The organism is Rhodococcus sp. LB1, from assembly GCF_001583455.1.
GTDB classification, from domain to species: domain Bacteria; phylum Actinomycetota; class Actinomycetes; order Mycobacteriales; family Mycobacteriaceae; genus Rhodococcus_F; species Rhodococcus_F opacus.
This window is the reverse complement of record NZ_LTCZ01000442.1, coordinates 56,646-113,557: the sequence shown is the minus strand read 5'-3', so window position 1 is coordinate 113,557 and position 56,912 is coordinate 56,646. Positions and strand designations below refer to the sequence as shown.

56 protein-coding genes (2 of these 56 cut by a window edge) are annotated in these 56,912 nt (G+C 65.3%); 30 read left to right on the top strand and 26 right to left on the bottom strand.

Annotated elements, in window-relative coordinates:
* The 8 genes from AZG88_RS48605 to AZG88_RS48570 all read left to right on the top strand — a co-directional run.
* A protein-coding gene (locus tag AZG88_RS48605) for a DUF2786 domain-containing protein (RefSeq protein WP_061701542.1) crosses the window boundary here: on the top strand, positions 1-415 show its end. 905 nt of this gene lie to the left of the window's left edge; the window shows 415 of its 1,320 coding nt (coding positions 906-1,320); its start codon lies beyond the left edge, outside the window; the stop codon is at positions 413-415.
* Positions 416-460: 45 nt separating this feature from the next.
* Positions 461-1,957, top strand: a complete 1,497-nt coding sequence (locus tag AZG88_RS48600; protein WP_061701541.1) for a DUF3375 domain-containing protein — start codon at positions 461-463, stop codon at positions 1,955-1,957.
* Entirely contained in the window at positions 1,954-2,559 is a 606-nt protein-coding gene (locus AZG88_RS48595) for a DUF4194 domain-containing protein (RefSeq protein WP_061701540.1), read from the top strand. The genes AZG88_RS48600 and AZG88_RS48595 overlap by 4 nt, the downstream gene beginning before the upstream one ends.
* Positions 2,556-5,843, top strand: a complete 3,288-nt coding sequence (locus AZG88_RS48590; RefSeq protein WP_061701539.1) for an ATP-binding protein — start codon at positions 2,556-2,558, stop codon at positions 5,841-5,843. The genes AZG88_RS48595 and AZG88_RS48590 overlap by 4 nt, the downstream gene beginning before the upstream one ends.
* On the top strand, positions 5,840-7,033 hold the full coding sequence (locus tag AZG88_RS48585) for a DUF3322 domain-containing protein (protein WP_061701538.1): 1,194 nt from the start codon (positions 5,840-5,842) through the stop codon (positions 7,031-7,033). Before AZG88_RS48590 ends, AZG88_RS48585 begins: the two co-directional genes overlap by 4 nt.
* A 10-nt stretch (positions 7,034-7,043) precedes the next feature.
* A complete protein-coding gene (locus AZG88_RS48580; protein ID WP_061701537.1) occupies positions 7,044-7,460 on the top strand; it encodes an acyl-CoA thioesterase in 417 nt (138 codons plus the stop codon).
* 44 nt (positions 7,461-7,504) lie between these two features.
* Positions 7,505-7,936, top strand: coding sequence for a hypothetical protein (locus AZG88_RS48575; protein WP_009474337.1), 432 nt, complete (start codon positions 7,505-7,507; stop codon positions 7,934-7,936).
* Positions 7,937-8,102: 166 nt separating this feature from the next.
* A complete protein-coding gene (locus AZG88_RS48570) occupies positions 8,103-9,599 on the top strand; it encodes a stealth family protein (protein ID WP_197488052.1) in 1,497 nt (498 codons plus the stop codon).
* Here AZG88_RS48570 and ppk2 read toward each other — a convergent pair whose 3' ends face one another.
* Positions 9,600-10,544 (bottom strand): polyphosphate kinase 2, encoded by a 945-nt coding sequence (gene ppk2, locus AZG88_RS48565; RefSeq protein ID WP_005252680.1) that lies wholly within the window; start codon positions 10,542-10,544, stop codon positions 9,600-9,602.
* Between the two features lie 56 nt (positions 10,545-10,600).
* On the opposite strand from ppk2, the gene AZG88_RS48560 reads away from it, so the two are divergent.
* The gene (locus AZG88_RS48560) at positions 10,601-10,954 is read left to right on the top strand and encodes a helix-turn-helix domain-containing protein (RefSeq protein WP_005252678.1); all 354 of its coding nucleotides are present in this window, start codon (positions 10,601-10,603) and stop codon (positions 10,952-10,954) included.
* On the opposite strand, the gene AZG88_RS48555 is transcribed toward AZG88_RS48560, so the two are convergent.
* From AZG88_RS48555 to AZG88_RS48545, 3 genes are all read right to left on the bottom strand, one after another.
* Positions 10,955-11,884: a phosphodiesterase gene (locus tag AZG88_RS48555; RefSeq protein WP_005252675.1), complete on the bottom strand. Its 930-nt coding sequence runs from the start codon at positions 11,882-11,884 to the stop codon at positions 10,955-10,957. It lies immediately after the preceding gene.
* Between the two features lie 137 nt (positions 11,885-12,021).
* On the bottom strand, positions 12,022-12,894 hold the full coding sequence (locus tag AZG88_RS48550) for a slipin family protein (protein WP_061044457.1): 873 nt from the start codon (positions 12,892-12,894) through the stop codon (positions 12,022-12,024).
* A complete protein-coding gene (locus tag AZG88_RS48545) occupies positions 12,891-13,358 on the bottom strand; it encodes an NfeD family protein (protein ID WP_009474346.1) in 468 nt (155 codons plus the stop codon). The genes AZG88_RS48550 and AZG88_RS48545 overlap by 4 nt, the downstream gene beginning before the upstream one ends.
* 139 nt (positions 13,359-13,497) lie before the next feature.
* Between AZG88_RS48545 and AZG88_RS48540 the strand changes: the two genes are divergently transcribed.
* The gene (locus tag AZG88_RS48540) at positions 13,498-14,307 is read left to right on the top strand and encodes a HugZ family pyridoxamine 5'-phosphate oxidase (RefSeq protein ID WP_061044456.1); all 810 of its coding nucleotides are present in this window, start codon (positions 13,498-13,500) and stop codon (positions 14,305-14,307) included.
* 890 nt (positions 14,308-15,197) lie between these two features.
* Here the strand turns inward: AZG88_RS48540 and AZG88_RS48535 are convergent.
* Complete coding sequence (locus AZG88_RS48535) at positions 15,198-15,584, bottom strand: TM2 domain-containing protein (RefSeq protein WP_061044455.1); 387 nt, start codon at positions 15,582-15,584, stop codon at positions 15,198-15,200.
* Positions 15,585-15,829: 245 nt separating this feature from the next.
* On the opposite strand from AZG88_RS48535, the gene AZG88_RS48530 reads away from it, so the two are divergent.
* From AZG88_RS48530 to AZG88_RS48515, 4 genes are all read left to right on the top strand, one after another.
* A complete protein-coding gene (locus AZG88_RS48530) occupies positions 15,830-16,870 on the top strand; it encodes an HNH endonuclease (protein WP_061044478.1) in 1,041 nt (346 codons plus the stop codon).
* A gap of 535 nt (positions 16,871-17,405) precedes the next feature.
* Positions 17,406-17,765, top strand: a complete 360-nt coding sequence (locus AZG88_RS48525) for a nucleotide pyrophosphohydrolase (protein ID WP_037226903.1) — start codon at positions 17,406-17,408, stop codon at positions 17,763-17,765.
* Between the two features lie 507 nt (positions 17,766-18,272).
* Positions 18,273-20,150, top strand: coding sequence for a DUF2075 domain-containing protein (locus AZG88_RS48520; RefSeq protein WP_331712331.1), 1,878 nt, complete (start codon positions 18,273-18,275; stop codon positions 20,148-20,150).
* 107 nt (positions 20,151-20,257) lie between these two features.
* Entirely contained in the window at positions 20,258-21,118 is an 861-nt protein-coding gene (locus AZG88_RS48515) for an HNH endonuclease (protein ID WP_063819652.1), read from the top strand.
* Between the two features lie 142 nt (positions 21,119-21,260).
* Here the strand turns inward: AZG88_RS48515 and AZG88_RS48510 are convergent, their stop codons facing one another.
* The gene (locus tag AZG88_RS48510; RefSeq protein ID WP_231914484.1) at positions 21,261-22,211 is read right to left on the bottom strand and encodes an HNH endonuclease; all 951 of its coding nucleotides are present in this window, start codon (positions 22,209-22,211) and stop codon (positions 21,261-21,263) included.
* Positions 22,212-22,671: 460 nt separating this feature from the next.
* Between AZG88_RS48510 and AZG88_RS48505 the strand changes: the two genes are divergently transcribed.
* From AZG88_RS48505 to AZG88_RS48475, 7 genes are all read left to right on the top strand, one after another.
* Positions 22,672-23,091 carry a CoA-binding protein gene (locus AZG88_RS48505; RefSeq protein ID WP_005252603.1) on the top strand — a complete coding sequence of 140 codons (420 nt, stop codon included), beginning with the start codon at positions 22,672-22,674 and terminating at the stop codon, positions 23,089-23,091.
* A 113-nt stretch (positions 23,092-23,204) separates the two neighbouring features.
* Positions 23,205-23,894 (top strand): TerD family protein, encoded by a 690-nt coding sequence (locus tag AZG88_RS48500; RefSeq protein ID WP_061044453.1) that lies wholly within the window; start codon positions 23,205-23,207, stop codon positions 23,892-23,894.
* A 188-nt stretch (positions 23,895-24,082) separates the two neighbouring features.
* A complete protein-coding gene (locus AZG88_RS48495) occupies positions 24,083-24,376 on the top strand; it encodes a hypothetical protein (protein WP_231914483.1) in 294 nt (97 codons plus the stop codon).
* The gene (locus tag AZG88_RS48490; RefSeq protein WP_061044452.1) at positions 24,376-25,740 is read left to right on the top strand and encodes a hypothetical protein; all 1,365 of its coding nucleotides are present in this window, start codon (positions 24,376-24,378) and stop codon (positions 25,738-25,740) included. The genes AZG88_RS48495 and AZG88_RS48490 overlap by 1 nt, the downstream gene beginning before the upstream one ends.
* Before the next feature lie 172 nt (positions 25,741-25,912).
* Positions 25,913-26,107, top strand: a complete 195-nt coding sequence (locus AZG88_RS48485; protein WP_231914482.1) for a hypothetical protein — start codon at positions 25,913-25,915, stop codon at positions 26,105-26,107.
* A complete protein-coding gene (locus AZG88_RS48480) occupies positions 26,104-26,400 on the top strand; it encodes a hypothetical protein (protein WP_061044450.1) in 297 nt (98 codons plus the stop codon). Before AZG88_RS48485 ends, AZG88_RS48480 begins: the two co-directional genes overlap by 4 nt.
* 95 nt (positions 26,401-26,495) lie before the next feature.
* The gene (locus AZG88_RS48475) at positions 26,496-26,906 is read left to right on the top strand and encodes a secondary thiamine-phosphate synthase enzyme YjbQ (RefSeq protein WP_061044449.1); all 411 of its coding nucleotides are present in this window, start codon (positions 26,496-26,498) and stop codon (positions 26,904-26,906) included.
* A gap of 25 nt (positions 26,907-26,931) precedes the next feature.
* Here the strand turns inward: AZG88_RS48475 and AZG88_RS48470 are convergent, their stop codons facing one another.
* The gene (locus AZG88_RS48470) at positions 26,932-27,567 is read right to left on the bottom strand and encodes a TetR family transcriptional regulator (protein WP_061044448.1); all 636 of its coding nucleotides are present in this window, start codon (positions 27,565-27,567) and stop codon (positions 26,932-26,934) included.
* A 157-nt stretch (positions 27,568-27,724) separates the two neighbouring features.
* On the opposite strand from AZG88_RS48470, the gene AZG88_RS48465 reads away from it, so the two are divergent.
* Positions 27,725-28,192, top strand: a complete 468-nt coding sequence (locus AZG88_RS48465) for a CarD family transcriptional regulator (protein WP_231914481.1) — start codon at positions 27,725-27,727, stop codon at positions 28,190-28,192.
* Between the two features lie 98 nt (positions 28,193-28,290).
* On the opposite strand, the gene AZG88_RS48460 is transcribed toward AZG88_RS48465, so the two are convergent.
* Positions 28,291-29,100 (bottom strand): glycine-rich protein, encoded by an 810-nt coding sequence (locus AZG88_RS48460; RefSeq protein WP_061044447.1) that lies wholly within the window; start codon positions 29,098-29,100, stop codon positions 28,291-28,293.
* A gap of 297 nt (positions 29,101-29,397) precedes the next feature.
* Here AZG88_RS48460 and AZG88_RS48455 point away from each other — a divergent pair, with 297 nt between their 5' ends.
* Both AZG88_RS48455 and tnpB read left to right on the top strand, forming a co-directional pair.
* On the top strand, positions 29,398-30,396 hold the full coding sequence (locus tag AZG88_RS48455) for an MBL fold metallo-hydrolase (RefSeq protein ID WP_061701535.1): 999 nt from the start codon (positions 29,398-29,400) through the stop codon (positions 30,394-30,396).
* A gap of 673 nt (positions 30,397-31,069) precedes the next feature.
* Positions 31,070-32,569, top strand: a complete 1,500-nt coding sequence (tnpB, locus tag AZG88_RS48450; RefSeq protein WP_061044445.1) for an IS607 family element RNA-guided endonuclease TnpB — start codon at positions 31,070-31,072, stop codon at positions 32,567-32,569.
* Here tnpB and AZG88_RS48445 read toward each other — a convergent pair.
* Complete coding sequence (locus AZG88_RS48445) at positions 32,554-33,603, bottom strand: DNA polymerase IV (protein WP_061044444.1); 1,050 nt, start codon at positions 33,601-33,603, stop codon at positions 32,554-32,556. The genes tnpB and AZG88_RS48445 overlap by 16 nt on opposite strands.
* Before the next feature lie 275 nt (positions 33,604-33,878).
* Between AZG88_RS48445 and AZG88_RS48440 the strand changes: the two genes are divergently transcribed.
* Positions 33,879-35,177, top strand: a complete 1,299-nt coding sequence (locus AZG88_RS48440) for a DUF6884 domain-containing protein (RefSeq protein ID WP_231914480.1) — start codon at positions 33,879-33,881, stop codon at positions 35,175-35,177.
* A gap of 201 nt (positions 35,178-35,378) precedes the next feature.
* Here the strand turns inward: AZG88_RS48440 and AZG88_RS48435 are convergent, their stop codons facing one another.
* Complete coding sequence (locus tag AZG88_RS48435) at positions 35,379-35,831, bottom strand: hypothetical protein (protein WP_061044442.1); 453 nt, start codon at positions 35,829-35,831, stop codon at positions 35,379-35,381.
* Positions 35,832-36,053: 222 nt separating this feature from the next.
* Positions 36,054-37,451 carry a plasmid pRiA4b ORF-3 family protein gene (locus tag AZG88_RS48430; RefSeq protein ID WP_061044441.1) on the bottom strand — a complete coding sequence of 466 codons (1,398 nt, stop codon included), beginning with the start codon at positions 37,449-37,451 and terminating at the stop codon, positions 36,054-36,056.
* A gap of 61 nt (positions 37,452-37,512) precedes the next feature.
* On the opposite strand from AZG88_RS48430, the gene AZG88_RS48425 reads away from it, so the two are divergent.
* Positions 37,513-38,694 carry a serine/threonine-protein kinase gene (locus AZG88_RS48425; RefSeq protein ID WP_061701533.1) on the top strand — a complete coding sequence of 394 codons (1,182 nt, stop codon included), beginning with the start codon at positions 37,513-37,515 and terminating at the stop codon, positions 38,692-38,694.
* A 1-nt stretch (position 38,695) separates the two neighbouring features.
* Here AZG88_RS48425 and AZG88_RS48420 read toward each other — a convergent pair whose 3' ends face one another.
* Together AZG88_RS48420 and AZG88_RS48415 are read right to left on the bottom strand one after the other, a co-directional pair.
* A complete protein-coding gene (locus AZG88_RS48420; RefSeq protein ID WP_061701532.1) occupies positions 38,696-39,049 on the bottom strand; it encodes a hypothetical protein in 354 nt (117 codons plus the stop codon).
* A complete protein-coding gene (locus AZG88_RS48415; RefSeq protein ID WP_061701531.1) occupies positions 39,046-39,954 on the bottom strand; it encodes an LLM class flavin-dependent oxidoreductase in 909 nt (302 codons plus the stop codon). Before AZG88_RS48415 ends, AZG88_RS48420 begins: the two co-directional genes overlap by 4 nt.
* Before the next feature lie 110 nt (positions 39,955-40,064).
* Here AZG88_RS48415 and AZG88_RS48410 point away from each other — a divergent pair, with 110 nt between their 5' ends.
* Positions 40,065-40,412, top strand: a complete 348-nt coding sequence (locus tag AZG88_RS48410; RefSeq protein ID WP_061701530.1) for a GNAT family N-acetyltransferase — start codon at positions 40,065-40,067, stop codon at positions 40,410-40,412.
* Here AZG88_RS48410 and nhaA read toward each other — a convergent pair whose 3' ends face one another.
* The 4 genes from nhaA to AZG88_RS48390 all read right to left on the bottom strand — a co-directional run bounded on the left by nhaA (position 40,413) and on the right by AZG88_RS48390 (position 44,913).
* Positions 40,413-42,281 carry a Na+/H+ antiporter NhaA gene (gene nhaA, locus AZG88_RS48405; protein WP_061701529.1) on the bottom strand — a complete coding sequence of 623 codons (1,869 nt, stop codon included), beginning with the start codon at positions 42,279-42,281 and terminating at the stop codon, positions 40,413-40,415.
* A 10-nt stretch (positions 42,282-42,291) separates the two neighbouring features.
* Positions 42,292-42,732: an SRPBCC family protein gene (locus tag AZG88_RS48400; RefSeq protein ID WP_005252560.1), complete on the bottom strand. Its 441-nt coding sequence runs from the start codon at positions 42,730-42,732 to the stop codon at positions 42,292-42,294.
* Positions 42,733-42,765: 33 nt separating this feature from the next.
* Positions 42,766-43,467, bottom strand: a complete 702-nt coding sequence (locus tag AZG88_RS48395) for an alpha/beta fold hydrolase (protein WP_005252551.1) — start codon at positions 43,465-43,467, stop codon at positions 42,766-42,768.
* 459 nt (positions 43,468-43,926) lie between these two features.
* Positions 43,927-44,913, bottom strand: coding sequence for a hypothetical protein (locus AZG88_RS48390; RefSeq protein ID WP_061701528.1), 987 nt, complete (start codon positions 44,911-44,913; stop codon positions 43,927-43,929).
* A 206-nt stretch (positions 44,914-45,119) separates the two neighbouring features.
* Here AZG88_RS48390 and AZG88_RS48385 point away from each other — a divergent pair, with 206 nt between their 5' ends.
* Positions 45,120-45,482: a VOC family protein gene (locus tag AZG88_RS48385; RefSeq protein ID WP_061701527.1), complete on the top strand. Its 363-nt coding sequence runs from the start codon at positions 45,120-45,122 to the stop codon at positions 45,480-45,482.
* Between the two features lie 55 nt (positions 45,483-45,537).
* Here the strand turns inward: AZG88_RS48385 and AZG88_RS48380 are convergent, their stop codons facing one another.
* The 6 genes from AZG88_RS48380 to AZG88_RS48355 all read right to left on the bottom strand — a co-directional run bounded on the left by AZG88_RS48380 (position 45,538) and on the right by AZG88_RS48355 (position 50,567).
* Complete coding sequence (locus AZG88_RS48380) at positions 45,538-45,870, bottom strand: hypothetical protein (RefSeq protein ID WP_005252545.1); 333 nt, start codon at positions 45,868-45,870, stop codon at positions 45,538-45,540.
* 167 nt (positions 45,871-46,037) lie between these two features.
* Positions 46,038-46,361 (bottom strand): hypothetical protein, encoded by a 324-nt coding sequence (locus AZG88_RS48375; protein ID WP_005252542.1) that lies wholly within the window; start codon positions 46,359-46,361, stop codon positions 46,038-46,040.
* A gap of 96 nt (positions 46,362-46,457) precedes the next feature.
* Positions 46,458-46,937, bottom strand: coding sequence for a MaoC/PaaZ C-terminal domain-containing protein (locus AZG88_RS48370; RefSeq protein ID WP_061044432.1), 480 nt, complete (start codon positions 46,935-46,937; stop codon positions 46,458-46,460).
* A gap of 104 nt (positions 46,938-47,041) precedes the next feature.
* Positions 47,042-47,788 (bottom strand): hypothetical protein, encoded by a 747-nt coding sequence (locus AZG88_RS48365; protein WP_231914479.1) that lies wholly within the window; start codon positions 47,786-47,788, stop codon positions 47,042-47,044.
* 8 nt (positions 47,789-47,796) lie between these two features.
* Positions 47,797-50,145 carry a WXG100 family type VII secretion target gene (locus AZG88_RS48360; RefSeq protein WP_061701526.1) on the bottom strand — a complete coding sequence of 783 codons (2,349 nt, stop codon included), beginning with the start codon at positions 50,143-50,145 and terminating at the stop codon, positions 47,797-47,799.
* Positions 50,142-50,567, bottom strand: coding sequence for a hypothetical protein (locus AZG88_RS48355; RefSeq protein WP_331712330.1), 426 nt, complete (start codon positions 50,565-50,567; stop codon positions 50,142-50,144). The genes AZG88_RS48360 and AZG88_RS48355 overlap by 4 nt, the downstream gene beginning before the upstream one ends.
* Positions 50,568-50,740: 173 nt before the next feature.
* Here AZG88_RS48355 and AZG88_RS48350 point away from each other — a divergent pair, with 173 nt between their 5' ends.
* Entirely contained in the window at positions 50,741-51,961 is a 1,221-nt protein-coding gene (locus AZG88_RS48350) for a fatty acid desaturase family protein (protein ID WP_061701524.1), read from the top strand.
* Between the two features lies 1 nt (position 51,962).
* On the opposite strand, the gene AZG88_RS48345 is transcribed toward AZG88_RS48350, so the two are convergent.
* The 3 genes from AZG88_RS48345 to AZG88_RS48335 form a co-directional block, all read right to left on the bottom strand.
* Positions 51,963-53,264 carry a glutamine synthetase family protein gene (locus AZG88_RS48345; protein WP_061701523.1) on the bottom strand — a complete coding sequence of 434 codons (1,302 nt, stop codon included), beginning with the start codon at positions 53,262-53,264 and terminating at the stop codon, positions 51,963-51,965.
* Entirely contained in the window at positions 53,264-55,207 is a 1,944-nt protein-coding gene (locus AZG88_RS48340; RefSeq protein ID WP_061701522.1) for an acyl-CoA thioesterase/bile acid-CoA:amino acid N-acyltransferase family protein, read from the bottom strand. Before AZG88_RS48340 ends, AZG88_RS48345 begins: the two co-directional genes overlap by 1 nt.
* 115 nt (positions 55,208-55,322) lie before the next feature.
* Positions 55,323-56,504, bottom strand: a complete 1,182-nt coding sequence (locus AZG88_RS48335; protein WP_005252529.1) for a PucR family transcriptional regulator — start codon at positions 56,502-56,504, stop codon at positions 55,323-55,325.
* 198 nt (positions 56,505-56,702) lie between these two features.
* On the opposite strand from AZG88_RS48335, the gene AZG88_RS48330 reads away from it, so the two are divergent.
* Positions 56,703-56,912, top strand: the beginning of a protein-coding gene (locus AZG88_RS48330) for an aldehyde dehydrogenase family protein (RefSeq protein WP_061701552.1). 1,536 nt of this gene lie beyond the right edge of the window; only the first 210 of its 1,746 coding nucleotides appear in the window; the start codon lies at positions 56,703-56,705; the stop codon falls past the right edge of the window.

Genomic DNA, 56,912 nt, shown 5'->3' with positions numbered 1-56,912 from the left:
ACGATTCGGCCTCGTCAGCATGGTCGGAATGCCGATCGACTTGGATCTGTGCGAAATGCTCTTCACTTCGCTGCTCGTTCAGGCTTCGCACGCGTTGAGCGAGGCGGGCGGTGACCGGGTGAAGCGCTCACCCAGCTTCCGCCGATCGTTTCTGCTCGCCTTCGCCTCCCGGATCGGGGAACGGCTGGCGATCGCCCGGGAACAAGCCGGTCGCGACGCATCCAGTCAGTACGGCAAGGAGTTGGTGCCGATCATGACCGAACGCACCGAGGCGGTGGGTTCGGTCTTCGAGAAACAGTTCCCGTCCGTCGTCACGACGTCACATTCGGTGACCAACGCGCACGGTTGGCAGGCGGGCCGAGTGGCCGCTGAGTTGGCAGACCTCAGCGGTGGGCGGGAACGAATCGCCGAATGAGCCAGGGCACGATGTGTCCAGCATGAAGACCACGAGAGGAAACCGATGTCCATCACCGCCGACGTTCATCGGCTTCTTCGTCTGCGCCAGGACCACGCAGCCTGGACATTGCTGCGTGCCGATTCGGCGCCGGCAATTCTGGCGCTGTTGGGCCGTCACTTCGAGCATGGGACCCGCCGCCTCCCGGCTCCGGAACTCTTCGCCCGCTTGGACTCCGACCTTCAGACCATGCGCGACGAGGGCCTCGACTTCCCGCGAACCGGTCAGGCCTATTGCACCGAGTGGGTGCGGTCCGGATACCTGCTCCGACGAGCAGCGGCCGGTACCCGTGAGGAGACCCTGGAACCGACGGAGGGCGCGTTCGCCGCGATGGCCTTCGTCGCAGGCTTCACCAGCCAGGCGAGTTCGGCAACCGAATCCCGGCTGACCACGCTCTCCACCCAGTTGCAAGCCCTCGCGCGGGATTCCGATCCCCGCGCGGAAACCCGTCTCGCCGCGCTGCTGGCCGAACGGTCGTCCATCGATCAGCAGGTCGCCGCAGTGGAGTCGGGAGTCTTCCCGGTCCTCGACGGCGAACGCGCCGTCGAGCGTTCTGCCGAGATTCTCGCGCTGGCCTCGGAGGTTCCCGCGGACTTCGCCCGGGTTCGCGCCGAACTCGAGGAACTGAACCGCGATCTGCGAGCCCGCATCCTCGATGACGACGGTGACCGCGGCGACACTCTGGGAGATGTGTTCCGCGGGGTCGACCTGATCGGAGATTCCGATGCCGGCCGCAGCTTCAGCGCCTTCTACGACATGATTCTCGATCCGGCCCGATCGTCTCAGATCGACGAGTGGATCGATGCGGTGCTGCAGCGGCCGTTCGCCGCGATGTTGACCCACGATCAGAAACGACGGTTCCGGGCGTTGCTGACCGAGATGGAAACCGCCGGCTCCGAAGTGCATTCGACGATGACATCCCTGTCCCGGTCGTTGCGTCACTTCGTCCAGTCGCGTCACTACGAGGAGCACCGCCGGTTGCAGCGGTTGCTGCGCAGCGCGCAGCAGAGTGCTGTCGCCGTGGCCACACGTCGTCGCCCCTACGACCTGCTCGACCTCGAACTGGTGCGCATCGGAATGAGCATCGAATCAGTTGCAGCACTTCGCCTGCACAACCCCGCCGACAACCTCGTCACCGAACCGGTGCTGACCCACGACGCCGGGACCGTCGATCTCGACGAGCTTCGAAAGCTCGTCCGAGAATCCGAGATCGATATGGACGAACTGTCCGACAACGTCGCGGCGACGCTGCGCGCGCACGGTCGCGCCACGATCGGTGACGTCCTGCGCGAATACCCGGCCACCCAAGGACTCGCGAGCGCAGTCGGACTGATGGTCCTCGCCACCCACCACGGGCACGCGATCGACGGCACAGAAGACATCCACTGGATCTCGGGAGCCGGAGTATCGCGTCGGGCGACAATTCGTCGTCGCCTGTTCGATCCTGCTTCCGACGAGTTCACCGCTCGTCCGGCGTTCGCACCCACGGGGAGCTCGACATGACCGACGAGCCGACGACCGGCGGCCATTACCCCGGAGACACCGGCGAACTGGACCTCGAGACGCGGCGCGCATTCGTGCAGCTACTCAAGGGCCCTCTCGTCACCGCGGCCAAACATCCCGAGGTGTGGCGCGCGGTGATCCGGGACGAGCGACTCCTCCGGTCCCGACTCGCCGACGTCTTCCTCGATCTCGTCATCGACGACGAGAACGAGCTGGCATTCACCCGCCCGCCCGAGACCGGCAATGCCAACACCCCCACGGTGCTGCGCACCGAGCGTCTTACATTCATGGACACGGTCATGCTGCTCGCATTGCGCCAGCGTCTGCTCCGCGCGCAAGCCGGCGAACGGGTGATGGTCGACCTCGACGAACTGCGCGAACAGCTCGAGCTGTATCGCACGGCCGGCGACACCGACCCGGCCGGCTACGCGAAGCGCGTCAGCGCGTCGTGGAAGAAGCTCGACAAGTATTCGCTGCTCACGAAGACGTCGACCGATGACCGGATGGAGGTCTCCCCGGTGTTGCGGCAGCTGTTCGATGCCGAACAGGTCGCTCTCGTCGAAGTGGAGTTCCGGCGCATTCTGGAGGAGGACACACCGTGATCCATCCCGGTCAGCGCCGTCTCGCGCGCGTTCAGGTCATCAACTGGGGGACCCTGCACGGCCATCACGATCTTTCCGTGGCCCGCAAGGGTTTCCTGATCACCGGCAATTCCGGCTCCGGCAAGTCCACGCTCATCGATGCCATCTCGGCTGTGCTCGTCCCGGGCAATCAACTGCGGTTCAACGCGGCTGCGCAGGAGGCCACGAACTCGGGACGCAACTTCGTCACGTACATCCGTGGCGCGTGGCGGCGGGAGGCGGGCGCCGACACCGACGGTCTGGTCGCCTCGTACCTGCGCACCGGCGCGACGTGGAGTGGGATCGCCCTCACCTACCGCGCCGACACCGACGATCCGCCGATCACCCTCGTCAAGCTCATGCATCTGGGGCGCGGGCAGAACGCCGCAGCGGACGTCACTCACCTCCATCTCATTCTCGAACACGAACTCGACCTGACCGACTTCGCGTCGTTCACGACGCGCGGCATCGACACGAGGGCCATCAGGAAGCGGTGGCCGGAGTCGACGGTCAGCCCGGCGTACGGGCCGTTTGCCCGTAGCTTCCGCTCCCGCCTGGGTATTTCGTCGGAGGGTGCTCAGCGCCTGCTGCACCGCACCTTGTCGGCGAAGAGCCTCGGCAGCCTCGACCAATTGTTCCGCGACTACATGCTCGACACTCCGAACACCTTCGCGATGGCCGAACGCGCGGTCAACCAGTTCCACGACCTGCAGGAGGCGCACCGGGTCGTCGTCGACGCGCGGCGTCAGGTGGAGATGCTCGCACCGCTCGTCGAACTTGCCGACACTCGGCGACGCGGGCTTCAGTCCCTGCGCGACACGGACGAGGAGAACGCGCATCTCGGAGTGGTTCACGCGGAGATGACCTTGTCGCTCCTGCGTGGTGAACGCACCGAACGCCATGCACTGACGCCTCTGCTGGAGGCGGGTGCGAGCGAAGCCACCGCCGCAGCCGAACGTGCACGGCAGGAGACCCTCGATCTGACGATGAAACTCGAGGGCATCGGGGGCGGCAGACTGGCCACCCTCCACGCGCAGCGAGACGCGGAACTGAAGACGCTGGCGCGCGTCCGAACCAGGCGTGATCAGGTCGCCGAGGCGGTGTCGGCCTGGGAAGGAACCGTTCCGGAGACCGCCGAGGAGTTCGCGCGACTGCGCGGGCAACTCGAGGATCAGGCGCATCAGGCCACCACCGCCCACGAGGAACGGCACGGCGCCCGCTACGCGCTCGCCGAACAGCGCGGCACCGCCCAGAGGGAGCGCGCCGCGCTGATCACCGATCGTGAGATCGTCGCCCGCAGACGCTCCAATATCGATCCGAGCCTGCTCCGCGCGCGCGAGTCGATCTGTTCCGCCGCAGGTGTTCCGGACGACGCGGTGCCCTTCGCCGGCGAGTTGATCGCGGTGCGGGACGAATACTCCGAATGGACCGGCCCCATCGAGCGAGTCCTCGGCGGCCTCGGCCGCACCCTGCTCGTCCCGGACGACGTGTATCCGGCGGTTGCCGCGGCCGTCGATGCCACCCACCTCGGCGCGCGCCTCGTGTATCGCCGAGTACGGGTGGGCGTCACACCGTCGGCGGTGCCGAAGACCGGGACGGCGTCTCTGGTGCGTCGAGTGGAGGTCGCCGACGGTCCGCTCGCCGCGTGGATCCACCACCATCTCGCCGACCGCTACGACTACGCCTGCGTCGACACCGCTGCCGGCTTCGCGGATCACGTCCGCGCCGTGACACGCGCCGGGCAGGTCAAGCACTCCGCGGAGCGACACGAGAAGGACGACCGCAGCCGCATCGACGATCGCCGGCGGTGGGTTCTCGGATTCGACAACGAAACCAAGCTGGAGGACATTCGCCGACGAATCGCGGACCTCGACGCCACGATCGCAGGTGCGACGAGCCGGCTCGACGCGCTGGACCGTGAGGACCAGCAGATCGCCGTGCAGAACCGCGCGGCACAGACAGTCCTCGATGCGCAGTGGGCGGACGTCGACGTGAGCGGTGCACAGGCTGCCGTCGACGCTGTCGACAGCCGTCTCGAATCATGGCAGCAGGACAACCCGGAGCATTCTGCGGTGTCGGTCGCCCTCGAGCTCGCCAAGAAGGCGGAGAACGAGGCCGACGCAGCCCGGCGTCAGGCGGATACTGCGTTGTCGGTGCACCGAACGGCGGTGACGGAACTCGAGACGCGGATCGCGCAGGCCGAACTCCACGCGGATGACGCGGCACCCGGTGCTGTCGCCACGCGGATCAAGGCGCGATTCCAGAAATTCGCGCGCCGGGTCACGTCGGACAACATTGACAAAGCCCTGTTCGAGGTCGGCCAGGGCATCGGCAAGGACAGGGCCGACGCACAGAACGCGGTGTCCGCCGCCGACGCGTCGATCGTCAGGATCCTCTCCCAGTATCTGGCGCGATGGGAGTCCCGCGGCGGTGAGCTGCGGATTGACGCCGAATACGTCGACGACGCACTGACGATCCTCCAGCGCCTGCGCTCCGACGGTCTTCCCCGGTACGAAGATCGGTTCTTCCAGTTGCTGCACGACCAGTCCCACCGCAATATCGGCGAACTCGCTCGCACGATACGCAAGGCGCCCGCCGAGATCCGTTCCCGCATCGACCCGGTGAACCACTCACTGCATCGCTCCGCGTTCGACACCGACCGGTGGTTGCGCATCGATGTCCGCGAGCGACGGTCGCCGGCGGCGGCCGACTTCCTCGACGACCTGACCCGGATCACGAGTGGTGGATGGGACATCGAGCAGCGTCCCGCAGCCGAGGAGAGATTCGAGCGGATGGCGGCTGTGCTGGAGCGCCTGGCGTCGAAGGAACCCGCAGATCAGCGGTGGCAGCGCCAGGTCCTGGACACTCGCCTGCACGTCGGGTTCATCGGTGTGGAGGTCGACGGTGCCGGAGAGGCTCGCAACTACCACGATTCGAGCTCGGGACTGTCGGGCGGTCAGGCGCAGAAACTCGTGTTCTTCTGCCTGGCAGCGGCGTTGCGGTATCAGCTCGCCCCCGACGGCGCAGACCTTCCCCGTTACGGCACCGTCATCCTGGATGAGGCGTTCGACCGGGCCGACTCCGCGTACACACGCCGAGCCCTGGACGTGTTCGCGCAGTTCGGTTTTCACATGGTGCTCGCGACCCCACTCAAGTTGCTCGGCACCCTCGAGGAGTACATCGGCGGCGCTGTGACCGTGAGCATCCGCGACCGGATGCACACCGAACTCAGCCTCATCGAATTCGACGACGTGGGCGCCACATGAGCGTGCGGTGTGTTCTGCCGCGTGCTGCCGCGGCGAAGGCGCTGACCACCTACAGCAGTCGCCGACGTCGCTGGCTGGCCGACCCCGCACTCGCCGAACAGGATTCGCTGACGGTTGCCCTGCATCCGCCGTCCGAGCACCAGATCGCCGAGGATCCCGACACGGTGGTCGCCTGGGTCCGCTCCTGGCGCGGCTACACCGGCGTCGGCCACGTGGACTGGGCGATTCGCCGGTGGCCGAGCTTCGGCACACAGGAGGTGCCGGTGCGACTGACACTGGCCGGGGCTGATCAGATTGCGTCCGCGAGTGGCCGCGAAACCGAATGGCGCGCCCTGGTGATGCGTCGTGATGCGCTTGTCGACCGCCTCGGTCCCGACACTCCGGCGCTGTCGGCGGCGGTTGCCGTGACCGCTGCGAAATGGCTCGACCTCGACGACGACGACTTCGTCAGGCTGACGACCATCGCGCGATGGCTGAGCGACCATCCGAACTCGGGGTATTTCATACGTCAACTTCCCGTTCCGGGTGTCGACACGAAATGGCTCTCGAGTCATCGCGGAATGGTGGAGACTCTGCTCGAGGGCGTTCGCGGCAGCCGGGAACTCGGTATCCGGAGCCTGCCCAACATGCGAGACGTCGCTCTGTGCGATCCCGATCTCCTGATCGGAACTCCGAGGCGCTTCGCGACCTCGCTGGACGAACTCACCGCGTTGCCGCTGGCCCCGGCGCGCACCCTCATTCTCGAGAACAAAGAGGGTCTGCATGCGCTACCTCGGCTGGCGGAAACGGTGGCACTGCACGGTGGCGGGTACACGGTTCACGAGTTGGCCGGAATCCCGTGGGTCGTCGACTCGGAGGTCTGGTATTGGGGAGACCTCGACAGTCACGGTTTCGCCATCCTCGACCGTCTGCGCCGACATCTTCCGCACGTGCGGAGTCTGTTGATGGACACGGACACCCTGAATCGATGGCGGACCCTCGCGGTCCGCGAGCACAAGCCCACCTTCAACGAGGTCTCTCACCTCACCGAATCCGAAGCCGCCGCTCTGGAGTCGCTGCGCGAGGACGATCTCCGCCTCGAGCAGGAACGCATACCCTGGCCCTACGCCCTGAAGAGACTTCTCGTCACTTTCGGTGCGGGTCAGTCGTCTGCGGCTGCCGACTGCCCTACGTGTCCGGACAGCAAGTAATGTCCGATCCATGCCTCGTTACACGATTGCCCTGCGGAACAACTCCGGGCCGGTCGCGCCGGCGTCCGTGAGCCGCCATGTGCCGTTCTACTGCGCGCACGAGGCGGCGGGCACGGCGTGGAATCGGGCGCTCGTCGAGGCGTGCGGCGACCTGCTCGACCCGGTCACGCAGACCGCCGTGGTGAGCGTCGTCAGCAACTTCGGACGCGAACTGTTCACCGGCGACGCGGACGTCGTCGTCACCCTGGACCGGATCGGCACCACCTCGCTGACCTTCCTCATCACCATCCACCAGGACGGCGTGCAGGCTGCGGAGCTGACCGTCGTACTCGTGCACCTCGATTCGAGCCGGGTGAACTCGGCGCCGTGGTCGCCGCCGCAGATCGCGGCGCTCGAGGCGTTGCGGAGCGCTCCGGTCGTCGCCTGACCTCGATCGATCGAAGTTTCAACAACGCGTGATCTGGGCATGTGATGCGTATGAGTATCGAAGACGGGCCCGGTGACACGCTGAGCCCCAGCGAGAGCCTGGACTCCGACGACGTGCGCAACAACGACGGCGACGACGTCGTCGATCCGCCCGACGGGTGGAGTGAGGCCGACAAGTTCGGCACCACGGCGCGCGAGGAGCGGGAGGGTGAGTCCCTCGACGAGAAGTTGTCCGAGGAAGAGCCCGACGTGATGCTCGAGGAGCAGAGCGAGGTGTCGTTGGCGGATCTCCCCGACGACCAGCTGAGCGAGGACGTCGACCGTGTCATCGACGAGGAGGACATCGACATTCCGGTGTTCGGAAACAAGCACGCCGACGTGGTCGAGGGCGTCATCGTGCAGGACTCGCGCACCGACCGGGGGCAGATCGACGGGTCCGCGGAGGACGGCGATTCGTTCTTCACGGTCCTGGACTGACCGGGCCCCCGAAACGGGGCCTACACTGGCACTGATCGCACTCGCGACAGCCACCGAAAGGCCCGACATTACGCAATCCTCCGCTCCGCATGACGTCTACTTCGTACCCCCGGAGCAGGAGACCGCGGACGCCGTCGCCCATGCCTCCGCCGCCGCGGCGTCGAGACTGCGCGACCGCGCCGACGTGGTCCGGTTCAAGGGCCGCTTCGCGCTGCCGATCACGCACACCACGCCGCACGAGGCGATGGTCGAGGACCTGCTGTTCGTCCGCGACGTCCTCGACGGCGCCGGGATCGAGTACCTGCTGGTGCGGGGCAACGACGAACGCCCGGTCATCGCCGTCAACTGGGCGCAGCGGAAGGCGTTGCGGGCGGCCCTGGTCGCCGCGTGTGAGGACCGTCCGTTCTACTCCAAGACCGTCGACGCCAAGGGCCCCGCGGTCCTGGTATCCGACGGCAGCCTGTCCGCGACGTCGAAGGCTCGCATCTTCCGGCTGTTCCGTCCGCGCGTGCACCTGGCGAGCGGCCTGAGTTACGGGGCGTCGACGGGTGTGCAGATCGAGCTGTGGTCGATCAGCGACGACGAGATCGTGCTGCCGATGGAGAACTCCCTGACCCGGCGTGTGGTGCGCTCGGAGGAGGCCGTCCGCGGCACCGTCGAGCGGTTCGGACGGGTGTGGCCCACCATCGAGAACATGTTCGCCGACCATGCGTCGGACATCAATTTCGATGTCGACCTGGTGTTCTCCTGGGTGGACGGCTCGTCGGCGGAGTTCCAGGCGCAGCGCGCCAAGCGGATGCAGAGCTACGTGGTCGGCGAGGGTGACGATTCCGCCGCCCGCTTCCGGCAGATCGACGAGCTCAAGTACGCGCTGCGCTCGGTGCACATGTACGCGCCGTGGATCCGCCGCATCTTCGTCGCCACCGACTCCCACCGTCCCGCGTGGCTCGCCGACGACCCGCGGGTGACGTTCATGCCGAGCGAGGAGTTCTTCGCCGACCCGTCGGTGCTGCCCACCCACAATTCGCAGGCCGTCGAGAGCCAGCTGCACCACATCCCCGGTCTCGCCGAGCATTTCCTGTATTCCAACGACGACATGTTCTTCGGCCGTTCGGTGGGTCCGCAGATGTTCTTCTCCCCCGGCGGCATCACGATGTTCATCGAGGCGACCACCCGAATCGGGTTGGGACACAACGACGACGAGCGCAGCGGCTTCGAGAACGCGGCCCGCGTGAACCGCCGGCTGCTGCAGGACCGCTTCGGTCTCATGACCACCCGGCACCTCGAACACGCCGCCACCCCGCTCCGCAAGAGCGTGATGGAGGAGATGGAGAAGGAGTTCCCCGACGAGTTCGCCGCCACGGCCGCAAGCACTTTCCGCGCCAGCACCAACATCTCGGTGACGAACTCGCTGTATCACTACTACGCGTTGATGAGTGGCCGCGCGGTGGTGCAGACGGCGGCGCGGGTGAAGTACGTCGACACGACGATGAAGTCGGGGCTCCGCGACATGGACTCGTTGCTCGCGAAGCGGTCGATGGACTTCTTCTGTCTCAACGACGGCAGCGCACCCGAGATCGACCTGGAGTTGCGGACCAGGAAGGTGACGCAGTTCCTGGAGAACTACTTCCCGATCCCGGCGCCGTGGGAGACCGGCGTCTGATCAGACGGCGGGAAACGCGTCTTCCGGGCGCTCGCCCTCGTCGTAGACCGTTGCGGGAGAACCGATGAGGAGCGGGTCGGGGGTGCCGACCACTCGCGGGTCCTTGCCGGTGTAGTCGAATTTGTGGAGCACCCAGCGGATCGCCTCGATCCGGGCACGCTTCTTGTCGTTCGATTTCACGACGGTCCACGGCGCCTGCGGCGTGTCGGTGTAGAAGAGCATCGCCTCTTTGGCCTCGGTGTAGGCGTCCCACTTGTCGAGGCTCGCGAGGTCGGTGGGTGACAGCTTCCACTGCTTGACGGGGTCGGTGCTGCGGGAGACGAACCGGGCGTGCTGCTCCTCCCGGCCCACGGAGAACCAGAACTTCACGATGTGGATGCCCGACTGCACGAGCATCCGCTCGAACTCCGGCGCAGACCGGGTGAACTCCAGGTACTCGTTGGGGGTGCAGTAACCCATGACGCGTTCGACGCCGGCCCGGTTGTACCAGGAGCGGTCCATCATCACGATCTCCCCGCCCGCGGGCAGGTGCTGGACGTACCGCTGGAAGTACCACTGGGTGCGTTCGCGTTCGGTGGGCTTCTCGAGCGCCACCACCCGCGCGCCACGAGGGTTGAGGTGTTCGGTGAACCGCTTGATCGCGCCACCCTTGCCGGCCGCGTCCCGGCCCTCGAAGATGATGACGACCTTCTCGCCGTTCTCCTTCACCCACGCCTGGAACTTGAGCAGCTCGATCTGCAGTTTCCGCTTGCGGTTCTCGTACTGCCGCCGCGTCATCTTCTCGTCGTACGGGTACCCGTGCCGCCACGGTTCGTCGGTGTCGTCGATGGCGTGTTTGCGGCCGGACTTGCGCAGCAGCTCCCCGATCTCGTCTATCTCCGGTGTCACGTCGATCTGACCGGCACGCGCGAGTTCGAAGGCTTCGGGATCGTGCAATTCGTCCACACAGCAAGACTACCGCCGTGGGGCCTCGCCGTCCGGGCTCATGAGATCGTGGATCCATGAGCATCGACTACATCGTTTCCGCGCTCGACTCGACGGTCGCGGCCGAGCTCGGGGCCGCCCTCGACGGGTCGCCGATCGTCACCCTCGACGGACTGGTGCTGCCCGACCCCGCGCGCGACGCGGTGCTCGAACTGCTCACCCTGCTCGCGGACCGGCAAAGTGTGGCGCTCGGTGCGGTCGCGGACCTGCTCACCACGTCGCAGGCCGCGGAGATCCTCGGCGTCTCCGACACCTATGTGCGCCGGCTCGCCGACTCCGGCGCCCTGCCCATCGAGATGCGCGGCACCCACCGCCGTTTCCGGCTCTCCGACGTCATGGCGTACCGGGAGAAGTTCCCGCGCAGGGGCTGACTACACCCGCACCCGCGTGACGGCCTGCTCCCCGGTGTCCGGGATCCGCACGCCCTCGGCCGCGAGCCGCTGCTCGGTTTCCTCGGCGGTGACGTATTCGCCGACGGTGTCGTAGCTGCCCATCGGGACCACCGAATGCACGATCGTCTCCGGGTACACGTGCACAAGGTTGTAGCCCTGGGCGCCGTCGCGCCCGCGCAACGCCCCGGCTGGGACGTTGAGGTCCTGGGTGTAGCAGGTGGCCGACGCGACCGAGACGGGGATGCCCGCGAACGTCGCCGTCGTCGAGTAGTGCAGATGTCCCGCGAGGATCGACCGGACGTCGCTGCCGCGGAGCACGTCGGCGAGGCGCGGCTGGTCACGCAGTTCCACCAGCACCGCCAGGTCGAGCACGCACGGCACCGGCGGGTGATGCAGCGCCAGGATGGTCCCGTGCGGTGCCGGAACCGCGAGCTGCTGTGCCAGCCAGATCAATTGGCTTTCGGAGATCTCCCCGTGGTGATGTCCGGGCACCGTCGTGTCGAGGGTGACGATGCGCAGTCCGTCGACGTCGTAGACGTGGTCGATCGGCTCGTACGACGGTTCCTGCCCGAGCAGTTCCGTCCTGAAATGGCCGCGGTCGTCGTGGTTGCCCATCGCCCAGATCACCTGCGCACCGAGCGACGCGGCCACCGGTTCGACGATCGCCCGCAGCTTCTCGTAGGCGCCCGGCTGGCCACGGTCGGTGAGGTCGCCGGTGAACACCAGCGCGTCCGGGCGGGCGTGCGACGACTCGATCTCGGTGAAGATCTGCCGCAGGGTGGCCTCGCTGTCGACGGCCCCGTACAGCAGGTCGTCGTCGACGAGATGGGTGTCGCTGAGGTGCAGCACGAAATGCGACGGTCGCGGATACTCGGCCGTCCGTATGTCGGCTGCCTCGGTGCCGCTCATCGGTCTCTCGCTTCCGCTCGCCCCGACGGGGGCAGGTGCCCGGGTGGACGCCACTATTTGTCCACCCTAGCCAAGCGCACTCCGGTCACCTCCCGGGGCACGCGCGGTGGCCGGACGGTGAACGGTGGGGCACGTCGTCAGTTTCGTGCGTGGTGCGGTGTGCGCGTCTCCGGACCGGCGGGCGGGATCATCGCGGCGAGGTTGGCCTGGGCCTCGAACCGGGCTCGCTCGTCGCCGTCGTCCGTCGATGCCGCGTCCTTGGCCGCGGTGAGGAAGGGTCGGACCAGGTCGAGTGGCATCGGGAAGACGACGGTGGAATTGTTCTCGCCGCCCATGGCGCTGAGGGTCTGCAGGTAGCGCAGCTGCAGGGTGGTGGGGTTGCGGCTGATGACGTCGGCGGCCTCGACGAGTTTCGCGGAGGCCTGGAACTCGGCTTCGGCGTTGATGATCTTGGCGCGGCGCTCGCGTTCCGCCTCGGCCTGCCGGGCGATGGCCCGTTGCATGTTGGCGGGGATCTCGACGTCCTTGATCTCGACGGTGGTGACCTTCACACCCCACGGTTCGGTCTGCTGGTCGATGACCTTCTGCAGGTCTTCGTTGAGGCGTTCCCGCTCGCCTAGGAGGGCGTCGAGGTCGGCCTTGCCGAGGATCGAGCGCAGGGTGGTCTGGGCGATCTGCAGGGTGGCGGCCAGGAAGTCCTCCACCTCGACGATTGCCCGGTCGGCGTCGACCACCCGGAAGTAGGCGACGGCGGTGACTTTGGCAGGCACGTTGTCGTGGGTGATCACTTCCTGAACGGGGATCTTCAGGGTCACCGTCCGCAGGCTGACCCGTTCCATCCGGTCGATCGCCGGGATCAGCAGGACGAGTCCCGGGCCCTTCAGGTCGACCAGTCGACCCAGCCGGAACACGACGGCCCGCTCGTACTCACGCAGTACCCGGATCGAACTGCTCGCGAGGACGGCGAGGAGGGTGATGACGACGCACAGGATGACGATGATGGTGGTCATAGTTGGAGCTCCCATGGTTCGCGGCGGCGCACGGTGAGGGTGAGTCCGCGGATCTGCTCGACGATGACGGAGTCGCCCGCGGTCGGTGTCTCGTCGTCCCCGAACAAGGTTTGCGCCTTCCACAGGCTTCCGGCTGCCTCGACCTGGCCTTGCCGTCCCTTCCAGTTGCGGACGGTGGCGTCGGATCCGATGAGGGATTGCATTCCGGTGCGCACGGGCGCGTGCCCGGCGGCGAGCGCCTTCCGGCCGCCCACGACGGCGAGCCCCACTCCGACCACCGCGACTCCGGCGGCCGCCGGGATGGCGATCATCTGCGCGGTGTCACTGGACGTGAACAACAGCCACACCCCGGCTCCGACGAACAGTGCCCCGAGCCCGCCGAGCACACCCGCGGTCGGTGCGTGTGCCTCGACGACGATCAACAGCACACCCAGCACCAGCGCCAGCACGCCCAACGCGGTCATCTCGCATCACCCACGATCACGCTTCGCGAGGACCCGGCCGCACTCGCATAGCCACTCGGCGATCGAGCCCTCAGTTCAACGGTAAGCGCAGGTCGACGGCAATGCCACCGCCAATTTGCGGCGGGGTACCGTTCAACGAATGACCAACCTAGATCATGGAGATCCCGGTGACGCCCCGACCGTGCCGCCGCCGTTGGAGGAGGTCGCCAACCCGGCCCGCCCATCCGCTGCCGAGGAGGCCCGGACGGTCGCGGCCACGACGAACGTAGGCACCCTCGCGAGCCTGACCAGGGACGGCGACCCGTGGGCGTCGTTCGTCACCTACGGTCTGCTCGACGGCTCGCCCGTGCTGTGTGTGTCGCAGATGGCCGAGCACGGCCGCAACCTCGCGCACGATCCCCGCGCCAGCATCGCGATCGTCGCGCCGAACCCGCCCTCCGATCCGCTGGCCAGCACCCGCATCACCCTCGCCGGGTACGTCTATCGCCCGGAAGGCGACGAACTCGCCGCCGCCCGGGAGGCGCACCTGGCGGCCGTCCCGGCGGCGCAGGTCTACATCGACTTCAGCGACTTCTCGCTCTGGGTGCTGCGGGTGCAGCGTGTGCGGTGGGTCGGCGGTTACGGGCGAATGGACTCGGCTAGCGAAGAGTCCTACGCTGCCGCGACAGCAGACCCCGTCACCCCGCATGCCGGCCCGGCGATCGAGCACCTCAACGCCGACCACGCCGACGCCCTGCGCGCGATGGCCCAGGCGCTCGGTGGTTTCCCCGATGCGAAGACGGTCACCTGCGAGGGCGCCGACCGCTACGGACTGGACCTGCGCGTCACCACCCCGCGCGGCGTGGCCGTGACCCGCGTCGGATACGCAGAGCCACTCGATTCGATCGACGAGTTGCGCGCGGCGACAGTCGCTTTGACCGATCAGGCCCGGGCGCTCACCGGGCGTTGAGCGCGTGCCCGCTGCGACCGGGCTGAACGGTTCGGTCGCAGCGGCACCCTTCGTTCTCGCCGCTCTCGCGCATTACCCGAACAGGCGTCAGTACTCGTCAGTGGAAACATTAGTATCAGGAAGCTTCAAGAGAATCGGTCGCTACCGGATATATACCCAGTGCCCGCTCGAGCATTGCTGCTTGCGTCCGTCGGGCGTGTACGTGATCACGCCTTCTTCATCGCACGGCCCAGCTACGGCGCCGCCGCCCCCGTTCATGCCCGGAGATCGCGGCGGAATGTTCACGGAATCGAATTGATCGGCGCAGTACTGCGTCCATGACGAAGTTGACCCGTCTGAATAGAACGTGTCGCCTCGGTTGTACACATTCTTGTCGGTGCCACACCACGAGATCTGCCGTTCTTGCGGCTGGTTTGCCACTCGCTCTGCTTCGAGGACTTCGTCGTGTTGTTGCTGACAGAAGTCAGACCACCCCGTGACACTTCCGTCGGACCAATACGTTTCGATGGGCCCGAGGCCAATCTGGCATGATTCGATGACTGGCTCCTCTTCAGGAACGAGTTCCGACTCAGACTCCCCAGCAGCTGAGGTTGTTTCAATGGGAGTCACCGGCTGAAGCGGAGGCACTGATTGTTGGCCCACGGCTGTAGTGGCGAGCGAGGGCACGCCCGGTGAAGCTGGGCCGGGGTCTGCTGCACCACCGCAACCCGCTAGGAACAGCGCTGCAGCGACCGTAGCCAGCTGGGCTCTCAAGGCTCCTCCACGGTTTGTTTCAGACGCTGTTCCGTTCATCGATCATTCCGTCCATATCTCGTACTTCGAACCGAATGACACGAAACCCTCTGTCGGAGATGGTGTGTGCAGACAGTGTTGTTTACGGTCTCGCTGGGTTACCTCAGCGGGAGTCCGTTCTTGTCCTTCGGTTCGCCTGCGAGGAGGACGATGCCGTCGATCACGGGCCAGATCCACGCGACGAAGAGCCACATGCCGAGGCTGATCACCGTCAGCACGATGTTCACGATCAGCATCGCGAATCCGAGCCCGGTATGGCCGGCGTAGAAGCGTCCCGCACCGAAGTACCCGAAGAAGATGCTCAGCAAGCCGGCGGCGAGCTTCGTCTTGTGCGAGTACGGCAATCCGGTCACCGGGTGGTACCCGTACGCCGCGGGCTGTTGCAGTCCCGATCCCTGGCCGAAGTTTTGGGTGGGATGGGCGAAGGGCTGTTGCCCATACGGCTGATGCGGTTGGTCGCCGTATGGATGCTGAGGCTGAGTCATGAAGTGCCGTCCTTCGACGATGTACGGTGCGGAGCTGAACGCAGGGTCAGGCGAACGGGCTGAGTCGAGCGATCGACATCCTCCACTAGGACTGAACACATCGCAGTTCGTTCACCGCTCACTTGGTAACACTGATCGAACGGCTGCGGTATCGGTTGTCTGACCGTATCTCTCGGGTACACGAATCAACTCGAGGATTCCGGCCGGCACCCAAGCACCCCAACCCCGTGCGTAGTGTTGCCCGGGTGACAAGACCCGACCCCGTCGACGTCGCCGGTCGCGTAGTGCAGCTGCTCGAGTCCGGGCGTCGTGAATCGACCTACAAGTTGGCGACGTTGCTCGCGCTGGTCGACATTTGCCTGGAGAACACCGCCGCCCCGGACGGCAGTCTCATGGTGCCTGTCAACGAGATCACGCATCGAATCGTGGCGTACTACTGGCCTCAGGTTCGCGTCTTCAAGGATCGTGGCCCGCTGTCTCAGAACAAGAGCGGCCGATCGATACCGGACCGGATCGCCGACGTTCGCGTCCAGCTGGCCGCCGAAAATTTGAGAACCGCGGAGGCCGCACGCGAAGCGGAACACCCAGACTACGCCCGACTCATCCGGTCACTGCGACTTACCGTCGCGCAACAGCCGCTCACGCATCTTCAAACGGTCCCCCACGTGCGCGATCATGACACTCGCGACGACTTCCTCTTCGACGCATCGGGTTTCCACAAGAAGATGACAGTGGGCGACGTCGACCGCATCGGCACGATCACACTGCGACCCGGCATACCGGAGGGCCTGCGTCGCACCTCCGCGCTACTTCGTGTCTTCATCCGGACCGCGTGGACCCACGACGTCGTCGCCTTCAACCGCGCTGAACTCGACGCGGAAGACCTGGACGGCTTCCTGTTCGGCACGGATCGCACTGCGTTGCGGTCCCTGGTGGAACCATTGCGTGACCTCCAGGACGACCTCTGCTTCTACTGCGACAGGCGGATGGCAGGCGACGTCCATATCGATCACGTGGTGGCGTGGTCGATGGTCCCGATCGACGGTGTCGCCAACCTGGTCGCGGCCGACAGCCGATGCAACCTCGACAAGTCGGCGAGCATCCCGGTTCGCGCCTATGTCGACCGAGCACTCGAGCGACCACACCTCACTGAGATTGCACGCACTACGCGGCTCCCGCTGCTGTATCGACGAACCTCATCCGCGGCCGAAGGCGTGTTCGCATCCTTGCCCGTCGGCTCACTTCTCTGGCGTGGGGTACGCGACTACGAGCCGCACACGGCCTGAGTCACTCCCGTCGGAACACCTGCAGCCATCGTGGAGGCGGATGCGGCGGCATTAGATCGGCCATCCACGTCGGCGACCGCCCTGAAGACCAACGGACGATCACGACCCGGGTGAAAGGTCCCGCCGGTGCTGTCGATCCGGTAGCAGCTGCTGCTCGACGCCCCACCCGGGCCCCGGGTCGGCGACGACGTCGCTGGTGTGGCTGTGGGGTCACTCTTCGACCCTGCAGAGTACTCATCCTTTCGGATCCGTCGGCGGTGTTGCACCTTGTCGACAACTAACGTCACTTAGCGATCGGGGCACAACTGTCGGTGCATCAGATCGGTACGACGGGGTTAACAGATGAGAACGAGCACTGCACGAGCTGCCTCGCAACGCCCACAGCGCATGTCCGCTGCCGGTGTGCACTAGTCGATCGGTGCTCCCCAGATTTCGGGTTTCACCTCTCGCGGGGATCGCCTGGAGAGGTAAGCCCCGACAGATCCGCCTTTCGTGCCCGGTCGAGCTCAACCGATGAGCGTGATAAGAATTCGACATGGGAATCGAAGATCTCCAGTCACTGGTATCGAACTTCTCCGAGCGCCGAGACTGGTCTCAATTCCATACCCCGAAGAACCTTGTGATGGCGCTCAGCGGCGAAGTCGGGGAGCTCACCGAGATCTTTCAGTGGCTGACTCCCGAGCAAAGCGGAGCAGTCGGTCAGGATGCGAAGACGCGTGCGCATGTCGAGGAAGAGGTCGCCGATGTCTTCATCTACCTGCTGCGGCTGGCTGAGGTCCTGGACATCGACCTCGCCGAAGTCGTGAGGAAGAAGGTCGAGCTGAACGACAAGAAGTACCCGGAAGACGAGTCGCGGGGCAGGGCGACGAAGTACACCGAGCTGGGGGGAACTTGATGTCGCGCGCCGTGCTGCAGCCTGCTGGCAGCGAGGAATCGCAGAGGCACTAGCAAGACGCGGTCGCGACTCGGTGTCACGCGCCGATTGTGTCCGGGTCGCGGCACCGATCACCGGCCGACTGACAGTAGCCAACAAGGTAGGTGATGCGGGCGCGGGCGATGGTGCCGCCGAACTGGTCACAGCCAAACGACCCGGCGTCGGTAGCCGCCTGAAGTACCGGTCTTATCACACCTGACCACAGCATGTGTGCCCATGGCGACCCGTATCCGAGAACCGAGAAGGACCACTTTCCTCCGAACGTGGCGTGCTGGCAAACAATTGGTGGAAGCTGCCACGGCTTGGACTTCGCGGGCCATTCGGCTGACACGGCACACCGCTGCACGAGCAGAGTATGCAACTCGGCTAATCTGTGTGTTGCGGCCCGACGGACTTCCGCTGTGATTCACAGCCACGGACATGCCCCCACCCGCACGAGTTGATTCGTGCTGCCCGGGGGACCCCACTGTGACCTTGCTTCGTACCTCTGCCGACAGAATCGTCGGCATGGCTCATCCCGAGTCCTTGGCTGAACAGCTTCTTGAACAGATGCTGTTTCGGACCGGTCGCCGGGCGAGCGACGCAGAGCAGAAGTCCTGGAGTCGCAGCCTCCCAGTTCTGGCCCGCGACTTAAGCGATGCAGGGCTAGGCAGCGTGGAGATGCTCGTCGAATACCACCTCCCACTGACTTCGCAACGGGCCGATGTCGTGCTCGCCGGCACTCATCCGAAAACGGGTGAGCCGTCGTATGTGGTCGTCGAACTTAAACAGTGGTCAGCGGCACATCGCTACGAAGACAGCGTGGAACTCGTCGACGTCCCAGGCATGCCAGGCGGGCCTAAGCTGCACCCCGTTGCTCAGGTGAAGGGCTACTGCGACTATCTCTCCGACTTCGCAAAAGCACTCGCCAATCGGCCCGACGCGCTCGCGGGAATCGCATACCTTCACAACGCCACCGACCCCGGCGCAGTCGCTGATCTGCGCGCCTTCCCTGTAAGCACGACCGCACGACTGTATACAGCCGCGGACCGGGGCGACATGGTCGAATTCCTCAAGACGCGTTTGTCCGCCACGGCAGGCCACACCGCAGGCGACACCCTCATTCGCTCCGCGGTCGCTCCATCGCAGCAGCTCCTCAAGGTTGCGGCCGCTGAAGTCCGCGACCGACCACAGTTCCATCTACTGGGCGAACAACAGCTCGCCGTCGACCTGGTCTTGCATTCCGTCGAGCAGGCGCGCGCCAGCGACGGCAAACGCATCATCATCGTCACAGGCGGGCCAGGCAGCGGCAAGAGTGTGATCGCGCTGTCTCTCGTCGGCGAGCTCGCTCGACGTGGCCGGACGGTCCTGCATGCAACCGGGTCCCGATCATTCACGCAGACGCTCCGGAAGGTGGCTGGCGCGCGTGCCCCGCGAGTGCAGAAGATGTTCAAGTACTTCAACCAGTTTATGACGGCAGACCGCAATGGGCTCGACGTGGTCGTACTCGACGAGGCCCATCGTATCCGCGAAACGTCCGTTGACCGGTACACCAAGGCAGAGCTGCGAACCGACCGGCCTCAGATCGACGAGCTGATCGCCGCCGCGCGCGTACCGGTGTTTCTCCTGGACGAACATCAGGTGGTTCGCCCAGGAGAAATGGGCTCGCTGGAGCAGATCCAGCGTCACGCCGATACCCTCGGTCTTACGACGCAGCACGTACACCTCGGCGAACAGTTTCGTTGCGGTGGCAGTGAAGAGTACGTGCTTTGGGTCAAGCGCCTTCTTGGGCTAGTCGAGGGAGGTCCGTGCGCGTGGAGGGGTGATCCGCAGTTCGCGGTTCGCGTTGCCAATACACCACAAGAACTAGAGCATCTCCTCTCACAGCAGCAAGAGCGCGGCTACACCGCCCGAATGACAGCCGGCTATTGCTGGCCGTGGAGCGACGCAAACAAGGATGGCTCGCTACCCGCCGATGTCCAGATCGGTGACTGGTCACGGCCGTGGAACAGTAAGAGCGACAGACGCCTCGGTGATGCACCACCAGCACCATTGTGGGCCACCGAGGAGGGTGGTTTTGATCAGGTCGGGTGCGTCTACACCGCGCAGGGATTCGAGTACGACTGGAATGGAGTCATTCTTGGGCCCGATCTCGTGTGGCGCGACTGCCAGTTCAAAACTGTACGCTCCGCAAATCGGGACCCCGATATGCGAAACTTAAAGAAGGTCAGCGATATCCGATTCAACAAACTGGTTCGCAATATCTACAAGGTGCTACTCACCCGCGGGATGGTGGGCACTGTCATCTACTCGACGGACGAGGAGACACGCAACGCTCTCCACGCACTGGTGAGCGAAAATAGCTGAGCCACAGCACTACCGAAACAAAATACTATACACACGAGCACGGCCCGACAGGCTTCCGCTTCAGGACATGCCTCCACCCGGTGCGATACGGGATAGGCGCACGAGCGTTGACTGCATGGGTACTTGTCATTTCGAAGGACTACCCAGATCACTGGGACTTCGCACAAAAAGACGGCTTTTGGGATACACGGCCCCGTACCAAGATCGAGCCGACTGACGACGTCTTCTTCTGGATGGCCGGCACAGGTCTCATCGGATGGGCACGAGCAACCTCGGAAACGTTCGAGTTGAACTCGTCCCATCCGCCTGCGCATTGGCACGATGTGGCCACCGGAGAATATCGGTGGCGCTTCACATTAGAGCCGCAGAGCTCCGCACCGGTGCGACAGCCACGATGGAAGGAGATGGCCGCGGCTACCGGAATCACTGTCCCCGCGAGCAACGGTCGCATCGAGGTGAAAGAGCTTGAAGGACAAGCATACTTACGCGGACTATTTGGGAACGAGCCCGTTATCGATCAGACTTTTCCGGACGGACTCACTGCCTATGCGCCCGGGGACGATCTCCGCAAGCGTGCGCAGAGAGACATCGCAGTACGTCAAGGGCAGGGGCAGTTTCGCAACTCCTTGATCAATTCTTACGACAGCACCTGCGCAGTTACTGGATCAACGGTTCTCGCCGTATTGGAGGCGGCACACATCGACCGCTACTACGGTATGCACACAAATCACGTAACCAACGGCCTATTACTTCGCGCCGATATTCACACGTTGTTCGACCTCCAACGCATGACAATCGATCAGCACTTGCGGATACGGGTCGGACCGGACCTAATTCACACGGAATACGGAAGTCACGAGGGCAAGCCTTTGAGGCTGCCCTCGAACCCCAGCCATCATCCGGATCGCGACGCTCTGCGCCGCCATTGGGAGAGCTGCGATTGGGCAAATATTTCGCAAAACCAGTAGCCCCTACGTATCCAGCGTGGCCGTAGAAACGGATTCTGTCTGGATCTCGAACTAGACAGCAACCGATTCGTTTCAATCAGCCCGACGACAACATCGGACGCAGGAGCCTGCATCCGAGCAGTTTGTGCCGCTGATTCAGCGACTACCCCGCTGACCGAAACTTTTCATAGCTTGCCTCAAGTAGTTCCCGATCGGGTCGCTCAGCCCGGACCGGCGGAACTACCATGAGCTTCTGACCGTGCCGTTCCTTCAAGCCGTATTCGAGCATCGGCCCGTCGATCTCGATGAGCAGGTCTTGTCGAATTTCGACCACAAGGTCAGGTCGGATGCCCAGAATATGCGCGTCGAATGCCGCATGGTGAATCTTGCACATCGCTAGCCCATTTCGAACAGAAGCGATGCCCTCATCGTCGGAGTCTGGAACGATGTGCGCCGCGTCCAGAAGTTGACTGTGCCCAAGCGCACAAACCGCGCAACGGGTGTCGTACGCGCGCATCACAGTGGACCGGAAGACGGGCTGATGCAGACGCCGCTTGGTCTCCGCAACGATGTATCGACGAAGATGCTCCTCCACAGGCGATTCCGTCCGGTGCAAATCACGCGCCACTTCCGTTGCGACCACGAATTGATGTTGCTCCGCTTCCTCAGCGACAATGAACACTGGGTAGATCGGCTGAAAGCGGCTCGGACCCACGCCATAAAACCAGATAAGCGGAACCTTCAGCTTCATCGCCGCACGAAGACCCCGGTTGTCCATGTTCTCAGGGTCCTTCCCCGACCACTTGTAGCGGAGGAGTCCATCCACACCGACCGTATCCTCGTACGGTCGTTCTTCACCAGCACGACGATAGGTTGTGCTGATCGACAATGCAGAGGCGAGCTGACGCGGCTTACGTATACCGCGAGTGGGATCCATCAATCGGAACATCTCGCCATCGATGGAGAAGTCGAGCAGTTCCTGTCTACTGATCGAGTCGAGACCGTCATTGGTGCGGACTGCCAGAAACCTCATCGCCTCGTTACGCAGACGCGTGTCAAAATCCGGTGCCACGTCGGCACCCTGAGAGATATCCGCAATCAACTGTTCCTCCACGTACTCACCCTTCCCGCCGCAACAGACCGACAGTAGCTGGCTGTTAGGATAAGTATCGATCCTGAGTACATGCTGCCAGCGGATCTCGGCGATCGGGCGTCCTTCACGCGAAGGCAAGGACGGTGGACCTGCCGGGCCGGAGACCGATCGATCGGGATGGTCCTGGTGACCAAATGGAGCCATATTAGCGTCGCAGGATGTCCGGACTGACTCCGCTTTCAGTGTTTCTACAACTTGGACGCCGCCCTGCCGCATTCGTTCTCGCGTAATGCCATAGATCTTCCCGGTTCATCGAGGGCGTACGGATCCGATTCTGTCGGCACGTACCGGAGCCGGATGACCTGGGCGATCGAGTCGGATCGAAGAGAACACCGATCCCGGACTGTCGAGCACAGATTCACGGGAAGTCTGATGGCCATTCCGATACCTCTGCGAACCAAGCGAGTAGTAGTTTGGCGATGTGGATACCAAGTGGCAGGACCCCAACGCTGTCTCGTCGATGCTCGACGACTGGGAGACGTGGGCAATCGTCGGACTCTCCGGCAATCCGGACCGGACGGCGTTCCGGATCGCGGAGCTGTTGCAGCGCCGAGGAAAACGTATCGTCCCGATCCATCCCGACGCCCCCACTGTGCTCGGCGAGCAGGGTTACGCCACTCTCGCGGACGTTCCGTTCCCCATCGACGTCGTCGACGTCTTTCGCCAGTCGGAGGCCGCCGGCGAGTTCGCGGACCAGGCCGTCGAGATCGGTGCGAAGGGTGTCTGGTTCCAACTGGGCGTCATCGACGAGGCCGCCTTCCAGCGAACGATCGCAACGGGCGTCGCGATGGTGATGGACACCTGCCCGGCGATCGAGTGGAGTGCACGGGATTCAGCGTGACCATGGTCGGGCTGTAGTCCGCCGCGCGCGACTGCCGCTACTCTGGACCAAAATCGTGCAAATCGGACAACTGTCTGACGCGCGCCGCTCAGTCAATCGGAAGGTTCCCACCCGTGGCCATCGACTACACCCGACGCCCCTCCACTCCTGCCGCACCGCAGGGCGGAGTCAACCTGAGCAAGGTGACCTTGTCGAAGGCCGCGCCTTCCGTCAGCCTCACGAAGTCGGGTGAGCGGCAGGGTGCGATGCGGGTCAACCTCAACTGGTCGACGGGCGCGACACCGCAACCGAAGAAGACCGGCTTCTTCGCGAAGCTCGCGGCCGCCGCGGGCGGCACCAACGGCATCGACCTGGACCTCGGCTGCCTCTACGAACTGGCCGACGGGTCGAAGGGTGTGGTCCAGGCACTCGGCAACAGTTTCGGATCGCTGCAGGCCCCGCCGTTCGTCAAGCTCGACGCAGACGACCGCACCGGCACCGTGACCGGGGGCGAGAACATGCACGTCAACCTCGACCGACCGGAGATGTTCAAGCGGATCCTCATCTTCGCGATGATCTACGACGGCGCACCCAATTGGGCAGCAGTGGACGGTGTCGTCACCCTCTACCCCACCAGCGGACCCGAGGTGGAGGTTCGACTGGACTCCTCGAACAGCTCCGCTCGCATCTGCGCCATCGCGATGCTGCAGAACACCGGACAGGGCATCACCGTCACCCGCGAGGTGAAGTACATCGAAGGCAGCCAGGCCGACCTCGACAAGACCTACAGCTGGGGCATGAAGTGGGCAGCCGGCCGCAAGTAGCGGCGCCTGCGGCGGCAGACGTTGGCGCCTCATGCTGACGGCGCGCGCGTGTGCTCGCAACCAGGTGCCGCGTCCACCCGTAGTCGGCGCCGGAATTGGGCGTCGAATATACTCTTCGCGGCCTTGCGGAGTCGGATCGAGGGGATCCAGATAGCGTGAGGTGAGGGGACACTTCGGGGGGACACATCGTGAAGGTCGATCCAACAGAACTGCGCGTGCTCGCTTCATCTATGTATGACGTAGCCGAAACGATCGATGACATCGAAGTCCGTGGCTCGATCAACACGGTAGGCGACTTCATGCCGGGCTGCGATGTCCCTGCGGCACTCGACGAGGCCGGCGAGTTCATCGAAGGCGCATATCTGCGAATGGCGCAGCGAGCGAGGAGAATCGCGGCTGTCGCGACCGGGAACGCGCACGAGTTCGAAGTTTCGGAGGACGACTTCCGATCGCAACTGAACGCAATCGGAGTTCAGCCCTGATGCCAACGCGCAGCGAGATCGAACGATGGAAGCCGGCCGCACTCCTCGATGTCGCCGCGCGTCTGCGCGTCGGGGACGCCGACTACGCAGGTCAGCTCGATCGAATGCGCTCGGGGATCCAGAATGCGGGAAGTCACTGGCACGGCGAATCGTACGATGCGGCATACGACCGGATCGGAACCGACTGCGATATCGGTGCACGGACATCGCGCGAGATCTTGGAGCTCATTGATGTGCTCGATCAAGGTGCGAACAATCTTGTTTCTCATCTGACTGTTGTCAACACCAGAACGGCTGAGGCCGAGGCCGACCATTGCGCTGTGGCCGATGACTGGTCCGTTGTCGGCTATACCGCTAAGGCTAAGCAACATTCATCCGCTATCGCTGCCGCGTTGCGGGAGCTCATGGTGGTCGCGGATGACACCGCGAAGAAGATTCGCGACGCCGCCGTCGAGATCCGGGCATGCGGAAATCAACTACCTGAGGGACTCGATCCCTCGGGCGCAGAACATGTTGTCGGCACACAGGAAGCCCGCGATCAAGTTTCAGCTGAAGCGTTCAATGACATGTTCGGGCGATACCCGCTCTCGCCAAGTGACTGGCAAACCGCCACCGTGCTGAATCCGAACAGCTACACAGAGAAGTACCAAGGAGTGCAGCCGGATATCAAGGTTGTGCACATCGATCCGGTACCGGGCCAGGGGGTCGTTCGGACGAGTAGCTTCATCGAGCAGTACTCGGTGTTCAACCGGCCGTACTACGACCTGGGAGACAATCGCCCGAACATTCCCGACTTCGATCCCGAAAACAGCAGAGTAACCACATATGTCGACTATGAGAACGGCATCGTCGTCATGCGGCAGAACCCGTCGGTCGATACCAACGGTGAGGTGAAGGTCGGGTCTCCGGACGCCGAGGTGTGGCAGGCGGACGACGGGTCAGTGCGCCTGAAGTACGAAGCAGCGAACCCCTTCCATCCGAAAGTCGGACCATTCGAAGCACCCGGCGATGCAATGCCCACCGTGCACGGCGATGTGGTGATCACGCCAGGGCAGGGGCAGCCTGGGATGCCCGGTTCCACTGGTGTGACGGTCAATGGAACGCGCGCCGACTATCCGTCCTTCGAGGTGTACCAGGACGATCCCACTGGCGCGACGCACACGGTAGCCGTGGATCCCGCGGCCTCGGGCCAGCCATGGGGCCCGGCGCTCAACCTCTGGACCGACCATGACATCGGCAGCGGCGAACGTGCGCTGGAACAGTTTCAGCACGTTCAGGAATGGGCTGGGCGCATCCCTCCCACCGTGTCCGATCTTCCCAGCACGTCCCTGGGCAGCACCGACAATCCGCCGCGCGTGAAGTGACCAGGAGGCGAGTCGAATGTTGATGAATGTGTTGAGAAGGGCCGCGACAACCGGCCCAGGCTATTGGAGAGCTGCAACTCTGGGCACTCCGTCATGGCTCGCACTCGTCGTCGCAGGGTTCTTTGCTGTGGCTCCAATCGTGGGCGCTCTCCTCCCCGGCGACCCGGCCGACGTGGCCGTCGAGTTCGCCGCCATTGGCACCGAAGCTGTCATCAGCATCCTGGTTGCGGTCGCGCTGTTCGCGAGCGGCTCGGCGGCCCGGCGCGGACTTGCACTGGGCATTGTCACCGCGGCGATAGTCGGCGTGGAGTTCGCGGCGATTCACTTCGCGATCAACATTGATGCACAGTATGCGGTGGCTCCGTGACCGAGAAAACTGACACCTGGTTCGGTGCCGCCACCTATCTGTCAATGGCGATTACGCTCGTGCTCCTTGTCGTCGGAATCGTGAATCCGTCGACTGATTCGGGCACCCCGGCCTGGGCATGGGCCGCTCTTGTTGTCGGGCTCGTCGTCATGATTGCATTCTTCGTTGTCGGACAGATCTATAGACGCATCGCGTTTGGAGTACTCATCGGGCTGCTGACGCCCCTCTGTGCGTTGTTGGCGATTCCGATCGTGGCAGGGATAGGTCACATAGTGGGTGCAGTCGTCGGATAGCCACCAGTGCAGAGCAGCGACTGACACATCCGCGTATGCGAAGGCCGCACACGTTCCGATCGACTGTCACGGGGCATGGCACTAACGTCGGAACTATGTTCAGTACCGAGATCGAGGTGCGCACCGGCGCTGAGCCGGTGGTGCACGACCTGACCCGTGAGATCGAGAAGTTCCTCGCCTCAGCCGGGGCCGGCGACGGCCTGTTGCATGTGTGGGTGCCGCACGCCACTGCGGGACTCGTCGTCATCGAGACCGGCGCGGGAAGCGACGACGACCTGCTGCGGGCGATCGACGAGGTGCTTCCGCGCGACGACCGGTGGATCCATCGCCACGGCAGCCATGGGCACGGCCGCGACCACGTGCTGCCGGCGTTCCTGCCGCCCTACGCGTCCGTACCCGTCTTCGATGGCGCACTCGCGACGGGCACCTGGCAATCCGTGTGCCTGGTCGACACCAACATCGACAACCCGGTGCGGCACGTCCGGTTCAGCTTCCTAGCCGGCTGAGCCGGCGCCTGCGGACCCTCTCCGATCAGGCCTGCGCGAGTCCCCTTGCCAATGAATAGATTTCGGGCAGACTCGCCGCCTCGTCGATGGACGATTGGTCCACCCACGTTTCCAACGCCGCCCGGAGCACGGCGATCGACACGTCGACTGCCAGTCGAATCTGCAAGTCGGCGCAGTCGAACCTCTTCGACACCACATCGACAAGCGCCGCGGTCCGACGCACACTCTCGCGCGCCAGCTCCGCCCGCAGCGCCGGCTCCTTCTTGATGAGTCGGTTCACCCGCAGCAATCGCCGGCAGGCGATCGACAAACTGTCCGAGTACATCGTCAGAGCAGCAGCGAAGGCCGTTTCCAGGGCGAGCCTCGGTGAAACTTCCGAGTCGAGCTGGTCGAGCCCTCCGGCCAAGACCGCCTCGAAGGCCCAGTGATCCCGGAGTGCGGCCTCTTCCTTGGTAGCGAAATATCGGAAGAAAGTTCGCTGCGACACTCCCGCAGCCTGCGCGATCTCTCCGACGGTCGTGCCCTCGACACCCTTGTGTTCGAACAGTGTGAGTGCGGTCTCGCTGATCTCGACATTCGTCTGCTCACGTCGTCGCTCCCGCAGCCCCAACGGGCCGGCGGGCAGGTCAGGCGACACGGAGAACACTTCGAGTCTGGTCATCAACGGCCTTCGCAATCGGTAGGAGCACCCACCAGAGATCGTTCATATCTGGTCAGCAGTTGTCAAGATGGCAGCGTGTGCCATAATGTATGTGAAGGGTAGGTAATCTATGAATCTCAATATCGGTGATATCTTTCTGTACCCGCACCACGGGTCGGTGACAGTCACAAAGCTCACGACCCGGATGTTCAACGATTTGCCCACCGAATACGTACAGTTCGAGGTCGCTCAGAACGGGCTGTCCATCGAGATCCCGGTAGCGAAAGCCGAATCCATCGGCGTGCGAAACGCGATCAACAACGACGAAGTCGGTCGAGTCTTCGACATCCTGCGCGGTCCGACGGTCGACGACCCGTCGAACTGGTCGAGGCGGTTCAAGGCCAACCAGGAAAAGCTGACCGTCGGCGGAATCTTCACGGTGAGTGAAGTCATCCGCGATCTGATGACGCGTTCGCAGGTCAAGCCGCTGTCAGCCGGCGAGAAGCGGCAGCTCGAGCACGCAATGCAGCTCGTCATTTCCGAACTCGTCCTCGCAATGAAGTCCGATCCCGACGAGACTCGGCGCCGCATCGAAGCGATCTACGAACCCGCGTCCGCCTCTACGACGGCGGCTGTCGCAGTCTGAGAACACCATCGGCAGCAGCCCCGAACGAAAGTTCGGGGCTGCTGCCGATTTCGTGTGTCACTTCGCGGCCTGTCACGACTCCAGCGTGGGAGTCGAGATCAGCTGCTGCCGAAGAGGTTTCCGAGTGACCCTGTTCCCGATCCGGCCCCGTACGTGATGACTACCGACGAAACAGCATCCACCCCAGCGACGCTGAAGGTTCCGCCGGGCGCGTAGGACGACCCGCCACCGCCTCCGCCGCCGCCGTAGTTCTCGGCGCCGCCTCCGCCGCCGAACCAGCCACCGCCACCACCGCCGCCCGTGCCCGCGCCGGCACCACCGACACCGGCCTCACCTGGGGAACCATGCGGGTCGGTGCCACCGTTGCCTCCGACACCGCCGGAGTCGGCCGTGCCACCACCGCCGCCACCGCCCCCGCCGCCGGCTTGACCGTCGGGGCCCATCAGGTTGCCCGCGCCACCGATGTAGGTGTCGCCCGCACCGCCGCCGCCTGCGGCGACGAGCTGACGATCCGCCAGCTCACCCGTCCCGGTGCGCACGTCGGAGGCGCCGCCACCGCCACTTGCGCCGGTGCCGCCGCCTCCACCACCGTTGTATCCGGCTTGGCCGGTGCCGTCACCACCGTTGCCGCCGACCTGGATGTACAGCGCGTCACCCGCGGCGACCGTCAACTGTCCGGTCGCGACCGCCGCGGCGCCGCCGAGGATGTCTTCACTGTTTCCACCACGGCCGCCCGTTGCCGTCACCGCCAAGCTGGTGATGCCCTCGGGAACGGTGAACGACTGCGCACTGCCGGTGAATGTGAACGTACAGGTCACCTGGGTGCCGGCGCCCTGCACACAGCCGGCAGGCAACGCCGCCGGCGCGGCAACCGCCACGCTGGGGGCGAGCAGCCCCGAGGCACCCACTACGGCGAGACTACACATTCCGGTCGTGTGCCACCGGCGGCGTGATCGAACGAGGGTTGTGGTCAAAGCAGTCTCCTGTCGCAATGCGAGCATGTTGAAAGCTGGTCCGAGTGGAGCATTCCATAGCGTCCGGCATCCAGTGGGTCTTCCGGTCTCCCGGTCGGATCTCGCGCGAAAGCACCTGGTCACGGGCCATGTCGTCCGCTAATCGGGACCCGCGGTATCGCAAACCGCGCCGAAAGGTCAGTATGAAGGTAAGTAGAACTAATTTGTTCATCTAGGCAACGAGGTATGCATATGAGCGACGCAGCGCCCATCGGTGACGGGATCTTCCAGATTCCGGTGCCGATCACCGACAACCCCCTCGGTCACACCCTGGTGTACGCGATGGAATCACCCGGCGGTCTGATCCTCGTCGACGCCGGCTGGGACGACGACAACGCCTGGAACGGCCTCACCTCCGGACTCGAGGCCATCGGACACTCGGTGAAGGACGTCGAAGGCGTCGTACTCACGCACTTCCACCCCGACCACACAGGTCTGTGCGGGCGGGTCCGGGAGGCATCCGGTGCGTGGATCGCGATGCATGAATCCGATCACGGGATGTTCGAGCACATGTCGACCGGTCATGGTCCCGAGTGGTTGGATTTCCAGAAGGCCAACATGACGCGTGCCGGTGCCGCCCCGGCAGATCTCGAGGCATTCGAGAAGGCAACGAGTGGGAAGCCGCCGGCGGGTCCCGAGTCGGCGCCCGATCGTGTTCTCGTCGACGACGAACTCATTGCCCTCGCCGGCCGTAACCTGCGCGCCGTCTACACCCCCGGCCACACTCCCGGCCACGTCTGCTTCTACCTGGAAGACGCCGACGTGATGTTCACCGGCGACCACGTCCTGCAGAAGACGACGCCACACGTCGGCAATTTCGTGTACCCGCTCGAGGAGCGCGACGGCCTGGCAGAGTTCATGGACTCGCTGCGCCGCGTGCAGACCATGGACATCACCCGGGGACTCGGCGCCCACGGCATCCCGATCGACGACGTCGCGGGCCGCGCCGGCGAACTCATCGAGCACCACGAAGAGCGACTCGACCACCTGTACAAGGCTTTCGGCGACGACCAGATCACCGTGTGGCAGGTGGCCGAGCGCATGAAGTGGTACAAGCCGTGGGCCGACATCTCCCCCATGGGCAAGGGCATGGCGCTGTCCGAGGCAGCGGCCCACCTGCGGCACCTCGTCGCCCGCGACCTCGTCGCCCAGGTTCCCGACAGCGAACCCGCAGTCTTCGCCCGCCGCTGACATGTGAGCGGCAGAGCGTGCCGGGCACGCTCCGCCGCTCACCTGGGCGAGTTCCTACTGTTCGCTTGTTGAGATGGTTTCGTGCCGTTCAGTGTCGTGATGTTGCACTATCGGCGGTAGTTAACGATGAAGTATCGGACCGCGTTGGCGTGTTTCACGCGGAAACGCTCCCTATCCGAGCTCGGCCGTTGCCGACGGGCACCATCCTGGTGGTAGATCCTGCGGCCTGCGCGCCATCTGTCGGGACTTCGGGCGCGGTTGTGGAGTGTTGCCGGGTGTCGTCGTCTGATCAGAAAACCGAATTGCGGCAGGCGGGTCGGGTGGTGAACGGGTGCGGTCAACGTGGTCTAAGTGTGTCGAAGACGGTCACGGAGTTCGGTTCCGGCCTGACGGGAAGCGCACGAAACTACATGAGCTGTGTGCCGATCCGGACGTGACGACGATCGTGTTGGGGCATCGGGATCGGTTGGCCAGTTTCAGGGTTCGGGCTTGAGTACGTCGAGGCGTTCTTGTCGGTACAAGGTCGTACTCTGCTCGTGTTGGCCGACAACGGGGTGGTTGATGATCTGGTGCGGGAGATGACCGAGGTGATGACGTCGCAGTGTGCCCGTATGCACGGGCAGCACGGTGCCCGCTGTGCGGACACTGCCGTGACCGCCGCGACGGACTGCCCATGACGGGCACTGCGGTACTCGCGGATCGGACTGCCGACATCGCTGCGCCGGAGCCGTCTCGGGTGGTGATTCGGGCGTTCGTGTACGTTCTCGATCCAACCCAGGTACAGGTCGAGGCGATGCGGTCGCATTGCGGGGCGCAGCGTTTCGCCTACAACTGGGCACTCTCGCAGGTCAAGGCAAACCTCGACCAACGCGCTGCTGAACGCTCCTACGATGTTCCGGACGCGGAGGTCACCCCGTCAATGTCGTGGTCTGCGTACAGCCTGCGCAAACACTGGAACACCGTCAAGAACGACATCGCCGTCAACCCCGACACCGGGAAGGTGTGGTGGCCGGAGAACTCGAAAGAGGCCTACAGTTCCGGGATCGCGAACTGCGCGGCCGCCCTGTCGAACTGGACCGACGCCCGGTCAGGGAAACGTAAAGGCTCGATGGGATTCCCCCGTTTCAAAAGCAAACGGGCGGTACTCTCCTGCCGGTTCACGACAGGCAGTTTCGGGCTGGTCACCGACGGCGGCGACCGCCGTCATGTGCAGCTACCCCGGATCGGGGCGATCCGGACGTGCGAATCCACCCGCAAACTGGCCCGCAAGACGATCACCGGGACGGCTCGGATCCGGTCGGCGACCCTGTCGTATCGACGCGGCCGGTGGCAGGTGTCCTTCTCCGTCGAAATCACTCTCCCCGCCAGAGCACTCCCCGCCGTCACCGCTTGTCCTCGGTCGGTCGTCGGAGTGGATGTGGGGCTCAAGCACCTCGCGGTCCTCTCGACCGGCGAGATGATCGAGAACCCGAAACACGCCCGCAAGCACGCGAAGAGATTGCGTCGCCTCGGGCGCCGCGCGTCCCGCCGTGTCGGCCCGGATCGTCGCACCGGCCGACTACCTTCCCGCCGGTGGCAGCGCGTCCAGGACCAGATCCGGGCAGTACACACCCGCATCGCCGACGCGCGCCGCGATCACCTGCACAAACTCACCACCCGACTCGTCCGGGACTTCGACACCGTCGTCGTCGAAGACCTCAACATTGCCGGAATGACCCGCTCCGGCGGGGCCTACAAACGCGGGCTGAGCCGGGCTCTGCATGATGCGGGGCTCGCCGAGATCCGGCGACAACTGACCTACAAGACCGAGTGGACCGGCACCAGTCTGCATGTGGCAGACCGGTGGTATCCGTCGAGTAAGACCTGCTCGAGCTGCCAGGTAGTGAAAATCAAACTGCCTTTGAATGTTCGGGTGTTCCTCTGCGATGCGTGCGGTTACCGCGCGGATCGTGATCACAATGCTGCTCTCAACCTCGCTGCCCTCGCAGCGGTTGTTGACGGTGGTGCGTCTTCGGCGAGTTGCGGACGAGACGTAAAAGATGCCCGACAGAAACCAACCATAAGACCCGCCCGGCGGGCAGACGGTATCGCTGCGGGAACACCACCGAGTGGTGAACGTGGCCGGGGTAACCCGGACACTCATGCCGAGTGCACGAATCAACACTCAGCGTGAACGGTCATCTCCAGCCGCACGCCAAGGAGTCGCACTTCCCGATCGTGGTCGAGTCTGTCGACCAATGCTGCTGCCGCGTCGGAGATCACGTCGGGATCGAATGTCGGTTCCGGAAGCGGCCTACTCGTCGTGTGGGTGTCGAACGGGGCGTAGCGCACCTTCAACGCCACTCGCACCGCCGGGCGGTTCTCTGCGAGGATGTCCTCCCTGACCCGGGCGGCGAGACGTCTAATCTCCTCGGTGACGGCCTCCCGGCCGGCGAGGTTCTGCTGAAAGGTAGTCTCCCGGCTGTGCGACCGGGCCACCCAGGGCTCCGCCGAGACCGGGGAGAGATCGATGCCGCGACCGATCCTGGCGTACCACGGTCCCATGTTCGGACCGAGGGTCGCGGCCAATTCCTGATCCGAGGCGTCGGCTAGTTCCTGCACGGTGCTGATACCCAGCGCGGCAAGCTTCTTCGCTGTCTTCTTACCGATCCCCCACAGCGCGTCGGTGGGGCGCTCCCCCATGACAGTGAACCAGTTCTCCTCCGTCAGCCGGTAGATGCCCTGCGGTTTGCCGAAGTCCGTCGCGATCTTGGCCCGTAACTTGTTGTCGCCGATACCGACTGAGCAGTGCAGCCCGGTCGCGTCGAGGACGACGTCGTGCACGGTTCGCGCGAAGGCCTCCGGGTCGTCGGTCTCGACACCCAGAAAGGCCTCGTCCCAGCCCATCACCTCGACGACGACGCCCAGTTTGCGCAACGTATCCATCACGACCGCCGACACCTCGGTGTAGGCCTCGGCGTCGACGGGCAGGAATACCGCGTCCGGGATCTTCCGTGCCGCGATCCGCATCGGCATTCCGGAGCCGACACCGAACTCACGCGCCTCATACGACGCCGTCGACACCACCGCGCGCTCGGTGGGATCCCCGCGACCGCCCACGACGACGGAACGTCCCCGCAGCTCAGGGTGCCGCAGCACCTCGACGGCGGCGATGAACTGGTCGAGATCGACATGCAGCACCCACCGGCGACGCGGCGGAGTGGTCATGGAACCAGTGTGCCTGAACTTGAGAACCTGCAATCCTCGAATCCACGAGGTCTGCCGTGTCCTGATGACGGTTTGGCTTGTCGGTTCTGGATGCACATCCGACAGGCTCTGGCAATCGGCCGCGAGCTCGGTCCTGTCGGATATCTGGATTGGAGGCAATGTGCCGAATTCAGCGGCACGCAGATTATTGGCGGCATCCAGTCGAGAAACGAGACCTCGGCGCGACCATTGTCGGTGACGTGATAAATACTGCTCCTGTGGCGCAGTGGAGCTCCTTGACGGAGAAACTAAGTGGAATCAGCACCTCGATTCGCTTGAGATGGGACGAACTCGAGGACGTAGTCGGTGAGCTGCCACCTTCTGCATCGAAGCACCGCACATGGTGGTCGGGCGATCGCCCCCACGTTCGTGAATGGCAGTCGGCTGGATTCTCTGTCGGCGACGTTCGGCTGGGCACGGAAGTCACGTTCATCCGCACCCCTGCAGAAGATGCCACGGCACACAAGGCCGGTCCCGTCGCGTCCCCCGAGCCGTCAGCACCCGCTACCAACAACTCCGACAACGCAGAGCAGCCAGATCTACTGCTGGTGACCTGCGTCAAGACAAAACTCGACGTCCCAGCAGCAGCCAAGGACCTGTATATCTCGTCGCTGTTCAAGAAGCAACGGGCCTATGCCGAAGTCCGCAGCATTCCGTGGTTCATTCTGTCCGCCGAGCATGGGCTCGTCGCGCCCGATGACTGGCTCGCCCCCTACGAGCGTTACCTTCCTGACACCCCGCCCACCTATCGCGCAGCTTGGGGTGCGTGGGCGGTAGAGCGTCTCGAGTTGCTCGCCGGGCCACTACGCGACAAAGTCGTCGAGATTCATGCTGGAGCTCCCTACATCAATGTGATCGCAGACCATCTCACTGCCAAAGGGGCAACAGTTGTCAACCGACTCGAGGGCCTTGCCATGGGTGCGCGACTCCAGTGGTACGCCTCATTTGATCCTCACTCTGAAGGGGTTCTGGTTTCTCAGAACGAGAACGCCCATGAGGCCACATCATCATTTGTGACGATGCTGCTCGACGAATCCCAGGCAGTCGAACCGACAGAATTCCTCGGGTACAACGGCGAAGGTCTCAGGGTCCCTGGCCTCTACAGCTGGTGGGTTGACGATTCCGGTGCTTCGGACCTGACGATCGGACTCGACACGCAGGTCACGCGTGGACTGATATACGCAGGCCTGGCAGGAGCGACCCGCTGGCCGAGCGGAAAGCGTTCGAGCAACACTCTGTGGTCGCGCATCTCCGGCATGCACCTCGGCGGACGCCACGAATTCTCCACCTTTAGAAAGACTCTCGGATCGATTCTCGCCAACACCGCTGGGAGCGCCAGCATTGACGAAGAAGCGCTCACAGTCTGGATGAAGCAACACCTGAAAGTGTTGACCGTCCCTTACGTGGACGCGGACACGCTGGGGAAGCTCGAGGACGACGTGCTGACGAGTATCGATCCGCCCCTGAATCTTCAGGGAATGGATCCATCGCCGATTCGGAAGAGGCTCAAAGAACTTCGACGTAACCACCGCTGAGGCCGGTCCCCCACCCAACTTGGGGGTCGAATTGCAGGTCTCACCTCGCGGAAAACCGACTCATGCGGGGTCCGCGGCTCGTCTCGTTGGACTCGTCGACATGCAACACCCACCGACGACGCGGCGGAGTGCTCATGGAACCAGTGTGCCGGAATCGACGTACCGCGACCCTCGAATCCTCGACTTCTGCCGCGGCGGAGGTCAGAACACGTCGTCGGCGTCGACAGACGGTATCAACTCGTCGGGGAATCGATACGAGCATCCGAGTTCGCTGGTGGACCGCGTTCCCCAATTGTCCCGGAACCAGGCCACGCAGGTGTTCGCGATCAGGTTCACGTCACGGCTGAAGAGATAGCCGTCCGTGCAGTCTTCGAAGTGGCCGTCGAAATGCCACCTGTCGAGGGTCAAGTGCTTGGCGGAATAGTCGGCGAGCAGCAAATGTCCGAGTTCGACGCGTGATCGACGAAGCATCAACACACCGTCGGCCAGTACCTGAATCTGCGCGCAGACGACTTCTTCGTCGTCGTCTTCACTGACGTAGCTGTTCGGGCCGATCTCGACGATGAGCGCGACCGGTTGGTCGACCAGCGAACCCGTCAACCACTCGACCATTCCCGCCCACGAAACCTCGGGCACCTCGGTGGAATCGACCATCGTCGTCAACCTCCCTCGCTCGCGACCGACTATTGCATGGACGTATCAAAGCAGAAGATTCCGACACATGTGGCCCGAAATCGTTCTGCGTCGAAGAGTGTCGTTTGCGTGATCGTCCGGCGACGCCTGGAGGCATCGGCACCGCGCTATTGCGGTGCGGGTCGAAAGCAACTGCGCCCAAAAAGGTTCGGGCGTAGCCCGGTGCTGTCACGACGTTGCCGCCTACATCGACAGCACCATCTGAGCGAGGAGCCGACCCCATTCGGGGTCCATGGGCTGGTCGCGTTGGACGTAGCCCTCGACCATTGCGCCGATGAGTTCGAGGAACGAGATCGTGGGGCGAGCGGTCCAGAAGACTTCTTCCCGGCCGACGATCGTCCCGTCGCTGGTCTGCCAGCCGAGGGCGGCGAGTCCCTCGGCGATCGCGTCCCGTCGTTCGTCCGACGACGTGCCTGCGGCGAGGGTGAGAAGCACGAGGTATCCGGCCTCCCGCTCGATCTGTTCGGTGCCCAGCGGCAGGCGATCGAGCAGATGACGCCACATCTGTGTCGCGTTGTCCGCCATCGCCGTTCCGAGATTGGTTCGAACGAGTTTTCCCTTGTACTTGCGCACCAGTCCGAGTGTCTTGGCGTACTCGCGGAGCAGGTGGACCGGCCGTTGGTCCGTCTCGCGGTTGCTGGTGGCGGGCCAGTCGTCGAAGCCCGGTAACGCCTGCCGCATCTCCGCCACCACGGCCGGGGGCAGGTAGCCCGCCTGAGTCAGCGTGATGCCGTCGGATCCGATGCGCTGCAGCAACCACCGCAGATGCAGCGTCGCCGCTTCCTGGGCCGCAGGAAAATCACCCTTCCGCGTGGTGAGCTGGGCATGCTCGAGAAGCGAAAAGACATGCGGGGCAGCCTGATGGGGTATTCGTCGCAGCAGGTCGGCGAACTTCGAATCCGTCACCGGCCAGTGGTCACGGATCACGACTTCGATCCGCAGGTTACGGTTCACGGCGTCGACGCCGAACGATTCGGGCGCGAAGCCGGGCCCGACCCACGCCCCGGCGTCGTGGTGGCCGGGGTGCGACGGCGTGGCCAGGACCGTCAGCAGGTCGGCGTATCCGCCCGGTCCGCCGCAATCCTCAGGCGGGCAGGCGCGGGCGCCGGCGAGGCAGGTCACCGTCGGCGCGGGCCCGTCGGCCTCGATCCGTTCGAGGACGATCGTATGGTCCCAGCCGTCGCCGAAGTCGTATTGATAGGACAGGAGCTCGCCGGGTTCGGCCAGAACCTGATCGAGCCGGACCGCGTCCTCGCACAGCTCGTCGTCCTCGTCGGCGAAGCCCTCTTCGATGCTCTCGCGCATCTCGTACCGCTCGGAGGCGGGCGGCTCACCGCCGACCCACGAATGCAGGTGGCTGTCCTGCCAGCCCATGACCGTCTGCACGATCGGATGCAACTCGTTCAGCCGCAGATTCGAGGGCACGACGAACTGCCGCCAGATGGCCGGCGACACGTCGTCGAGTTCGATCCGCAGGTGGAAACTCGCCACGTCTCGGCGACCCGGCCGCTCGGACGGCCGGACGATCACCGGCACGTCGGGAACGACGGACAGGTGTCGGCGTTTACCTGAAGCGGTCATGGCGTCATGTTAGACAGGAGGCAGCGGTGTCCGGCACAAGTGCTGACGATAGCGTGAGCACATGTCGGTGTCCGCAGTTCTCGCAGGTCGGTACGAGTTGCGGGGAGTGCTGGGGCGCGGCGGAATGGCCGATGTCCACGACGGATGGGACCTGCGCCTGCAGCGACCCGTGGCGATCAAAGTGCTGCGCCCGGAGCTCGCCTCCGTCCCCGACACGCGTCGGCGGTTCGAGGCCGAGGCCCGGTTGGCCGCCACCTTGAATCACCCCAACGTCGTCGCGGTGCACGACTGCGGCGAGGACGCCGGAATGGCGTACATCGTGATGGAGCGCCTGCCCGGGCGGACCCTCGCCGACGAGATCTCCGCCGGCCCCCTACCGGACGCGCGGGTGCGGTCGATCCTCGCCGACGTGCTCGCCGCCCTCGGCGCCGCCCACGGAGCCGGGATCCTGCACCGCGACATCAAACCGGGAAACGTGCTGTTCACCGCCGCGGGCACGGTGAAGGTCGCCGACTTCGGCATCGCGAAGAGCGCCGCGTCCGACCACACCGCGACGGGACAGGTGCTGGGCACCGTGGCCTATCTCAGCCCGGACCGCCTCCTGGGCACACCCGCCACGACCTCCGACGACCTCTACGCCGTCGGCGTCGTCGGTTACGAAGCCCTCGCCGGGCACCGGCCGTTCGCCGGCGACAACATCCTGTCGCTCGCCCGGGCCATCACCGACGGAGCGGCCCGACCGCTGCGCGAAGCCCGCCCGGACGCCGATCCGAACCTCGTCCACACGATCGAACGGGCGATGACCCGCGACCCGCAGCAGCGGTACGCCGACGCCCAGACCATGCGGGACACCGTCCTCGGAGCGGCCGGCCCGCATCCGCCACCGACGAGAGCATTCACACCCACCACCTCCGTCCCCCAGCTGCCGCCCGAGCCCCGGCGACCACGGCGGACCGGCCTGATCGTCGCCGCCATCGCCGCGGTGCTGGTGGCCGTGGTCGTGGCGGCACTGGCCATCGCGTCTCAGAATCAGGACGGCACGGTCGGTCCGGGACCGAGCACCACCGCCGTCGTCCCCGCCCCGGCACCCGTCTCGGTCCCGAGCAGTGCCGTCGAGGTCAACCCGGTTGCGCCTCCCCCACCGACCGGCGCTCCGGAACCGAAGACCGGACCGGGAAACAACAACGGCAACAACGGCAACGGGAACAACAAGCCCAAGGACAAGGACAAGGACGGCAACTGACCTAGTCGGACTGCGCGTCTTCGTTTCCAGCCGCTGCGTGAACCTTGAACAGCACGATCTGTTCGTTGGCGAACGGGATGACCGACGCCGGGCTCGCTCCGGCCGTGCGGGGCAGCAGGTGCACGGGGACGTCCGGTTCGACGCCGAGAACGAAGTCCCGCATGGCATCCCGGGCGGGATCGTCGAGGCCGCCGCCGATCACGACGAGGTCGACGTTTCCGTCCAGGAGTGCCTGCCGGATCAATTCGCGGTCGTTGGATGCCACGACGTCCCGCCCGAACCGGGTCAGTTCTTCCTTCAACACGTCCAGCGTGGACTGGCGCCTGCCGATGAGGAGGAGCCGCGGTTCGCTCATGCTTGCGCACCCGTGCCACGGTGCTCATCCACGGCGGCCCGAACTGCGGGCGCTACGTCGGTCGCGAATCTACGGACCTGGGCGAGGTCGTCGCCGTCGGTGCCGAAGACGAACGTGTCCATGCCCGCCTCCACCGCGAGTTCCGTCAGTTGGCTCACCCACTGCTCGGCGGTTCCGTGGAACAACTTATCCGACGGTGTGTCGCTCACCCGGCCGAACACGTTGTAGGCGCGACTGATCGAACTCGGGTCCCGGCCCGCATCCGCCGCACCCGCGTCGATCCGCGCGTGCAGGCCGGGCAGAACCTCGGGCGGAAAGTACGAACTCGACGGGACCCACCCGTCCGCCGAGCGTCCCAGCGCACGCAGCAGCCGGGGGCCGCCGACGCCCAGCCAGATCCCGATCCTGTGCGCCGGGACCGGTCCGGGATGCACGCCCGCGAGGCGATAGTGCTCACCCTCGGAATACACGGCACGCTCACCGGACCACATCAGGCGGATCACCTCGACCGCCTCCTCCAACGCCGTCGCGGCCTGCCCGGGCGTGCGCACGTCACCGCCCATCGCCCCGATCGCCTCCCAGAACGCGCCGGCACCCAACGCCAGTTCGAATCGGCCTCCCGACATCAGGTCGAGGCTGGCCGCGGCTTTCGCCATCGTCGCCGGCGGGCGAAGCGGCAGGCATGCGACATCGGGAAACACGCGCACCCGCTCGGTCCGGGCCAGCAGCATGCCCATCAGCGACCAGCAGTCGAGGAATTTCGCCTGGTACGGGTGATCTTGCACGCCTATCAGGTCGAGTCCGGTCTCGTCGGCGAGGGCGGCGAGTTCGAACGTGTTGGCCAGCAACTCCACCGACGGGGTCACGAACGCCCCGAACTGCAAGGCCCTGCCGTAATCGGTCATGGCGGTCGCGTCCCCTCTCGGATCGCTGAACTCCTTCGATCATCCACCTCCGCGACGTCCGGGAACACCCGCCGCGCAGTCGGAACCCCGCCGGGCGGCATAGTGGGTTCATGACAGACGACACGCACGACGGCCCCGCACCCGACGTCCGGAACGCCCCCGAACTACACCGATTCGAGGTCCGCGTCGATGGTGAACTGGCCGGGTTCACCGAGTACCTCGACGACGAAAATCAACGGATCTTCTTCCACACCGAGATCGGTGACCAGTTCGCCGGGCGTGGCCTCGCCAGCACCCTGATCCGCAGCGCGCTCACCGAGACCGTCGGGGACGGCAAGCGGATCGTGCCGATCTGCCCGTTCGTCGCCGGCTACCTGAAGAAGCACGACGACTTCGCCGACGACGTCGACCCGGTCACGCCGGCCGCGATCCAGGCGGTGCGGCGTTCGCAGGGTTGATCAGGGTGCGCCGTCGGCGCCGCGAGCCTCTTCGAGCTGCCGGATGAGGGTGGCGGCGTCGTAGGGGCCGCTGTGCCGGGCGAGGTCGGTGCCCGTCGCGCCGAGGTAGAACGTGGGGGTCACCCGGAAATCGCTCGACTCGGCGTCGAGTTCGTCGTCGTCGATGCGGTGAACGTAGGTGCCCCTGCGGATGTCTTCCTCGAACCGGTCCATGTCGAGCCCCAGCTCGGCGGCGTAACCGAAGATCTCGTCCTCGGCGAGGGCGTCGCTGTTGGCGAACAGGTGGTCGTGCATCTCCCAGAACCGTCCCTGCGCGGCCGCCGCTTCGCTCGCCTGTGCGGCGAAACGCGCGTGCGGGTGCACGGCGTCGAGGGGCAGATGCCGGAAGACGTAGCGGAGGTCGTCCCCGAAATGCGCCCGGACGTCCCGGATGCTGCCGGTGGCCTTGCTGCAGAACGGGCACTCGAAGTCGCCGTACTCGACGAGGGTGAGCGGGGCATCCACCGGCCCGCGCAGATGATCGCGGCTGGGAGAGACGGGCCGGAGCAGGGTGCGCCCGACGGCCTCCGTCGGCGGGTGCACCCAGTCCGACAGCCGGAACAGCGCCCAGCCGAGGACGGTGGCGATGACCGCCGCCGTCAGGACACCCACCCGAGCGTCGTTGGCGAGTTCGGGTGAGTCGATGGCCAGGTCCACGATGAACAACGAGATCGTGAAGCCGATGCCGGCCAGCGCGCTGCCACCGGCGATCTGGGACAGCGTCAGCCCGGGCGGCAGGCTGCCGGGCCGCAGCTTCGAGAACAGAGCCGTGGCGGCCGTGATGCCGACGAGCTTGCCGACCACCAGGCCGAGCACGATGCCCCACGCCAGCGGCGATCGGGCCGCGTCCGCGAGGGTCTGCCCGGTGATGACCACGCCGGCATTGGCGAGCGCGAAGATCGGGACGACGAGGAACGCCGTGTAGGGCTGGTAGAAGCGCAGAAGCCGCTCGTTGACGGACACCGCGCGCAGCACACCGAGTTGGGCGGCGCGGGCGTAGTCGGAGTTGGGTGACTGCCGGAACGCGCGCGTGAGTTCACCTGCCCGTTCCACCTCGCTGCGCCGCGGCGGATACACGGGCAGGATCAGCGCGATCAACACGCCGACGAGGGTGGGGTGGACGCCGGACTCGTAGAACGCGACCCACGTGCCCGCCGCGACGATGAAGTAGGCGACACCACGCCACACCTCGAGCTTGCGCAACTGGATGATCAGCAGCAACCCGACGCACCCGAGGAGCAGCGGTCCGAGCCGGAGGTTGTCGGTGTAGAAGAAGGCGATGATGGCCAGGGCACCGATGTCGTCGGCGACGGCCAGGGTCAGGAGGAACACGCGCAACCGGGCGGGGCATCGGGGGCCGACGAGTGCCAGTGCGCCCAGCACGAACGCCGTGTCGGTGGAGACGACGACGCCCCACGCACTGGCCTCGGCGCCGCTGGGGTTGAGGATCAGGAACAGGACGGCGGGCAGCGCCAGACCCGCGATCGCGGCGAGAAGTGGGACGGCGGCACGGGCGCGATCGGTGAGTTCGCCGATCGTCAGCTCACGTTTCACCTCTAGCCCCACGACGAAGAAGAACAGCGTCATCAACCCGTCGTTGACCCAGTGCTTCAGGTCGAGGCTGATGCCGTAGTCGCTGATCTGGATGGTCACCGGCGTGTGCCAGAACGACTCGTACGAATCACCGATGTTGGCCCACACCAACGCCAGGATCGTGGCGACGAGGAGGAAACCGGCCGACAGCTTGTCGTCGTCGGTGTCGTCGCGGATCAGGGCCAACCGCGCCGACAGTCGCCGAAGTGTGGTGGGGCTGCTCTGCTCGACCGTCATCTGGTCCTCGTCAGACGTAGTTCTCGAGAACGAACTTGGTGAATCCCTTGCGGATCAATCGCACGGCCTGCTTCTGCCCCTGACGCAGCACGGACTTCGGCACCCACACCTTCGGCTCGACCGACATCGTGAGGTGGACCGACGTCCCGCGCGGGGTGGGGGTCAGCCGGTACTCCCCCTCCTGGCACTTCTGCTTCTCGCTCTCGAGGAGCGTCCACGACATCTGCTCGTCCCCGAGCCACTTGTGCTCGGCCAGCTGCGTGTCCGCGACGCCGAGGACGGCGAGCGTCATCCGCACGGTGCGGGGGCGTCCGTCGTCGAATCGGGACTCGACGACCACCTTCTTGTGCACCACCGACCACTCGGGGATGCGTTCGACGTCCGCCAGCGCAGCCATCACCTGCTCCTGGGGCGCCTCGATCTCGAACTCGCCCGATACGGACAACGCCATCGATTGCTCTCCTTCTCGTCGGATGTACATGCCCTAGAGTTCGGACGCGTAGCGCTCCAGCATGGCAGCAAGATCGCCGGGGCGCGCGAGTGCCGCCAGATGGCCCGTGTCGATGACCTCCGGTGCGATGCCCAGTCGCTCCCGGACGATCCGCTGCATGAAGTCGAGCGGGAAGAGCCGATCGCGCCTCCCGGCGACGACCCGCGTCTTCACGTGCGGCCACGCGTCCGCCTGCCACACCGTCTCGAACGGGGTGTTCGACATGACGGGCGCCTCCTGGCCGAACGCCTCCTCGGTGACGTCGTCGGGCACGTCGTGGAAGAACAGCACCCGCAGGTCGTCGGGCGCGTCCGGGTCGCGGCCCTCCAGCACGTCGAACGCCCGTTTCGCCTCCGGCTGACCGGTGGTCTCCCACCACTGCCCGGGTGCCTCCCCCGGCGCGGGCAGCATCGGTGCCAGGAGAACCAGCAGGTCGACGTCGACCTCGCCGCGCTGACAGACGATCGCGGCGGTGAACGCGGACATCGACTGCGCGACCAGCACGATCGCCCCCTCGACGTCCTCGACCGCATCGACGACGACGTCGGCGAACTCGTACTGGCCCGCGTCGTCGTCGCCGTACGGAAGGTCGACGGCGATCACCGAGTGCCCGCTTCCCTCCAGGATCGGTGCGACGCGGTGCCAGTACCACGAGTCCGTGCCGGCGCCGGGCAGCAGAACGAAGGTTGCGGGCATCTCGACTCATCTCCTGTTTCCGGGACACGAACGGTCGAGTCGAGCCTAAGCGCTACGTGCGCGGGAATGCGCGCCCGAACAAACTTTGCCACTCACCTGCGGGGACCTGAAACGGAAGCGCCGCCGAGGGCGATACATCCAGTAGGTCGGTCAAGAAGGTCCGATCGTGCCGGGATCCACCACACGTTTCGAGAACTGAGCTGACATGTTCACCAACCATCTCTTCGGCGGAATGACCGAACAGGAAATCGACATCGAGATCGCCGACGAGCTGGCGGCCTGACGTAGCTCACCCCGCACGCGAGTGGCGATGTGCACCCCGGCACGCTGCGCCACTCACCTACGAGTTACGTTCACGCTCAACACCGGTCGGCCGGTGAACCCTTCCGCACAGCGTATCGGTGTCGTTGCGCTTCGAGGTTGCCGCCATCGACGGCGGCGGCGTCGCGGGAGTCGTCTTTATGCCGGCTCTCTCATCACGCCGAAATGGCGCACCGTCCCGGAAAGGCCTGGGAGCTCTTGCACGGGCGACCAGGTGCGCAGCCCATCCGTGCTGTCGGAATAGAGATACTTCCCTTCGGTATAGGCGTCGAGATATATCCGCCAGGCGCCGCTCGGCAACTGAACCAGGGCTGGGCCCTCCACCAGCGAGCCCCAATTTCCAGGCGGGACGAATGAATAGGGTCCCGTCACCGACGACGCGACCGCATGCTCGACGACCTTCTTCGTCTCGTTCTTCGTAAACGCATGATAGGTCGATCCCACCTTGACCACGGTGGTGTCGATATGGTCCGCGCCGATCCCGGCGAGCGGAACAGGCGGGCTCCACAACCTGAGCGATGGTTCCAGCGCCGTCATCAGATACGGCACGAATCCTCCACCGGTCGACAGCGACAGGATGACGTTGACCCGGTCGCCGTCCACGAACCATTCGGGTGCCCAGGCCTTGGTGGTGAACGGCGACAGCGACGGTCCGTCGCTGAACCCGGCCGACCCCGAGGAACCCGGCGGGCTCGCTGAGCCCGTTCCGTCTCCCGTGCCCGGCAGGAAGGCGCAGCAGAACGGGACCGGCCAGGCCCCAAGGAACTTCCAGTCCATGCGGTCACTGCTGCGTGCGAAGCCGATGTTCGCCCCGTCGATCGTCGTGTAGGTGAGGTAGTAGAACCCGTCCGTGTGCCGGAAGATGCTCGGGTCACGCACCACCCCTGACGGAGGACGATACGCAGACAGTCGGAGGGGCTGGAACCCCGTGCCGTCCTCCGACTCGTATACATCCAGGTCGCGGTCGCTGACGTTGCTGAACGCCACCATCGTGGTTCGCCAGCCGAGCGGTGCGGCGCCGCTGCTCCCCGGGGCCGCGACCAGCAAGCCCGCGACAGCGAGCATCACCATCGATATGGCGGAAAAGCAGGTTCGTTTGGGCAGCATCACCGGTGCAGTATCCATCACAGCAGGCGCACCCTGCGTAACTTTGGCCGCAGGCTGCAGATCGTTACCGACGGCCGTACAGTGACGCCGTATTCGAACCCGAGGGCGCCACCCGCAGCGGTGGCGATCAATACTCCTGCGGCGCGGTCGGTCTACGCGCGAGTCTTATGCGTGACTTCATCTCGGCGTAGCGTCACGGGGACACTGTCGACGGAGGAGTGCTCATGTCGGGCGAACTGTCCTTCTTCGAATTGGGTGTGGCCAACACCGAGCAGGGCCGAAAGTTCTACTCGGCGTTGTTCGGCTGGGAATTCGAGTCCGGGCCCGGCGGGTCGGGTTACTCCATCAACACACCGAACGTCCCAGGCGGGATCCACGGCGGCGACGAGGGCGCCGGCCCGTATGTCTTCTTCCGGGTGCCGGACCTCGACGCCGCGGTCGAGCAGGTGCTGGCGCTGGGCGGCACCGTCGATGCCGTGGACCTGGGCGAAGACCCCGAGTCGGTGGCGAAATTCGGGCGGTTCAAACTGTGCCACGACGACCAGGGTTCCTCCTTCGGACTGCACGAACCGCCCTCCGGCAACTGAATCAGCGCGCCCCGGAACGGAGACTCCCGGGGCGCGCTGATTCGGATCGGTCGGTTTACGGCTCGTTCGGCGAGTCGCCTCCGCCCTCGTCACCGCTGTAGGTGGCCGGTTGCGGCAGACCGTCCTCGGGTCCGTCGCACCAATTGTCGTACTGGTTGTACGGGTCCGTGCCCCATGCGGGGACATTGTTCTCGTACGGTTCCGCCCAGTCGTCGCAGCCGGCCGGGCCGGTCGGCGGAACACCAGGAGGCAGTGGTGCAACCGTGTCCGGTGCGCGCACCGGTACGACCGCCGAGTCGAGCGCGTCACCCCAGGCGACACCGGATGTTCCCAAACCGATCGAGGCCGCGAACACAGCGACCGCAGCCAATCTCGAGCCGACCTTCATCGTTGCCTCCCATAGGTGAATAACGCTGCCTAAGGGCTGTACCCAAAGACACCGTAAACAATCCTCGAAGAGCGAATTTCGTGAATGAAATTTGACGGACGGTCGGTTTCAGTTCACGACCGGCCTACACGACAGCCAAATGCCTCGTGCGAACATTCACCGTCGAATCAGGGATTGACCGTCCGGCCCTGCTGGTCATTGACCGGCGGCTGCTGCGCGGAAAGTCCGTCCTCGGGGCCGTCGCACCAGTTGTCGAATTGGTTGTACGGATCGGTGCCCCATTGCGGCACATTGTTCTCGTAGGGTTCCGCCCAGTCGTCGCATCCGATCGGACCGTTCTGAGGGAAGCCGGGTGGCATCGGTTGAATGACGTCCGGTCGACGCACCGGCACCGCCGAGTCGAGACTGCCGCCCCAGGCGACACCGGATGCTCCCAATCCGATCGAAGCCGCGAATACTGCCACCGCGGCCACTCTCCTGCCCATTCTCATGACTGCCTCCCGTTGATTACCTGGCCTCTCGGGGCGGTACCCAGAAACCCGGAAAACAATCCTCGAGGAGAGTGTTTCGTCCAAGAAATTCGACGATCAGTCGGTTTCCGGGCTGCAGCGCATGTACATCTCGGTCACCGAGGTCAGGACCTGCTTGCCCGACCCGTTGAGAATCTCCGCCGCGACCGTCACCAAGGCCCGTCCGCGATCGTCAGGCGTCACCTCCTCCACGACCAGCTTTCCGGTGAGCACATCACCCGGCTTCACCGGCCGGAGGAAGTTGACGTCGCGCATCCGCACCCCGGCAATGACGCTCCAGCCTGCATAAAGAGTGGTCGCGGACAGTCGCTGACACACTGCGATCGTGTGCACACCACTCGCGATGAGCCCACCGAAATAGCCGCCATCTGCAGATTCACGGTCGATGTGAAACGACTGCGGATCCCACTGCCCCGCGAACTCGACCAGTTCTTCCTCCGTCACCGTGTACGAGCCCAGCTCGAACTTCTCGCCCACCCGGAGGTCGTCCGCATAAACGACGTCACATTTGCTATCCACTACCAACCGTCCGATCATTCGCCCACGCCTCCACCGAACACGGAGGCTGACGTCGAGGATATGACCGGACGACGGCGGCGGTGACAGTGCCCTTCCGCCGACGGTGGCGGTGGCGGTGGCCGTCAGTTCTCGTCGTAACGCGGCCAGCCCGGATACGGAGCAAGCGTCGGGTAGGGAGTGTCGTGGGGGAGGTTCGCCTTCTGCGGTCGCACATCCCTGGCATCGGGCATGCGCGAGTCACACTCCGCATATGCGTTCTGATCGCGCGCAGCCGGCTCATGCTCACTGATCGTCCATCCAGCGAATACATCCGCTGATGGCGCACGCTCTGCACCCTCCGCAACAATCCGTTCAGAAGCGGCAGACTGCGCTTGCTCGGGCGCCACCATTCTTACCGTTTCCGCCTGAGGAGACGGACCTGTCAAATTGAAGAATCGACCGTCCTTCTCCGCCATTACGGTGTAGTTACCCGAACACACCGTGGCGACCCACCCGTCCTCTGTCGGGTTCATCACCAGGAGATGCTCGAACTGGGTTCCGACGAGTTGTTCCAGTTCCGGATCGTTCGAATGGTCGAAGTCGACCCGGTCGCGCTGCTGTGACGTCGCATCAGCGAAACCTGGATAGCCCGCCGACAACGCGTGACCATGAATCGCGAGGTAGTACGACTCCATGTACGCCCGGACCGCTACCGCCGGCCTGCTGAGCAGATCGATACCTGATTCCGCCGACCACCGAATGTTGTAGTCGACGTTCTCGGGGACGCTATAGCCGGCGACAGCGCTTTCCGGAGTATCGATCAGCGTTTTCGCTTCATGGGTGCCGCAGGCACTTACCGACACGACAACTGCAGCAAGGACGGTCGACATCAGAGCCCTCATTGCCCGAACTCCATGTTCTGCACCTGCTCACGACCAGCGTTCATGGCATCGACAAACTCACCAACTCCGATAAAGCCTGCTTCGGTGATGTATCCGGCCAAGCTCGATGAAAGCAGCGGCGTTGTAAAACTGGGACGATCAGAGACGATCTCGTCATACGGCAGCAGGGGGCCATTCACACCATCTCGAAAATCCTCGAGACCGATATACGGGTCGAGCGAGCCACCATTCGCCGCCTGAAGACCGAGAGCAATCTGGTAGTACTGCTTTGCAAGAAGGGAATCCTCCGCGAACTGAGTATTCGGCTGAACGGTGCCGTCGGGTACCGCGCCCATGACCGCGCTCTTGAATGCCGGATCCGCGAGATCGATTCCGCTAGAGATGATTGGCCCAGCGCCGGGGATGAACTCGACGCCCTTGCTGACCACAGTTCTGATCGTGTCGTACGCGACACCCTTGCTCTCGAAACCTGCTGAATTGTTAGATGATTCGTCGCCGACACGATCCGCGAATTCGAGGTCGAGCCCCTTGTCGACCACACCCTGGATACTTCCCGCCCACGAACCGTACTCGTAGTGCGGCATCTGTGGAGTGAGACCTTCCAACGCCCACGCCTGCTCGAGCTGAGCCGACATTCCGAACGCCTGCGCGTTGAAGTAGCTCGCCGCATCGGCATTGGAGTCGATCACCGAGAAGAGGCGGGGCGCGTTCTCGAGACCGAATTCGCCGCCTGTCGAGCTGGTGAAACCCGAAGTGCCGGCGAGGTCGCCGGGCACCCCCACCATGTTGCCGATGTAGGGAGCAAGCGTTGTCCCCAACGCCTGCGTGATTTCGGGGTTCACCTCACCGATTGCCTGCCCCGAAATTCCCGGGATGTCGAGCAGTTCGGCGTCTTTCGCGGCGAGGATTTGTGCGAGGCCGAATGCCGATTCCCCGGCTTGTGTCGACCGGAATATGTCGCCGGGGTGGGACGGATCGGAGGGCCGGGCGTCGTCGGCGATCCAGTCGAACATCGCGGCGACGTTCTGTTCGCCGCCGTCGGACCAATCGCGTTGGAGCAGGGGCATGATGACGTCGTCGCGGTTGTAGCCGGCCGGCATGCCTTCGCCGGACAGGATGTTGTGGACGGCGGCATGGTCGCGGCCACCGACGCCGACCATGTCCTGCAAGAGGGTGTCGACGCTGTCGCGGCCCAGAGCGTTGTGGTCGAAGGAGTCCCCGATCAGAAGACTCTTGTCGTTGGTGGCCGAGGCGATCTCCCCGGCACGGGAGAGGAGGCTCTCGCTCAGCTCACTGCCCTGCTGCACGGCCGGGTCCGCGAGACCGAAGGCTTTGGTGAAGCGTGCCAGGTCGTCGCCGTTGTTGACGACCACCGACGGTTGCGGCGCGTCGTGCGCACCCTTCGTCAGGTTGCCGGTCGACGTCACCGGGCCCTCGAACAGTCCTCGAAGACCTTCCGGAATGTGGCTCTGACCGCCGACGTCGCCGCTGGCACTACCGACGTTGTAGTTCGACACCACGGCGAGGCCGTTGGACAGCGCGCTCGCGGCCTCGGTGCGGCCGTTCTCGCTGTACTGCTCGGACAGGGCGAGGAAGCCGTCCTTGCCGGCCGCGGTATAGAACTGCTGCAGGAAGTCGATCGTTCCCTGTGGAAGATCGGTGACCTTGCCGCCGTCGGCCAGCGTCTGCACTTGTGCGGGAGTAAGTCCCGCCGCCGCGATCTCCCGGGCAACACGGTCACGCACGTCCTGCGGAATATCGGAACCGCCTCGCGCGACCTGCTCACCCAGCGCCGTGCCCTCGTGCCCCGACAGACCCGTGGTCGCCGGGGCACTCGCCGCCACCGCGCGCAGCGCGTCCCGGATCGCCGTCGCCATGTCCCGGTCGGCAGTGTCGAGTTCCGTCAGCGCTCCACCGAGTTGGCTGCGCCAGTACTCCATCAGCTCGGCATGCTCGGCGGCTTCGGCCTCACTCATCGTGCTCGGCGGGCTGACGATCTGCCAGTCGTCGGAGACGGTGAATCCGTCGGTTGCCGCCTTGTCGATCACGGTGGCGACGTAGTCCCGCGCATGACCGAGGCGATCGGCCCCACCGACGAGCGCGTGCGACAGATCCTCCAGATCGTCTGCGAGCCGACGGATTTCCGTGCGCTCACTTTTCGCCCGCTGCTCGGCGGCCGCCTGCGCCGGACCGCGCCAGTCGTCGTGCCGGCCCAGATCCGCGACAGCACGCTGGACGTCGTCCGCCCGGCCCCGTGTGTCCTCGGCGGTCCGTCCGATCTCCTCGCCCGCCAGTGTCAGATCCCGCGGGTTCCAGACGTGCAGTTGCGACCGACGCGGAATCACATCTCCCCCATCGCCGACAGCTGCGACGCGAACGACGTGTCGGTGGCCTCGTAGTTCTCGGCCCCGTCACCCGCGATGAACGCCATCTCGTCGATGCGACCGGCCGCGACTCCCAGCGCGGACGCGAGGATGTCGCCGGCGTCCTGGCACGCCGCCGCGGTGTCGGATCCCTCGACGGCCCGCACCGCGTGCTCCAAGCTGCGCCGGCCACCCAACGCCTCGACCTCACGGGCGATGACGCCGAGTGCGGTAGACATCGCACGCAGCATGTGGGGGTCGACCTTGACGACCTCGACGTCCGGTCCACCGAGCACCGGAGGCAGCCCGGGGACGGCGGCCAGCGGAGGCTGCGTCGTACCGGTCCCGTCCAGCGACGCGATGACACTTTCCGGCCACGTCATATTGCCCTCTGACATCGACATCTCCCCCTGATATCCGCATCGAGATCCACCCCCGGACCCGGGTCACCGACACGCTCGGCGACCGTGGAGAGAATAGCGGACGCCCTCATACGGACGTGTGACCACAACACGGTTGCGCAACGGTTGGGCGGATTCGCAGATTGAGAATCGGGTGAACCGGGTATCGAGACCAGATGGCCATCACCGATATCAAGGAGTACAGCCACCTCACCGATGCGGATGTGGAGGCGCTGGGCGCGGAACTCGATGCGATCCGGGCAGACATCGAGGAGTCCCGCGGCGCCCGCGACGCGCGGTACATCGACCGGACGATCAAACTGCAGCGGTCGCTGGCGATCGCGGGCAGAGTCGTCCTGTTCGGCAGCCGGAAGAGACCGGCGTGGATCCTGGGTACCGCCTTGATGGGTGCGGCGAAGATCATCGAGAACATGGAACTCGGCCACAATGTCATTCACGGCCAATGGGATTGGATGAACGATCCCGAGATCCACTCGTCGAACTGGGAGTGGGACAACACGTGCCCGTCGTCGGGGTGGAAGCACTCGCACAACTACGTCCATCACAAGTTCACCAACATCGTCGGTCTCGACAGCGACGTCGGTTACGGGATCCTGCGCATGACCCGCGACCAGAGGTGGTCGCCGGTGTACCTGGCGCAGCCGTTCTACAACGTGCTGCTGGCGTTGCTGTTCGAGTGGGGTGTCGCGCTTCACCACCTGGACGTGGAAAGCATCCGGCGCGGCGACTACGACCGCGCCGAAACCCTCCGCAACGCCAAAGAGGTGGGACGTAAGATCGCGCGGCAGGTCGGCAAGGACTACGTGGTGTTCCCGGCGCTGACCGGCCCGGCGTGGAAGAGCACGCTGACGGCGAACATCACCGCCAACGTGATCCGCAACCTGTGGGCCTACGGTGTCATCTTCTGCGGCCACTTCCCGGACGGCGCGGAGAAGTTCACCAAGGAGGAGTTCGAGAAGGAGACCAAGGCCGAGTGGTATCTGCGCCAGATGCTGGGCTCCGCCAACTTCAACGCCGGCCCGGTGCTGGCGTTCATGAGCGGCAACCTCTGCTACCAGATCGAGCACCACGCGTTTCCCGACCTGCCCAGTAACCGCTACGCCGAGATCGGCGTGAAGATGCGGGAACTGTGCGACAAGTACGACCTCCCGTACACGACGGGTTCGCTGCCCCACCAGTACGGACTCACCCTCCGCACCATCTTCAAGCTCGCCCTGCCCAACCGCTTCCTGTCGGCGTCCGCGGACGACGCACCGGAGACGGCTTCGGAACTGCGTTTCCGCATCCGGGGCGGGATGAAGGAAGTGTTCGGGGTCGACCCCGCGACCGGAAAGCGGCGCGGACTGCGCACAGCGCTGGCGATGATCCGCAACTGAATCAGGACGTCCACGCGAACCGGAAGCGTTGCGCGACCTCGTCGACCGGTTTCTCCCGGTATTCGGCGTGCTCGTAACCCTTGACCGCCGCGAGCGCTTCCATGATCAGCGGTCCGAACAGATTGCGCGCGAGGGCCGACGACTCGAACTCTCCGAGCACGTCGGACGGCAGGGTCGGGAGGAGATCCACGGCGTGGGCGCCGGTCAGTTCCGCGGGGTCGACCGACACCTCGTCCGGGAGGGGAAGCGCACCGGCGATGCCGTCGTGGGCGGCGCCGAGAATGACGGCGCTGCTCAGATACGGGTTCGCGGACGGGTCGATGGGTTTGATCTCGAGGTTCGCGCCGTGCGGGTTCCCGGCGGTGTCCGCGCAGAGGCGGACGGCTGCCTCGCGGTTCTCCAGGCCCCAGCAGCGGAACACCCCCGACCACATGCCCGGGCGTAACCGCAGGTGCGACAGCGCCGACCCGGCGAGAACGGCCGTGAACTCGGGTAGCGCCCGCAGAATCCCGGCGACCGCGGCGCCACCGGCAGGAGTCAGCCCGTGCGGGCCCGGGCCTCCCGACAGGAGCGGCACGTCACCCTCGGTGAACGACACGTGCTGGTGGGCACCGTTTCCCGCCCCACCCGCGACGGGCATGGGTGAGAACGACGCGCGGAGTCCCTGGGCACGCGCGATCCGGCTGATCAGGGCGCGGGCCAGCACCGCATTGTCGGCCGCCTCGACGGGATCCGCGGGGGCGAGCGACACCTCGAATTGGCCGAGCCCGGCCTCGGCGTGGACCTGTTCGATCGGCAGGGCGGCCGTCGACGCCGCCGCGAGCAGGTGCTCGAAGAATTCTTCTTGCGTGAGAACGGCATTGAGGCCGTAGGCGGACCATTCTTCGGTGGTCGCCGCGTCGAACAGGGCGAACTCGATCTCGTGGCCGATTCGTGCGGTCAGCCCGGACTCCGCCAGCCGCGCCGTCACCCGCCGCAGCGCGCCCCGGGTGCAGGCGAGCGACGGCGTCCCGTCCTGCTCGGTCAGGCACGCCGGCGCCCAGTACGTGCCGTTGCCCAGGTCTCGCACGTCGTCGCCGTCGACACGCAGCCGGAGGTCGCCCACCACGGAGAAGGACAATGTGAATGCGAGGTGGTCGTCGACGCAGAACACAGTCCAGCTCGGCGATGCGCCTGCTCCGGAGTCGACGAAGGTGGACAGTCTCGAGATCGGCAGCACCTTCGCCCGGGAGACCCCGGCCATGTCGACGATCGAGCCGACGATGCGGTCCGTGTGGCCGAAACCATCCTCCGCGCCGCTCATCAGGCCCTCGCCACTGCGGTGGTCCGCGCGAGGAAGCCGAGCACGCTGTGCACCGATTCGCGTTGCGCCCGGCCCTGACCTGCGCCCCCGCCGCCGAACGCGATGCCGCCGGTCCATTGCGCGTCGGCGGGGAACATTCCGAGGCGGAGGAGGTGGCCGGCGCCGTCGAACGTCCGGTGTTCGTCGCGGGTGCCGGATCGACGCCCGAGAAGTGCCGTGGCCATCTCGTCCGACGGCCACAGCTGGTCGTCCGCACCGGTCAGACACAGCACCGGTGTGGTCGCGTGTTCCGACCGCAGCGTCGCCTCGGCCGGTGCGGCCACGAGCCCGGCCCGGTAGGCAGCACCCAGGCGCAGCAGGCTCGGGCGGTGCGCGGTGACGTCGTGGTGCGCCCGCCACGCGTTGCGGATCAGCTGGGGCATCAGCGTCCCACCCGGCAGCGGCGCCCACGGCACGGGCCGGCCGTGCCACGTCCACGACGGGGTGCCGGCGATCTCGCCGTCGGGGCCGATCGCCTGCCACGACACCGAACTCGGGCTGATCAGGATCAGCCCGGCGACGGGGAGGTCGCCGACGCACGCAGACGCCAACAGACCCTCCGCACCGCGCGAAATGGCCATCGCGGTCAGGCGGTTCGCGTCCACCGACGGCTGCGCACCGAGAGCCTCGACCGCGGCGGTGAACCGCTCGAGCGGAACGTTCACCAGCGTCGCGTCGGTGTTCGATTCGTCCACCCACGAATAGGCCAGTGCGGCATACCCGTTGGCGGCCAGCATTCCGACGGTGGAACGTTGGGAGTCGACGCCGCCCTCCGAGCCGCCGAAGCAGGCGACGCCCGGCCAACCGCCGCTCGGACCGTCGCCGGCCGGCAGTGCGAGCAGGGCCGGTCGGTTGCCGACATCGAGGGAACGGACGGACACTCCGGGGGCGCTCACGTGACGCGTCACCGTCCGCCGCAACGTTCCGTCCGGAGTGCTCACCTCGACGGTGACCAGCCAGGCGTCGGGCGGCGGCACGAAGAGGTCGGGAACCCGGCCCTCGGACACGAAACGCATGGCCCACAGCGGCGCGTCCGCATCCGCCACGTCCCAGTCACCGTGGTCCGGAACCTGTCCGGCGACGTCGACGATTCCGTCTACCGGGACGGTGAACGTGGCCTCCGACCGCCACCGCCCACCGAACAGATCGGTCCCGGTGGTGCGGACGGTCACCGACGATCCGGGCCGGGCGCCGCGGACGATCAGCGAGAACGCCTCGTCATGACGCGACCACGCCGGAACGTCGAGTTCGAGGGACCCCGCCGACAGATCCGCGGCCGGCGCGGGTTGCTCGGTGACCGCGGGCTCCGCCGAAGTGTGGGTCTCCAGCAACTGCGACCGCTTCTCGAACCATCCGGGGAACGCCGCGGACACGAGGCCCGCGACGCCCATGAGGGTGAACGGCAGCACCCAGTAGCAGACGACGGACAGGGTGTCGGCGGCGTCGCGCATGGTGGCGTCGCCGTCGACGATCGGCGGGATCAACGAGAACACGGTCATCAGTCCGAACGCGGCCACCCACATCCACGTCATGGCCGTGGTGATGTATCGGAAGCCGCCGCTCGCCGCCGTCCGGGCGTCCACGGTTGCCGCCGCGTACTCGCGCACGAACGGCCGCCCGATCAGAGCGCCCACCGCCGCGATCGCGAACAACCCGAAGTTGCTGAGCGGCTGAAGCCAGCGTTCGAGGACTGCGTCGTCCAGGGTGAGTGCCGCGATCAGCAGCAGCGCGAAGACGGCGACGGTGCCGACCTCGAGGGTCCGCCACGGCTGGCCCCGTAACCGCTGCAGCACCTGGCCAATCGTCGCGATTCCGAACGCGATCGCGACGGCAGCGACGAATCCGGTGTTGCCCACCAGGATCCAGTAGACGATCCAGGGTGCGAATCCGATGACGAACCCCATTGCACTGCCCCACTGCTCGGCACACCCGAGCGGACGACGGCCGACCCACACATATTGTCGGCCCTCGGGCGGGCGCCGGGGCCGGATTCACCGAGCCGAGCGGGTGCCGCTCGGGTCACGCACCGAGCAGCTGGTGGGCCCGCAGACCGACGTACAGTTCGGCGGCGTCGATGGGATCGGAGAAATCGCGTCCCGTGAGGGTGTGGATTCTGCGCAGCCGGTACAGGACGGTGTTGCGGTGGTAGTGCAGTTGGGTGGCCGCCGCGGTGGTCGAGCCGCGACACGAGAACCACGCGTCGAGGGTGGCGAGCAGGCTCTCCTGCTCCTCCGCGGGCAGGGCCAGCACCGGTCCGAGGATCTGGTTCGACGCGAGCTTGCCCGCGTCGGGAACGCTGACCAGCAGCAGCGACACCGGCACCGACTCGTAGCGGGTGACGGTGCATCCGCCGTGTCCGGCGCAGCGACGGGCGATCCGCGCCTGCTCCACGGCCCGGCTCGTCCCGCCGGGACGTCCGAACACCGAGCTGACCCCGATCCGTCCGTGACCGGTGCGGCCGAGGAGGTCCAGCGCGGATTCGAGCACCTCGGCGGTGGCGGCCCACAGCAGTCCGATCCGGCCGTCGACCTCCGTGTCCCACACCGAGTCGACACCCACACCGCGAAGGTCCGACTGGACGACGTCCGCGGCGGACGGGGACGCCGCCGCTTCCACGGACACGACGAGGAAGGTGCTGTTCTCCGGAATCCGGAACGTGCGGAGCGCGTCGGCGGCGCCGGCCGGGTTGGCGGCATGGTCACCGAACAGGGTTCTGATCAGCCGGCCCCGCGACTCGGCGTCCTCACGGGCGCGCAGGTCGGCAGTCTCCCGGTATGCCTCCGCGGCGCTGTCCGAGTAGACGTCCACGAGCGCCCACACCTGGGCGGCCATGTCGAGCAGGGCGTTGGTGGCGCGACCCTCCGAGCGGTCCATCAGTTCGTCCCAGATCAGGCGGCCGCCGAGCCGGAACGCGTGGAGCAATGCCGCGAGCGGCACACCCTGTTCGGCCTTCAACTGTCCGGCCGCACGCGCCGCCTCGAGCCGTACCGGAGCGCTACCCGCCAGGTTGCCCAGCATCGCCGTCAGATTGTCGACGCACGCCGCGTACAACTGCTCGGGGGTGAGGAGGGTCGCCTCCACGTAACCGTGCTCGGCCGACAGGATGCGCGAGACGAGTTGCTCGGACAACTGGTCCACGGACTCCAGCATCGATCCGAGAAGATCGGTGGGCGACGGCGCGACATCCGAGCTGACAGTCATCCGGCAAGACTATCCACCGGGCGTGGTCCGCGCCATACCCTTTTTGTGCGACGGCATAGCCCGGATGTTCACATTGACAGCCGTTGCCTATGGCGCGGTGCCCGGAACTGGGACGAGAATCAGTGTTCTACGCCACAGTATCTTTTCGTTTCTGCGGCGCGGTCCTTCATGTACTCGACCCGAGCGGAGCTGTCCACAGTGAGCACTTCAGAACCCGAGGCCACCTCCAACACCCCCGACGCGACCTCCCCACACCCGGACGTCGACGCGGCCCTCGCCGACCTCGCCGAGGGCGAGAAGACCTGGGCCGACCTCTCCCTCGCCGATCGCAGGAAACTCCTCGACAAGGTGCACGACCTCACCGTGCAGCACGCAGCCGACTGGGTGGACGCCGCCGTCGCGATCAAG

What these genes read in the sequence shown, in the direction of transcription:
- AZG88_RS48390 (WP_061701528.1), bottom strand. Translation starts at nt 44,913, where the DNA reads ATGGATACTGCACCGGTGATGCTGCCCAAACGAACCTGCTTTTCCGCC.
- AZG88_RS48600 (WP_061701541.1), top strand. Translation starts at nt 461, where the DNA reads ATGTCCATCACCGCCGACGTTCATCGGCTTCTTCGTCTGCGCCAGGAC.
- AZG88_RS48345 (WP_061701523.1), bottom strand. Translation starts at nt 53,264, where the DNA reads ATGAGCGGCGCGGAGGATGGTTTCGGCCACACGGACCGCATCGTCGGC.
- AZG88_RS48380 (WP_005252545.1), bottom strand. Translation starts at nt 45,870, where the DNA reads ATGAAGGTCGGCTCGAGATTGGCTGCGGTCGCTGTGTTCGCGGCCTCG.
- AZG88_RS48455 (WP_061701535.1), top strand. Translation starts at nt 29,398, where the DNA reads ATGAGCGACGCAGCGCCCATCGGTGACGGGATCTTCCAGATTCCGGTG.
- AZG88_RS48525 (WP_037226903.1), top strand. Translation starts at nt 17,406, where the DNA reads ATGGGAATCGAAGATCTCCAGTCACTGGTATCGAACTTCTCCGAGCGC.
- AZG88_RS48540 (WP_061044456.1), top strand. Translation starts at nt 13,498, where the DNA reads ATGACCAACCTAGATCATGGAGATCCCGGTGACGCCCCGACCGTGCCG.
- AZG88_RS48420 (WP_061701532.1), bottom strand. Translation starts at nt 39,049, where the DNA reads ATGAGCGAACCGCGGCTCCTCCTCATCGGCAGGCGCCAGTCCACGCTG.
- AZG88_RS48575 (WP_009474337.1), top strand. Translation starts at nt 7,505, where the DNA reads ATGCGTATGAGTATCGAAGACGGGCCCGGTGACACGCTGAGCCCCAGC.
- AZG88_RS48425 (WP_061701533.1), top strand. Translation starts at nt 37,513, where the DNA reads ATGTCGGTGTCCGCAGTTCTCGCAGGTCGGTACGAGTTGCGGGGAGTG.
- AZG88_RS48365 (WP_231914479.1), bottom strand. Translation starts at nt 47,788, where the DNA reads ATGTCGACCGTCCTTGCTGCAGTTGTCGTGTCGGTAAGTGCCTGCGGC.
- AZG88_RS48535 (WP_061044455.1), bottom strand. Translation starts at nt 15,584, where the DNA reads ATGACTCAGCCTCAGCATCCATACGGCGACCAACCGCATCAGCCGTAT.
- AZG88_RS48335 (WP_005252529.1), bottom strand. Translation starts at nt 56,504, where the DNA reads ATGACTGTCAGCTCGGATGTCGCGCCGTCGCCCACCGATCTTCTCGGA.
- AZG88_RS48435 (WP_061044442.1), bottom strand. Translation starts at nt 35,831, where the DNA reads ATGGTCGATTCCACCGAGGTGCCCGAGGTTTCGTGGGCGGGAATGGTC.
- AZG88_RS48370 (WP_061044432.1), bottom strand. Translation starts at nt 46,937, where the DNA reads ATGATCGGACGGTTGGTAGTGGATAGCAAATGTGACGTCGTTTATGCG.
- AZG88_RS48560 (WP_005252678.1), top strand. Translation starts at nt 10,601, where the DNA reads ATGAGCATCGACTACATCGTTTCCGCGCTCGACTCGACGGTCGCGGCC.
- AZG88_RS48395 (WP_005252551.1), bottom strand. Translation starts at nt 43,467, where the DNA reads ATGCCCGCAACCTTCGTTCTGCTGCCCGGCGCCGGCACGGACTCGTGG.
- AZG88_RS48415 (WP_061701531.1), bottom strand. Translation starts at nt 39,954, where the DNA reads ATGACCGATTACGGCAGGGCCTTGCAGTTCGGGGCGTTCGTGACCCCG.
- AZG88_RS48445 (WP_061044444.1), bottom strand. Translation starts at nt 33,603, where the DNA reads ATGACCACTCCGCCGCGTCGCCGGTGGGTGCTGCATGTCGATCTCGAC.
- AZG88_RS48375 (WP_005252542.1), bottom strand. Translation starts at nt 46,361, where the DNA reads ATGAGAATGGGCAGGAGAGTGGCCGCGGTGGCAGTATTCGCGGCTTCG.
- AZG88_RS48585 (WP_061701538.1), top strand. Translation starts at nt 5,840, where the DNA reads ATGAGCGTGCGGTGTGTTCTGCCGCGTGCTGCCGCGGCGAAGGCGCTG.
- AZG88_RS48385 (WP_061701527.1), top strand. Translation starts at nt 45,120, where the DNA reads ATGTCGGGCGAACTGTCCTTCTTCGAATTGGGTGTGGCCAACACCGAG.
- nhaA (WP_061701529.1), bottom strand. Translation starts at nt 42,281, where the DNA reads ATGACGGTCGAGCAGAGCAGCCCCACCACACTTCGGCGACTGTCGGCG.
- AZG88_RS48545 (WP_009474346.1), bottom strand. Translation starts at nt 13,358, where the DNA reads ATGACCGCGTTGGGCGTGCTGGCGCTGGTGCTGGGTGTGCTGTTGATC.
- AZG88_RS48355 (WP_331712330.1), bottom strand. Translation starts at nt 50,567, where the DNA reads ATGTCGATGTCAGAGGGCAATATGACGTGGCCGGAAAGTGTCATCGCG.
- AZG88_RS48400 (WP_005252560.1), bottom strand. Translation starts at nt 42,732, where the DNA reads ATGGCGTTGTCCGTATCGGGCGAGTTCGAGATCGAGGCGCCCCAGGAG.
- AZG88_RS48490 (WP_061044452.1), top strand. Translation starts at nt 24,376, where the DNA reads ATGCCAACGCGCAGCGAGATCGAACGATGGAAGCCGGCCGCACTCCTC.
- AZG88_RS48470 (WP_061044448.1), bottom strand. Translation starts at nt 27,567, where the DNA reads ATGACCAGACTCGAAGTGTTCTCCGTGTCGCCTGACCTGCCCGCCGGC.
- AZG88_RS48430 (WP_061044441.1), bottom strand. Translation starts at nt 37,451, where the DNA reads ATGACCGCTTCAGGTAAACGCCGACACCTGTCCGTCGTTCCCGACGTG.
- AZG88_RS48350 (WP_061701524.1), top strand. Translation starts at nt 50,741, where the DNA reads ATGGCCATCACCGATATCAAGGAGTACAGCCACCTCACCGATGCGGAT.
- tnpB (WP_061044445.1), top strand. Translation starts at nt 31,070, where the DNA reads ATGACGGGCACTGCGGTACTCGCGGATCGGACTGCCGACATCGCTGCG.
- AZG88_RS48595 (WP_061701540.1), top strand. Translation starts at nt 1,954, where the DNA reads ATGACCGACGAGCCGACGACCGGCGGCCATTACCCCGGAGACACCGGC.
- AZG88_RS48475 (WP_061044449.1), top strand. Translation starts at nt 26,496, where the DNA reads ATGTTCAGTACCGAGATCGAGGTGCGCACCGGCGCTGAGCCGGTGGTG.
- AZG88_RS48550 (WP_061044457.1), bottom strand. Translation starts at nt 12,894, where the DNA reads ATGACCACCATCATCGTCATCCTGTGCGTCGTCATCACCCTCCTCGCC.
- AZG88_RS48555 (WP_005252675.1), bottom strand. Translation starts at nt 11,884, where the DNA reads ATGAGCGGCACCGAGGCAGCCGACATACGGACGGCCGAGTATCCGCGA.
- AZG88_RS48580 (WP_061701537.1), top strand. Translation starts at nt 7,044, where the DNA reads ATGCCTCGTTACACGATTGCCCTGCGGAACAACTCCGGGCCGGTCGCG.
- AZG88_RS48340 (WP_061701522.1), bottom strand. Translation starts at nt 55,207, where the DNA reads ATGGGGTTCGTCATCGGATTCGCACCCTGGATCGTCTACTGGATCCTG.
- AZG88_RS48410 (WP_061701530.1), top strand. Translation starts at nt 40,065, where the DNA reads ATGACAGACGACACGCACGACGGCCCCGCACCCGACGTCCGGAACGCC.